Source organism: Cohnella sp. GbtcB17, from assembly GCF_019091135.1.
Classification (GTDB): Bacteria; Bacillota; Bacilli; order Paenibacillales; family Paenibacillaceae; genus Cohnella.
The window spans coordinates 1-57,671 of sequence record NZ_JAGXJW010000047.1 but is presented as its reverse complement, the minus strand read 5'-3'; the positions used below and the strand labels follow the sequence as shown (position 1 = coordinate 57,671).

55 protein-coding genes and 2 other annotated features (1 of these 57 running past the window's edge) are annotated in these 57,671 nt (G+C 62.3%); of the genes, 51 read left to right on the top strand and 4 right to left on the bottom strand.

Going from position 1 to position 57,671, the window contains the following annotated elements; translation table 11 throughout:
- A protein-coding gene (locus KVT38_RS23610) for a Crp/Fnr family transcriptional regulator (RefSeq protein ID WP_217596201.1) crosses the window boundary here: on the bottom strand, nt 1-379 show its 5' portion. Its footprint begins 284 nt before the window's first position; only the first 379 of its 663 coding nucleotides appear in the window; it begins with the start codon at nt 377-379; the stop codon falls past the left edge of the window.
- 81 nt (nt 380-460) lie between these two features.
- Between KVT38_RS23610 and hemL the strand changes: the two genes are divergently transcribed.
- From hemL to yajC, 40 genes are all read left to right on the top strand, one after another.
- Nucleotides 461-1,762, top strand: a complete 1,302-nt coding sequence (gene hemL / locus KVT38_RS23605; protein ID WP_217596200.1) for a glutamate-1-semialdehyde 2,1-aminomutase — start codon at nt 461-463, stop codon at nt 1,760-1,762.
- Between the two features lie 135 nt (nt 1,763-1,897).
- The gene (locus KVT38_RS35435) at nt 1,898-3,538 is read left to right on the top strand and encodes a LysM peptidoglycan-binding domain-containing protein (protein WP_217596199.1); all 1,641 of its coding nucleotides are present in this window, start codon (nt 1,898-1,900) and stop codon (nt 3,536-3,538) included.
- A 124-nt stretch (nt 3,539-3,662) separates the two neighbouring features.
- Nucleotides 3,663-3,909, top strand: a binding site (T-box leader).
- A 136-nt stretch (nt 3,910-4,045) separates the two neighbouring features.
- Nucleotides 4,046-6,697 (top strand): valine--tRNA ligase, encoded by a 2,652-nt coding sequence (locus KVT38_RS23595; protein WP_217596198.1) that lies wholly within the window; start codon nt 4,046-4,048, stop codon nt 6,695-6,697.
- A 17-nt stretch (nt 6,698-6,714) separates the two neighbouring features.
- Nucleotides 6,715-8,145, top strand: a complete 1,431-nt coding sequence (locus KVT38_RS23590) for a bifunctional folylpolyglutamate synthase/dihydrofolate synthase (RefSeq protein WP_217596197.1) — start codon at nt 6,715-6,717, stop codon at nt 8,143-8,145.
- Between the two features lie 7 nt (nt 8,146-8,152).
- The gene (murC, locus tag KVT38_RS23585; protein ID WP_254639491.1) at nt 8,153-9,538 is read left to right on the top strand and encodes a UDP-N-acetylmuramate--L-alanine ligase; all 1,386 of its coding nucleotides are present in this window, start codon (nt 8,153-8,155) and stop codon (nt 9,536-9,538) included.
- Between the two features lie 154 nt (nt 9,539-9,692).
- The gene (locus KVT38_RS23580) at nt 9,693-11,459 is read left to right on the top strand and encodes an SPOR domain-containing protein (protein ID WP_217596195.1); all 1,767 of its coding nucleotides are present in this window, start codon (nt 9,693-9,695) and stop codon (nt 11,457-11,459) included.
- 190 nt (nt 11,460-11,649) lie between these two features.
- Complete coding sequence (locus KVT38_RS23575) at nt 11,650-11,892, top strand: DUF4321 domain-containing protein (RefSeq protein ID WP_217596194.1); 243 nt, start codon at nt 11,650-11,652, stop codon at nt 11,890-11,892.
- A gap of 52 nt (nt 11,893-11,944) precedes the next feature.
- A complete protein-coding gene (locus tag KVT38_RS23570) occupies nt 11,945-12,556 on the top strand; it encodes a Maf family protein (protein WP_217596193.1) in 612 nt (203 codons plus the stop codon).
- A gap of 132 nt (nt 12,557-12,688) precedes the next feature.
- Complete coding sequence (gene radC / locus KVT38_RS23565) at nt 12,689-13,378, top strand: RadC family protein (RefSeq protein ID WP_217596192.1); 690 nt, start codon at nt 12,689-12,691, stop codon at nt 13,376-13,378.
- A 39-nt stretch (nt 13,379-13,417) separates the two neighbouring features.
- Nucleotides 13,418-14,443, top strand: coding sequence for a rod shape-determining protein (locus KVT38_RS23560; RefSeq protein WP_217596191.1), 1,026 nt, complete (start codon nt 13,418-13,420; stop codon nt 14,441-14,443).
- Nucleotides 14,444-14,530: 87 nt separating this feature from the next.
- Nucleotides 14,531-15,355, top strand: coding sequence for a rod shape-determining protein MreC (gene mreC / locus KVT38_RS23555; protein WP_217596190.1), 825 nt, complete (start codon nt 14,531-14,533; stop codon nt 15,353-15,355).
- The gene (gene mreD / locus KVT38_RS23550) at nt 15,352-15,888 is read left to right on the top strand and encodes a rod shape-determining protein MreD (protein ID WP_217596189.1); all 537 of its coding nucleotides are present in this window, start codon (nt 15,352-15,354) and stop codon (nt 15,886-15,888) included. The genes mreC and mreD overlap by 4 nt, the downstream gene beginning before the upstream one ends.
- An 85-nt stretch (nt 15,889-15,973) precedes the next feature.
- Nucleotides 15,974-16,636: a septum site-determining protein MinC gene (locus tag KVT38_RS23545; RefSeq protein WP_217596188.1), complete on the top strand. Its 663-nt coding sequence runs from the start codon at nt 15,974-15,976 to the stop codon at nt 16,634-16,636.
- A 4-nt stretch (nt 16,637-16,640) separates the two neighbouring features.
- Complete coding sequence (gene minD, locus KVT38_RS23540; RefSeq protein ID WP_217596187.1) at nt 16,641-17,435, top strand: septum site-determining protein MinD; 795 nt, start codon at nt 16,641-16,643, stop codon at nt 17,433-17,435.
- 6 nt (nt 17,436-17,441) lie between these two features.
- Nucleotides 17,442-18,590 carry an FtsW/RodA/SpoVE family cell cycle protein gene (locus KVT38_RS23535; protein WP_217596186.1) on the top strand — a complete coding sequence of 383 codons (1,149 nt, stop codon included), beginning with the start codon at nt 17,442-17,444 and terminating at the stop codon, nt 18,588-18,590.
- A gap of 140 nt (nt 18,591-18,730) precedes the next feature.
- Nucleotides 18,731-19,939: a M23 family metallopeptidase gene (locus KVT38_RS23530; protein ID WP_217596185.1), complete on the top strand. Its 1,209-nt coding sequence runs from the start codon at nt 18,731-18,733 to the stop codon at nt 19,937-19,939.
- On the top strand, nt 19,932-20,807 hold the full coding sequence (locus KVT38_RS23525) for a M50 family metallopeptidase (protein WP_217596184.1): 876 nt from the start codon (nt 19,932-19,934) through the stop codon (nt 20,805-20,807). The genes KVT38_RS23530 and KVT38_RS23525 overlap by 8 nt, the downstream gene beginning before the upstream one ends.
- Before the next feature lie 80 nt (nt 20,808-20,887).
- Entirely contained in the window at nt 20,888-22,123 is a 1,236-nt protein-coding gene (locus KVT38_RS23520; RefSeq protein ID WP_217596183.1) for an Rne/Rng family ribonuclease, read from the top strand.
- Nucleotides 22,124-22,202: 79 nt separating this feature from the next.
- Nucleotides 22,203-22,286, top strand: a sequence feature (ribosomal protein L21 leader region).
- Between the two features lie 12 nt (nt 22,287-22,298).
- Nucleotides 22,299-22,610, top strand: coding sequence for a 50S ribosomal protein L21 (gene rplU, locus KVT38_RS23515; RefSeq protein WP_090115596.1), 312 nt, complete (start codon nt 22,299-22,301; stop codon nt 22,608-22,610).
- Between the two features lie 10 nt (nt 22,611-22,620).
- Entirely contained in the window at nt 22,621-22,959 is a 339-nt protein-coding gene (locus KVT38_RS23510; RefSeq protein WP_217596182.1) for a ribosomal-processing cysteine protease Prp, read from the top strand.
- Nucleotides 22,960-22,963: 4 nt separating this feature from the next.
- Nucleotides 22,964-23,272, top strand: a complete 309-nt coding sequence (gene rpmA, locus KVT38_RS23505) for a 50S ribosomal protein L27 (protein WP_090115598.1) — start codon at nt 22,964-22,966, stop codon at nt 23,270-23,272.
- A gap of 120 nt (nt 23,273-23,392) precedes the next feature.
- Complete coding sequence (locus KVT38_RS23500; protein ID WP_254639490.1) at nt 23,393-24,169, top strand: Spo0B domain-containing protein; 777 nt, start codon at nt 23,393-23,395, stop codon at nt 24,167-24,169.
- Nucleotides 24,170-24,221: 52 nt separating this feature from the next.
- Nucleotides 24,222-25,565, top strand: a complete 1,344-nt coding sequence (gene obgE / locus KVT38_RS23495; protein WP_217596181.1) for a GTPase ObgE — start codon at nt 24,222-24,224, stop codon at nt 25,563-25,565.
- A 170-nt stretch (nt 25,566-25,735) separates the two neighbouring features.
- The gene (locus tag KVT38_RS23490; protein ID WP_217596180.1) at nt 25,736-26,173 is read left to right on the top strand and encodes an ACT domain-containing protein; all 438 of its coding nucleotides are present in this window, start codon (nt 25,736-25,738) and stop codon (nt 26,171-26,173) included.
- Nucleotides 26,174-26,235: 62 nt separating this feature from the next.
- Entirely contained in the window at nt 26,236-27,522 is a 1,287-nt protein-coding gene (locus KVT38_RS23485) for a homoserine dehydrogenase (RefSeq protein ID WP_217596179.1), read from the top strand.
- Between the two features lie 45 nt (nt 27,523-27,567).
- A complete protein-coding gene (gene thrB / locus KVT38_RS23480; protein WP_217596178.1) occupies nt 27,568-28,578 on the top strand; it encodes a homoserine kinase in 1,011 nt (336 codons plus the stop codon).
- The gene (gene pheA, locus KVT38_RS23475; protein ID WP_217596177.1) at nt 28,575-29,471 is read left to right on the top strand and encodes a prephenate dehydratase; all 897 of its coding nucleotides are present in this window, start codon (nt 28,575-28,577) and stop codon (nt 29,469-29,471) included. The genes thrB and pheA overlap by 4 nt, the downstream gene beginning before the upstream one ends.
- A 23-nt stretch (nt 29,472-29,494) precedes the next feature.
- Nucleotides 29,495-30,376 carry a branched-chain-amino-acid transaminase gene (gene ilvE / locus KVT38_RS23470; RefSeq protein WP_217596176.1) on the top strand — a complete coding sequence of 294 codons (882 nt, stop codon included), beginning with the start codon at nt 29,495-29,497 and terminating at the stop codon, nt 30,374-30,376.
- Nucleotides 30,377-30,638: 262 nt separating this feature from the next.
- Nucleotides 30,639-31,511 (top strand): SPFH domain-containing protein, encoded by an 873-nt coding sequence (locus tag KVT38_RS23465; RefSeq protein WP_217596175.1) that lies wholly within the window; start codon nt 30,639-30,641, stop codon nt 31,509-31,511.
- Nucleotides 31,512-31,523: 12 nt separating this feature from the next.
- Complete coding sequence (locus tag KVT38_RS23460) at nt 31,524-31,715, top strand: type II toxin-antitoxin system antitoxin (RefSeq protein WP_217596174.1); 192 nt, start codon at nt 31,524-31,526, stop codon at nt 31,713-31,715.
- Nucleotides 31,716-31,892: 177 nt separating this feature from the next.
- Nucleotides 31,893-34,004, top strand: a complete 2,112-nt coding sequence (locus KVT38_RS35430) for a LysM peptidoglycan-binding domain-containing protein (RefSeq protein ID WP_217596173.1) — start codon at nt 31,893-31,895, stop codon at nt 34,002-34,004.
- A gap of 64 nt (nt 34,005-34,068) precedes the next feature.
- Entirely contained in the window at nt 34,069-34,776 is a 708-nt protein-coding gene (locus tag KVT38_RS35595) for a BofC C-terminal domain-containing protein (RefSeq protein ID WP_217596172.1), read from the top strand.
- A 160-nt stretch (nt 34,777-34,936) separates the two neighbouring features.
- Nucleotides 34,937-35,440 carry a crossover junction endodeoxyribonuclease RuvC gene (gene ruvC, locus KVT38_RS23445; RefSeq protein WP_217596171.1) on the top strand — a complete coding sequence of 168 codons (504 nt, stop codon included), beginning with the start codon at nt 34,937-34,939 and terminating at the stop codon, nt 35,438-35,440.
- Nucleotides 35,437-36,054: a Holliday junction branch migration protein RuvA gene (gene ruvA / locus KVT38_RS23440; protein WP_217596212.1), complete on the top strand. Its 618-nt coding sequence runs from the start codon at nt 35,437-35,439 to the stop codon at nt 36,052-36,054. The genes ruvC and ruvA overlap by 4 nt, the downstream gene beginning before the upstream one ends.
- A 23-nt stretch (nt 36,055-36,077) precedes the next feature.
- Complete coding sequence (gene ruvB / locus KVT38_RS23435; protein ID WP_217596170.1) at nt 36,078-37,085, top strand: Holliday junction branch migration DNA helicase RuvB; 1,008 nt, start codon at nt 36,078-36,080, stop codon at nt 37,083-37,085.
- Entirely contained in the window at nt 37,082-37,546 is a 465-nt protein-coding gene (locus KVT38_RS23430) for a thiol-disulfide oxidoreductase DCC family protein (RefSeq protein WP_217596169.1), read from the top strand. Before ruvB ends, KVT38_RS23430 begins: the two co-directional genes overlap by 4 nt.
- On the top strand, nt 37,543-39,654 hold the full coding sequence (locus KVT38_RS23425; RefSeq protein ID WP_217596168.1) for a SpoIID/LytB domain-containing protein: 2,112 nt from the start codon (nt 37,543-37,545) through the stop codon (nt 39,652-39,654). The genes KVT38_RS23430 and KVT38_RS23425 overlap by 4 nt, the downstream gene beginning before the upstream one ends.
- A complete protein-coding gene (queA, locus tag KVT38_RS23420) occupies nt 39,651-40,700 on the top strand; it encodes a tRNA preQ1(34) S-adenosylmethionine ribosyltransferase-isomerase QueA (protein ID WP_217596167.1) in 1,050 nt (349 codons plus the stop codon). The genes KVT38_RS23425 and queA overlap by 4 nt, the downstream gene beginning before the upstream one ends.
- A 42-nt stretch (nt 40,701-40,742) precedes the next feature.
- Complete coding sequence (tgt, locus tag KVT38_RS23415) at nt 40,743-41,879, top strand: tRNA guanosine(34) transglycosylase Tgt (RefSeq protein ID WP_217596166.1); 1,137 nt, start codon at nt 40,743-40,745, stop codon at nt 41,877-41,879.
- A gap of 32 nt (nt 41,880-41,911) precedes the next feature.
- Complete coding sequence (gene yajC / locus KVT38_RS23410) at nt 41,912-42,226, top strand: preprotein translocase subunit YajC (RefSeq protein WP_217596165.1); 315 nt, start codon at nt 41,912-41,914, stop codon at nt 42,224-42,226.
- Nucleotides 42,227-42,295: 69 nt separating this feature from the next.
- Here yajC and KVT38_RS23405 read toward each other — a convergent pair whose 3' ends face one another.
- Both KVT38_RS23405 and KVT38_RS23400 read right to left on the bottom strand, forming a co-directional pair.
- Entirely contained in the window at nt 42,296-43,165 is an 870-nt protein-coding gene (locus KVT38_RS23405) for a phosphatase PAP2 family protein (RefSeq protein ID WP_217596164.1), read from the bottom strand.
- A gap of 101 nt (nt 43,166-43,266) precedes the next feature.
- A complete protein-coding gene (locus KVT38_RS23400; RefSeq protein ID WP_217596163.1) occupies nt 43,267-43,674 on the bottom strand; it encodes a TIGR04086 family membrane protein in 408 nt (135 codons plus the stop codon).
- A gap of 175 nt (nt 43,675-43,849) precedes the next feature.
- On the opposite strand from KVT38_RS23400, the gene KVT38_RS23395 reads away from it, so the two are divergent.
- Complete coding sequence (locus KVT38_RS23395; protein WP_254639488.1) at nt 43,850-44,536, top strand: DUF421 domain-containing protein; 687 nt, start codon at nt 43,850-43,852, stop codon at nt 44,534-44,536.
- 6 nt (nt 44,537-44,542) lie between these two features.
- Here the strand turns inward: KVT38_RS23395 and spoVB are convergent, their stop codons facing one another.
- The gene (spoVB, locus tag KVT38_RS23390; protein ID WP_256454999.1) at nt 44,543-46,141 is read right to left on the bottom strand and encodes a stage V sporulation protein B; all 1,599 of its coding nucleotides are present in this window, start codon (nt 46,139-46,141) and stop codon (nt 44,543-44,545) included.
- A gap of 214 nt (nt 46,142-46,355) precedes the next feature.
- Here spoVB and KVT38_RS23385 point away from each other — a divergent pair, with 214 nt between their 5' ends.
- The 10 genes from KVT38_RS23385 to KVT38_RS23340 all read left to right on the top strand — a co-directional run.
- Nucleotides 46,356-46,625: a post-transcriptional regulator gene (locus KVT38_RS23385; protein WP_254639487.1), complete on the top strand. Its 270-nt coding sequence runs from the start codon at nt 46,356-46,358 to the stop codon at nt 46,623-46,625.
- 167 nt (nt 46,626-46,792) lie between these two features.
- A complete protein-coding gene (gene secD / locus KVT38_RS23380; protein ID WP_217596162.1) occupies nt 46,793-48,043 on the top strand; it encodes a protein translocase subunit SecD in 1,251 nt (416 codons plus the stop codon).
- Nucleotides 48,033-48,941, top strand: a complete 909-nt coding sequence (secF, locus tag KVT38_RS23375; RefSeq protein WP_217596161.1) for a protein translocase subunit SecF — start codon at nt 48,033-48,035, stop codon at nt 48,939-48,941. Before secD ends, secF begins: the two co-directional genes overlap by 11 nt.
- Nucleotides 48,942-48,971: 30 nt before the next feature.
- The gene (locus KVT38_RS23370; protein WP_217596160.1) at nt 48,972-49,901 is read left to right on the top strand and encodes a cation diffusion facilitator family transporter; all 930 of its coding nucleotides are present in this window, start codon (nt 48,972-48,974) and stop codon (nt 49,899-49,901) included.
- 68 nt (nt 49,902-49,969) lie between these two features.
- Nucleotides 49,970-52,393, top strand: a complete 2,424-nt coding sequence (gene recJ / locus KVT38_RS23365; protein WP_217596159.1) for a single-stranded-DNA-specific exonuclease RecJ — start codon at nt 49,970-49,972, stop codon at nt 52,391-52,393.
- Nucleotides 52,394-52,431: 38 nt separating this feature from the next.
- Nucleotides 52,432-52,944 carry an adenine phosphoribosyltransferase gene (locus KVT38_RS23360; RefSeq protein WP_217596158.1) on the top strand — a complete coding sequence of 171 codons (513 nt, stop codon included), beginning with the start codon at nt 52,432-52,434 and terminating at the stop codon, nt 52,942-52,944.
- A 276-nt stretch (nt 52,945-53,220) separates the two neighbouring features.
- On the top strand, nt 53,221-53,904 hold the full coding sequence (locus KVT38_RS23355) for a response regulator transcription factor (RefSeq protein ID WP_217596157.1): 684 nt from the start codon (nt 53,221-53,223) through the stop codon (nt 53,902-53,904).
- Nucleotides 53,901-55,484 (top strand): sensor histidine kinase, encoded by a 1,584-nt coding sequence (locus KVT38_RS23350; RefSeq protein ID WP_217596156.1) that lies wholly within the window; start codon nt 53,901-53,903, stop codon nt 55,482-55,484. The genes KVT38_RS23355 and KVT38_RS23350 overlap by 4 nt, the downstream gene beginning before the upstream one ends.
- A 146-nt stretch (nt 55,485-55,630) precedes the next feature.
- Nucleotides 55,631-57,193, top strand: a complete 1,563-nt coding sequence (locus tag KVT38_RS23345; protein WP_217596155.1) for an efflux RND transporter periplasmic adaptor subunit — start codon at nt 55,631-55,633, stop codon at nt 57,191-57,193.
- A 1-nt stretch (nt 57,194) separates the two neighbouring features.
- A partial coding sequence (locus KVT38_RS23340) for an ABC transporter ATP-binding protein (RefSeq protein ID WP_217596154.1) occupies nt 57,195-57,671 on the top strand: 477 nt, incomplete at its 3' end.

Genomic DNA, 57,671 nt, shown 5'->3' with positions numbered 1-57,671 from the left:
GCTCGGCGAGAATGCCCTTCGTAATATCGAAATGCGACTCCAGCAGGCGCATGAAGTCGTCGCTCGCGATCTCCAGCAGCAGCGACGTCTCGAGCGCACGGGCAGACGCGGAACGCGGCAGTCCGTCGAGAAGAGCCAGCTCGCCGAAGCTGCCGCCTTCCCCGACGACGGACAGCACCTTCTCTTCGCCTCCGGCGCTGCGCGTGAACAGCTTGACGGACCCGCTCAGCACGACGTAGAATACGTTGCCCGGATCCTTTTCCTGGAAAAGAATGCTGCCTGCGGACAAGCTCCGCCGTCTTGCGATGCGCGACACATGTTCCAATTGCGAATCGCTCAGTTTGTCGAACAACGATACCTTTTTAAGCCATTGAATCATTACGGAGCCTCCAATGCCGCGCATGATGATGATTCAGTTTACCATAGACTTTTTCATTCCAGATAGCAGAGGTGGACCAAAATGAGCGAAACGCGCCAAATCCGCTCGGACGCTAAGTCCAAAGCCGCATTCGAACGGGCCAAAAGATCTATTCCGGGCGGCGTCAACAGCCCCGTTCGCGCGTTCAAGTCGGTCGGCTTGACGCCGGTCGTCATCGAGCGCGGCCAGGGCAGCCGGATTACCGACATCGACGGTCAGTCCTATATCGATTACGTCTTGTCCTGGGGCCCCCTGATCGCGGGTCACGCCCATCCCGAAGTGGTGGAGGCGATCAAGCGGACCGCGGAAAAAGGGACGAGCTTCGGCGCCCCGACCGAGCTGGAGACGGAGATGGCGGAGCTGGTATGCGCCCGCGTGCCGTCGATCGAGGTCGTCCGCATGGCCAATTCGGGCACTGAGGCGACGATGTGCGCCATCCGGCTTGCGCGCGGCTACACGGGCCGAAGCCGGATTTTGAAGTTCGAAGGATCGTACCACGGCCATGCCGACAGCCTGCTCAACAAGGCGGGCTCCGGCGTCGCCACGCTCGGCTTGCCTGACAGCCCGGGCGTGCCGGAGAGCATCGCGTCCCACACGATCACGGTGCCATATAACGATCTTGCGACGGACAAGCTCGCATTCGAGCGGTACGGCGAGGAGATCGCCGCGGTCATCGTGGAGCCTGTCGCCGGCAATATGGGCGTCGTACCTCCGCTCCCCGGCTTTTTGCAGGGACTGAGGGACGTGACCAAGCAATACGACAGCTTGCTTATTTTCGACGAGGTCATGACGGGTTTCCGCGTTCACTTGAACTGCGCGCAAGGCCTCTACGGCATTACGCCTGATCTGACCTGCCTTGGCAAGGTCATCGGCGGCGGCCTGCCGGTCGGCGCATACGGCGGCCGGCGTGAGCTGATGGAGCGCATGGCGCCGGTAGGTCCGATCTATCAAGCCGGGACGCTGTCCGGCAACCCGCTCGCGATGGCGGCCGGGCTCGCCACGCTCAAGCTGCTCGATACGTCCGCCTACCAGCGACTGGAGCAGCTTGCCATGCGGCTACAGGCGGGGCTGGAAGCCAATGCGCACGAGTACGGCATCGCGATGACGATCAATCGCGTCGGCTCGATGGTTTGCCCTTTCCTCACGGACAAGCAGGTCATCAACTTCGAGACGGCGAAGCAGTCCAACACGGAGCGCTTCCGTACGCTGTTCGGCCGCATGCTCGATCAGGGCGTCAACCTGCCGCCTTCCCAATTCGAGGGTTGGTTCCTGTCCACCGCCCACAGCGAGGACGACATCGACGAGACGATCGCGGCACATCGTACGGCGCTCGGCAAGTTCTAAGCGGGACGCGGCACAAGTCCGTAGGCATGCCCACCTTTTTAAGGCATATAGATAGATAAGGAGTGAAGCCTGCCTCCGGGCGTTTTCCGGCAGCCGGGGATGCAGGGACTCTATGCCGAGAGGGGGAGACCTGTCGTGACGGAATCGTCGAACGGGTTGAGATTCGATATTTATGAACGGGTGCAGCTGGCAAGCGACGCCTTGCCGATCGACACGCTTGAAGAGATCGAGTTGTCGCCGCATATCGAAGCGCTGGAGCAGGAAGATAGCGTGCTGCTGCGCGGTTATTTGCTGCTGAGCGGCACCTACAGGCCGATTGGGGAAGCGGATTCGGCGGGCACGCTGGAGCACCGCATTCCGGTCGAGATCTCCTTGCCGCAGAGCCGCGTGCGCCAATTGGAGGAGCTGGACGTCGAGATCGATCATTTTGACGTCGATCTGCTCGCCGAACGCTCCTTGAACGTGACCGGCGTGCTGGGCTTGCGCGGCGTGCAGACCGAGGCGCGCGAGGCGCCCGTGTGGCACGAGGACGGCTTCACGGTCGCGCACGATGCGCCGGAGCGGGTATCCGCGCCCGGATCGGAGCGGCGCGACGAAGCCGATCCGTCCTTCGCGCTGCCGCCGCTTGGCGAATACGCGTTCCAGCCTGCGGAGGCGGTCGAAGCAAACGAGCCTTTCGCCGAAGCGGCCGAAGCGGAACGGACGAACGATTCGTTTGCCGGAGGCAGCCAGCCGCAGGCACCGGTCTATTCGCAGCCCGGACCGGTCTATTTGCCTCCTGCATGGACGGACCCGAACGCCGCCCAGGAAGCGGCCGTCTCGCCGGTCTGGTACGAGCAGCAGCGCGCTCGCGCGGAAGCCGAGGCGCGGTTGCGCGAAGAGACGCTTCAGCGGCAGCAAGAACTCGCCCAGGTCGCCGCCGAGGCGCTGGAGCGGCAGCTCGCCGAAGCGGCGAGGGCGGAGGCGGACCGGGCGGCTCGCGCCGCCGAGGAGGCGCGGGCCTTCGAGCTTGCGGAGCGCGAGAAAGCGGAGCGGGAGGCGCGCGACGCGCTTGAGCGGGCGGAGCGCGAGAGGCAGCTGGCGGAGGAGCGGGACAGGCGGGAGGAAGCCGAAGCGTGGGAGCGGCTGCTCGCCTACCAGCGCCTTGAGGAGGAGCCGGCCGAGTTCATCGCACCGGCCGGGACCGCGCCTGTCGAGACCACGCCTGCGGGGATCGCGCCGGCCGAGACCGCTTCTCCGCAGTCGGAGCTTCCAAGTTATCCGCTCGTATACGAGGCCAGCATTCCCGCGCCTTCCGCATGGCCGGGTCTCGAAAACGACGCGAAGACCCAGGACCAGACAGAAGCTGCCGATGCAGGCGAAGCCTCCCCGCACGAGCAGCGGCAGCCGGACCCGGCGGGACCGAAGCTGGGCTTGTCCGCCAAAGGGGCGGGCGGTGCCGAATCCGTATTCGGCGTCGGCATCCTGTCGCAGCTTGGCGACAAAGGCGCGATCCGCGAGGCCGGCCTGAAGGCGGCCGAAGAGGCAAGGTTAGCCGCGCCTCCCGAGAACGCACAGAACAGTCGCGCCTCGGGAGACGAGATCGAGTGGACGCGCCTGTTCCTTGCGAAGGAAGCCGGTCAGTCGTTCCGCAAGGTCAAGATGGTGATCGTGCAGCGGGAGGACACGCTCGACGGCATCGCGGGCAAGTATCAGCTGCAGTCCCGCGAGCTTCAGCTGTACAACCGGCTGCCCGACCCGCATCTGGCGGAAGGCCAGGTGCTGTATATCCCTTAGGCATCGTATCGATTCGCCCTGCGACAGCTAACTGCCGCAGGGCGTCTTTGCGTTGCAAGAGGGCGAGCGTGGGCTGCTGTCGCCGGCAGGTTGACTGCATGTAACCGTACGGGTATGATAGGGAAATAAGACATGGATAGGGACCAGTAAGCAGTCGTACCCTTCAGAGAGCGGAACCGCTGCCTCGCAGCGCTGCGAGGTTCCGCAGGAAGTAAGCTGCCGAAGTCGCCCTGGAGTTTCCCGTTCGAACCGAGCATGACGTAGAACGGGACGGCTGCAGCCGTTATCCTGCGTTCGAGAGCCGCATTTCGTCCGATCGGATGATGCGGAATGAAGGTGGTACCACGGAAGTTCAACCTTTCGTCCTTTGCGGCGGGAGGTTTTTGCTTTTTTTCGGGGTCTCGCCCCGGGCGCCCTTCCCCGCACAGAGCCGGCCCGGCAGGCAGCATGCGAGCCGCCGGCCGATCGCCAATCGTCTGATCCACGTCCCTGGAGGTTGTGAATTCAATGAGCGACATCAATCAAAACAAACCACTTGAGCTGCCCACCACGTACGACCCGACCGGCGCCGAGCAGAAATGGTACGACGCCTGGCTCGCAGGCGGTTATTTCAAGGCAGGCCTGCGTCCCGAGGCGCCCAAATACACGATCGTCATCCCGCCGCCGAACGTGACGGGCATGCAGCATAACGGCCATGCGCTCGACCTGACGCTGCAGGACATCCTGATCCGCTTCAAGCGTATGCAGGGCTTCGACGCGCTATGGGTGCCCGGCACCGACCACGCGGGCATCGCCACGCAGACGAAGGTCGAGAGCACGCTTCGCGAGGAAGGTCTGTCCCGCTACGATCTCGGCCGAGAGAAGTTCCTCGAGCGCGTCTGGGATTGGAAGGAGCAGTACGCCGGCTCGATCCGCAAGCAATGGTCCAAGATGGGCCTCAGCCTGGACTATTCCCGCGAGCGGTTCACGCTCGACGAAGGCTTGTCGAAGGCGGTTCGCGAGGTGTTTAAGCGCCTGTACGACAAGGGCCTGATCTACCGCGGCAAGCGCATTATCAACTGGGATCCGGCGGCCAAGACCGCGCTGTCGGACATTGAAGTCGAATACAAAGAAGTGAACGGGCATCTGTATCACCTGCAATATCCGCTCGCGGACGGCAGCGGCCACCTGACGGTCGCGACGACGCGTCCGGAGACGATGCTGGGCGATACGGCGGTAGCCGTTCATCCCGAGGACGAGCGCTACAAGCATCTCATCGGCAAAATGCTCCGACTTCCGATCATCGGCCGCGAGATTCCGATCGTGGGCGACGAGTATGTCGACAAAGACTTCGGCAGCGGCGCCGTCAAAATCACGCCGGCGCACGACCCGAACGACTTCGAGGTCGGCGCCCGCCACGAGCTGCCGCAGATCATCGTCATGGACGAGAGCGGCCGGATGAACGACCAGGCCGGTCCGTACGAAGGCATGGACCGCGCCGACTGCCGCAAAGCGATCGTCAAGGATCTGCAGGAGCAGGGCGTCCTGATCCGCATCGAGGACCACGTCCACCAGGTGGGCCATAGCGAGCGCAGCGGCGCCGTCGTCGAGCCTTACCTTTCGACGCAGTGGTTCGTCTCCATGAAGCCGCTCGCCGAAGCCGCGATTAACGCGCAGCGCTCGGGCAAGGGCGTCAACTTCGTGCCGGATCGCTTCGAGAAGATCTATTTGCACTGGATCGAGAACGTGCGCGACTGGTGCATCTCCCGCCAGCTCTGGTGGGGACACCGCATTCCGGCGTGGTACAAGGAAGGCACGGACGAGATCTACGTCGGCACGGAGGCGCCTGCAGGCGAAGGCTGGGTGCAGGACGAGGATGTGCTGGACACGTGGTTCAGCTCGGCGCTGTGGCCGTTCTCGACGCTCGGCTGGCCGGACAGTACCGAGGATCTGAAGCGTTACTATCCGACGGACGTGCTCGTTACCGGCTACGACATCATCTACTTCTGGGTCGCCCGGATGATTTTCACCGCGCTGGAGTTCACCGGAGAGTCGCCGTTCAAGGACGTGCTCATCCACGGTCTCGTGCGCGACGCCGAAGGGCGCAAGATGTCCAAGTCGCTCGGCAACGGCGTCGATCCGTTCGAGGTCATCGAGAAATACGGCGCGGACGCGATGCGCTACATGCTGTCCACGGGCAACACGCCGGGGCAGGACCTTCGCTTCCGCTGGGAGAAGGTCGAGCAGGCGCGCAACTTCGCCAACAAGATCTGGAACGCTTCGCGCTTTGCCTTGATGAATCTCGAAGGCTTCAAGGTTGAAGACATCGATCTGACCGGCAGCCTCTCTACGGCGGACCGCTGGATCCTGCACCGGTTCCACGAGACGGCGCGCGACGTCACCCGGCTTATGGAAACGTACGAGTTCGGCGAGACGGGACGTCTGCTGTACAATTTCATCTGGGACGATCTGTGCGACTGGTACATCGAGTTCGCCAAGCTCACGCTGTACGGCGAAGACGCGGCGGCGAAGGCGAGCACGCAATCGGTCATCGCCTATGTGCTGGATCGCACGCTGCGGCTGCTGCATCCGTTCATGCCTTATTTGTCGGAAGAGATCTGGCAGCATCTGCCTCACGAAGCGGGAGAGACGATCACGCTGGCGGCATGGCCGGCGTACGACGCCGCCTTCGAGGCGCCCGAGGCGGTCGCCGAGATGGGGCTGCTTATGGACGCGATCCGCGCGGTACGCAACGTGCGCGCCGAAGTCGGCGTGACGCCGGGCAAAAAGGTCGAACTGCTTGCCAAGCCGACGACCGAAGCGTCCGCGGGCATTCTGAAGCGCAACGAAGAGTACCTGCGCCGCTTCTGCAACACATCGAGCCTGACGCTGGACGCGGGTCTCGCGGCGCCGGAGAAGGCGATGACCGCCATCGTGACGGGCGTCGAGCTGTACCTGCCGATCGCCGGCCTGATCGATATCGGGCAGGAGATCGCGCGGCTGACCAAGGAGCTCGCTTCGCTGAACGCCGAGGTCGAACGCGTGGAGAAGAAGCTGGCGAACGAAGGGTATATCGCGAAGGCGCCTGCCCACGTCGTCGAGCAAGAGCGCGCTAAGGGCGAGGATTATCGCGACAAGCGCGACAAGGTGCTGGCCCGGATCGAAGAGCTTAAAAACTAATGGAGGCGAGACCAGGCATGACAACTTCGCAGGACGCGTCTTCTCAGAACGTTCATGACCTGACATCCGCCGGGGCAGGCACGCCGGTTGCCTTCCGCACCGCGGCCGAAGCGATCGGCTGGATCGCCGGTCTCGCGCCGGTCGTCGGCATCAAGCCGGGCCTCGAGCGGATGGAGCTGCTGCTGGAAAAGCTGAACTACCCGCAACGGCGGCTGCGTTTCATCCACGTAGCGGGCACGAACGGCAAAGGCTCCGTATGCGCCATGCTGGCCTCGGTGCTGCGGAAGAGCGGGTATGACGTAGGGTTGTTCACGTCCCCGTATCTCACTTCGTTCGCCGACCGCATCGATTACAACGGCGAGGCGATGCCCGAAGAAGCGATCGTTAATATCGCGAACCGGCTGAAGCCGCTCTCCGACGAGCTTGCGGATTCCGAATGGGGACCGCTGACGGCTTTCGAGCTGACGACAGCCATGGCGATTCTGTACTACGCGACCGTTACTTTTCCGGATTATGTCGTCTGGGAAACGGGGCTGGGCGGGCGTCTTGACGTGACGAACGTCGTTACGCCGGTCGTCAGCGTCATCACGAACGTCGGGCACGACCATATGGATCTGCTCGGGGATACGATCGAGCAGATCGCACGGGAAAAGGCCGGCATCGTTAAATCCGGCGTCCCGGTCGTATCGGCCGTCCTGCAGCCGGAAGCCGCCGCGATCGTCCGAGAGACCGCAGCCGCGCGCAAGGCGACGCTTTATCAGCTGGGCGAGCAGTTTTCCTACGAAAGCCGGGGCGCGCAGGAAGAAGAGCAATCCTTCGATTTCCGGAATTTGTTCCGGGCGCTCGAGGATGTGAGGATCGGCTTGGCCGGTCCCCACCAACAGACCAATGCCGCAGCCGCGATCATGGCGATCGACGTGCTTCGGACTTATTACGCGCTTATCGTCGACGAGGAGGACCTCAGGGAAGGTCTGCGCCGGGCGGCTTGGCCGGGCAGGCTTGAACTCGTCGGCGGCGAGCCTCGGATTCTGCTGGACGGCGCGCATAATCCCGAAGGCATGGCCGCGCTCGCTGAGGCGCTTCGGCAAGGCTATCCGCGCGATAAGCTCAACGTGCTGCTGGCGATGATGCCCAACAAGAATCATGAAGACGCCTTAAGGCATATACTACCAATGGTGAGTACGCTTGTCGTTACGGAACCGGACCATCATCGCAAGATGGGGGCTGAAGCGCTGGCGGATGTCGCCCGGCGTGCGGGGCGGGATGCGGGCGGCGCGGCAGCCGTCATTGTCGAACCGGATTGGCGCAAAGCGCTCGAAAAAATACAAAGCCTCGCGGCCGCCGAACCCGAGGAAAATACGTTGACGCTCGTGACGGGCACGCTCTATTTGATCGCGGATGTCCGTTCATGGCTGCTCGAACGCAAAACTTCTGAGAAAGGCTGGTGAAGCGTCGTTGGCAACGGCTGAACACGTACATTTTATCGGCATCGGCGGCTACGGGATGAGCGCCATCGCCAGAGTGATGCTGGAGATGGGCTATCATGTGACCGGGTCGGACGTCGCCCGGCAGGAATTGACGGACAAACTGGCCAGCAAAGGGGCCGAGATTTACATCGGGCACGAGCCCGGCAACGTTCGAGGCGCCAATCTGGTCGTCTACTCCACGGCGCTGGCGCGAGATAACGTCGAGCGCGTGGAGGCGGAGAGCCTGAACATTCCGACGCTGCACCGCGCCCAAATGCTGGCCCGGCTGCTCAACAGCCGCACCGGCATCGCGGTCGCCGGCGCGCACGGCAAGACGACGACCTCTTCGATGATCGCGCTCGTCATGGAGCTCTCGGGGCTTGATCCCACGTACATCATCGGGGGAGAGATCGTTAACGTCGGCACGAACGCGAAGGCGGGCAAAGGCGAGCATGTCGTGGCCGAGGCGGACGAGAGCGACGGATCGTTCCTTCAGTACGAGCCCGCTGTGGCCGTCGTCACGAATATCGAAGCGGATCATCTTGAGAATTACGACGGCGACTTCGGCAAGCTGAAGGCCGCTTACGTGCAATTTCTGAAGCAGGTCCGTACCGATGGCTGCGCGGTCGTATGCACGGACGACGCGAACGTGAGAGAACTGCTGCCCCAGGTGTCTGGGACGCATGTGATCACCTTCGGCATCGAAGGCGAAGCGGACTACAAAGCGGTCTCCATCGAACTCGGCGATCGGCAAGCCTCGTTCGAAGTCGTCAAAGGCGGAGCGTCGCTCGGCCACGTTCGTCTTTCCGTCCCCGGCTTGCACAACGTCTACAACGCGCTCGCGACGATCGCCGTTTGCCTGCATGCGGGCGTGCCGTTCGAGCGGATCGCGTCGTCAATCGTCGAGTTCAGAGGCGCTAAGCGCCGGTTCCAGGTGCTCGGGGACGTGGACGACATTCTCGTCATCGACGATTACGCGCATCATCCGACCGAGATTCAGGCTACCATTTTGGCGGCCAAGGCGACGGGCAAGCGCATTTTGGCGGTATTTCAGCCGCAGCGGTACACGCGCACCTACTTCCTGCTGGATGCGTTCAGCAGAGCGTTCGCCGAAGCGGACGAGGTATATATTACCGATATCTACTCGCCGGCGGGCGAGAAGCGGATCGAAGGCGTGACGTCGTCGCGGCTCGTTCAGCTGATCGCCGAGAACAGCAACGCCAACGTCACGCACGTGCCGACGCGCGAGCAAGTCCGCGACCTGCTGGCCGAGCGGGTGAAGCCCGGCGATCTCGTCTTGACGATGGGCGCCGGCGACATCTGGAAGTCGGCCGACGAGTTGGCCCGCATCCTGCGGGATCGAGCGGGGAAATAGTAGTATATCGAAACGCAGCGGTGCGAGCCTGCTGCGTTTTTTGATGCGCGCGGTTGGCGTAACATGGCCGAGGGCTGCGTACAGGCAATCATATTCTCTCTCATTCGTTCATAGACTAGGATTAATAGACGAAGCAGCAGGGAGAGAAGCCAAGATGCAGCCACCTTCCAGAATGACCTTTAAATTTGAAGGCAACCTTCCGCGGGAAGTTCGAAACGATAGCGCTGACCAACAAAAAGCAGAGCAGCAAGCATCCGGGCAAGGAAGCGAGAACGCCGCCCACGCGGACCCGGCAGTCCGAGGATTCAAGCCGCGCGGCTTTTCGGCGCAGGCGGGCAGGCAGGCGCCGACCGCCGGCAGCGGATATCGCTTGCCGGGCAAAGGCGCGCATATCGGACAAGGGCGCCAGTCGCCGCCCCCGAAGTCCGACGCCCCCGCACGAGTCGTTTTGGCTGAGGCGGGCGCCCAGACGGCAGAACGTATGCCAAGCTATCCGGCCCAAGACAGCAAGCCGCCCCACGCGTCACCGTCCCGTGCGCTGCCTTCGAACACGCATAATTCCGATACGATTCCGTCCGGCAAGCGCCAAGTCCGTTCTCAAGCGCAGGGCCGACCGACAGCCCGCGATGCGAGATCGGGTCCGTACGAGGACGACGTCGAGGCCTTGGAGCAATTGATTCGCGGGGCAGATCGTGAGCGCGGCCGCCATGCAAGCGAAGACCGTACGCGGAACTCCGGCAGCGCGAACGGGGCGGTGGGACGCGTCGCCGGTTTTCGCAAGCCAGCATCGGCTCCGTCGACATCCACACGCGACTTCCCCTACGCTGACCTGCGTGGCACGCCGGCGGATCGGCATACGCAAGCGTTCGATCCCCCCTACGAGGATCAACAGGTTTACGAGCCGCCTTATCCAAGCGCCGCGTCCGGCGACGGCATTCGTTCCGCGAATGAGGACCCGTACGTACGCGCGGACGAGCATTGGATCGACGACGGCGAGATTCGGAGATATCGAAGCGGGCCTTCGTGGATGCGCATTTTCGTGTCGGTAGCGGCCGCGATCGTGACCGGTGCAATTTTCGGGTATATTGTGTTGGCGCTGTTTACGGGCGAGCCGATCCTGCCTTCGGGCAGCGCCGCAGATCCGGCATCCGCCGGTGTGAAGCCTGCCGCAACACACGCGGCAGCGTCGGACGGCCCGAAGACCGATCCGGCGGCGTCCGGGCAAGCTGCGGCAGGCAAGGCGAACGGCGCGACCACGACAAATGCGGCGCAGCCGGACCAGGCGGCGAGCGCGTCCGGCGATGCCCGGGTGCCCGCCTCGGTCAGCTATTTGCTGCAGTATGGCGTTTTTCAGAGCGAAGCCAGCATGAACGAGGCCGTCCAAGCGCTGACGAGCCAAGGCATCGCGGCCGCGACGGATACGAGGGACGGTTACCGCGTATACGCGGGAATCGCGGCCGGCAAAGCCGAAGCGGAGAAGCTGGCCGCGGCGTTGACCGACGAGGAACTGTACGCGAAAGCGCTGGACAATCCGGCGCTCTCGCTTCCGCAGACGCCGGCGGCGGTATCGTGGGCTGCATTTCTCGAGGAAAGCGACGCACTCGGCCGTTTGCTCGCCGCGACTTCGGCGGGGCTGTTGACCGAGGGCGGATCGGCGCAGCCGAGCGCGCAGTCCGATGCCGGCGTGCAGGCCGCTACGAAGCGCTGGAAAGCGACTACGGCGGACATGGCCAAATGGTCCGGCAGCCGCGGCGAGCCTGCGCAAGCCCTTGCCACCCAGCTCCAAGGCGCCACTGAGCAATGGGCCGCCTACGGCAAGGAGCCGTCCGCCGCCCGCTTGCGGGCCGTGCAAACCTCGACGATGAAGGCGGCGCTGATCGCTCGCCAGCTGCGAGAAGAGCTCGGCGAAGACGGGGACTGACGCGCCCCGCTTATCCTGGACAGCGCTAAAATCGCTGGCTCTCTGGACCTATCGAAGCCGCGGCTTCCCGCGTCGCGCGAACCGGCAGCCCCTCCAAAGGGGCTGTCTTTGCGTTGTCCATTGTGCGTGCCGCCGCAGCCACGTATAATAATGAAGCAAGTGTCAAAAAATGGCGGGAGACGTAGATAGCGTGAAGAAAAACGGCTGGATTTTGATTTTATTCGTATTCCTCGGCATGCTGGCCGGCGCACTTGTCGCGGATTGGCTGAAGCGCGTCCCGGGGCTCGATTTCCTCACGCGGACGGTGAAGGTGCATTGGTCCCCTTCCGCCGATTTGCTCGTTCTCGTATACAACATCAATATCTCGCTGAACGTGAGCCTGCTCAGTATGGTCGGCATCGCGGCGGCGATCTGGATTTATCGGAAAATGTAAATTGGATGCCCATAGGGGCCGAGTGAAGCGATCCCGAAAGGAAGATAACGTGATGACCCAACATGCCGCGTCCGAGAAGCGCGCTACGCTCGTTCTCGCTTCGACTTCGCCGCGCAGGCAGCAATTGATCGGCTTGCTAGGTTTGCCCGTCGAGATCATGCCCAGCCATGCCGACGAGGATACGCCGGAGGGCTGGAGTCCCTCTCGCATCGTTGAAGAACTCTCGCGCCGCAAGGCTGCCGCCGTGCTGGAACGCGCTTCGCGTACGCCGGGGGCGATCGTCGTCGGCAGCGATACGATCGTCGTGCTGAACGGAGACGTTCTCGGCAAGCCGAAGGATCGCGCGGATGCAATCGCGATGCTGACGCGGCTTGCAGGCTGCGCACACGAGGTATTCACGGGCCTGTGCTGCATCGATGCGGCGTCCGGCCGAACCGTCGTGTCGCACAGCGTCACGCGCGTGTTCATGCGGGCACTGACGGGGGAACAGATCGCCCGATACGTCGATTCGGGAGAGCCAATGGACAAGGCGGGGGCATACGGCATTCAGGAGATCGGCGCGATGCTCGTCGATCGGATCGAAGGCGACTTTTTTACCGTCGTCGGACTGCCGGTCTCCATGCTTGCTTCGCAGCTGGGCGAGTTCGGTCTTCAGCTTCCCTGACCGGGTCGGATGAGGGATTTCGCACGGCGACGCACGACGGCCGCGACCAGGCCGCGGGGTAGCGTCCCGCCGGATGACCTTGAGCCGATATCCGCAGCCGATGCGGTCGATAGGGAAGAGGGAACGATCGAGATGGAACAACGCGTTTATACGTTAAGGGAAATGCCTGAAAACGAAAGGCCGCGCGAGCGTATGCGAAGCAGAGGCGCCGCCGCGCTGAGCCACGCTGAGCTGCTTGCCATCCTGCTCCGCACCGGCACGAAAAACGAGTCTGCGATTCACCTCGCGCAGCGGATTTTAAACGAATGCGGCGGACTGCGCAGGCTGGCCGAGCGCGCCTGGGACGAACTTGTGCATATCAAGGGGATCGGACCCGCCAAGGCGGTCGAGCTGCAAGCCTCGATCGAGCTCGGCAGGCGCATGGCCCGCGCGAGACTCCCCGAGATGCCTCGCATCCAGCGTCCCCAGGACGCCTCCGAGCTTCTGATGGAGGAGATGCGGCATCTGCGCGAGGAGCGCTTCGTCTGCCTGTTTCTCGATACGAAAAACCAGGTCATCGGTATGGACACGCTCTCCGTCGGTTCACTGAGCGCGGCCATCGTGCATCCGCGCGAGGTGTACCGCGCGGCCATCCGACGCAGCAGCGCCTCCATCATATGCGCCCACAACCATCCTAGCGGGGATCCGACACCGAGCGCGGAAGATATAGCGCTTACCCGAAGGCTCGCCGAAGCCGGCCAGCTCGTCGGCATCGAGCTGCTCGATCATTTGGTAATCGGTGACAATCGCTTTGTAAGTTTGAAGGAGCTGGGCTCCTTGTAATATAATATACAGGATTGTCCCAACAGGAGGTTACAAAGCATGTTCGGAGGATTTACACGAGACCTGGGTATCGACCTGGGCACAGCTAACACGCTCGTATACGTCAAAGGCAAAGGCATCGTCGTCAGGGAACCCTCCGTGGTCGCCCTTCGTACCGATACAAAGAAGATCGAGGCCGTCGGCGAAGCAGCCAAGAAAATGATCGGACGAACCCCGGGCAACATTCGCGCCATCCGCCCGATGAAGGACGGCGTCATCGCCGATTTTGACACGACCGCCACGATGATTAAGTACTTTTTGAATCGCGCCCAGAAGCAGCGTTCCTTCCCTTCGCGCCATCCCAATGTAATGATCTGCGTGCCTTCCGGCATTACGGCCGTCGAGAAGCGCGCGGTCGAAGATGCCGCCAAGCAGGCCGGCGCGCGCGACGCCGTCACGATCGAAGAGCCGTTCGCGGCTGCGATCGGCGCGGACCTGCCCGTCTGGGAGCCGACCGGGAGCATGGTCGTCGACATCGGCGGCGGCACGACCGAAGTCGCGGTCATCTCGCTCGGCGGCATCGTCACGAGCCGCTCGATCCGCGTGGCCGGCGACGAGATGGACGAGTCGATCATGCAATATATCAAGCGCCTCTACAATCTGATGATCGGCGAGCGCACGAGCGAGCAGCTCAAGATGGAGATCGGTTCGGCTATGCCGCTCGACAAGATGGAGTCGATCGAGATCCGCGGCCGCGACCTGGTCACGGGCTTGCCGAAGACGCTCGCCATCACGTCCGACGAGATCACGGAGGCGCTGGCCGACACGGTGAACGCGATCGTCGACGCCGTCAAGGTGACGCTGGAGAAGTGCCCGCCCGAGCTGTCGGCGGACATTATGGACCGCGGCATCGTGCTGACGGGCGGCGGCGGCCTGCTTCGCAATCTGGACAAGCTGCTCGCCAGGGAGACCGGCATGCCGGTCATCGTCGCCGAGAACCCGCTCGATTGCGTGGCGATCGGCACCGGCAGGGCGCTTGAGAATATCCATCTGTTCAAGTCCAAGGGCTCTTCTCGCGGGCGTTAATGCGCCGGGTACCGCCGTTCGGCGGCATGTCAGAAGCAGGTGATCGTTATTTTTAAATTATTCGGGACCAAACGTTTATTCATTCTCATGATCGGCTTGATCCTTTTTATCGCCGTCATGGGGTTCACCTTGCGCCGCAGCGGCTTGACGTGGCCCGAACGCTTCGTTAACGACGCGTTCGGGACGGCGCAAAGCGCGCTGTACCGGCCGGTCGGAGCGGTCGCGGGCTTCTTCCGCGACCTCGGCCGGCTTTCCGACGTCTACAAGGAGAACGAAGAGCTGCGCCGCACGGTGGCCATGTACACGCAGGATCAGATCCGCTACAACCGGATCGCGAGCGACAACGAGCGTTACAAAAAAGATCTTGAATTCAAGAAGCGGCAAGAGCAATTATTCAATTATAAGCAGGTTATCGCCCAGGTGGTCGCGAGCGGCTCCAATCCGTACGACAAGACGATCAAGATCGATCAGGGCGCCCACGACGGCGTTAAGGCCGGGATGGCGGTCGTCACTGTGGACGGACTCGTCGGTTTGGTCAGCAAGGTGTCCGAGTTCACGTCGACCGTCATGCCGATTACCGAGCTGGACTCCACCGCGCCGGACACGCTCCAGATCTCTGCGACCATATCCGGCAAGGAGCAGCAAGTATTCGGCATCGTCGACTACGACAAGGAAAACGGCGTCATGCGCATGAGCAAAATCGATGAAAACGCGAACGTGGTCGAAGGCGATACCGTCGTCACGTCCGGTATGGGCGGCGTTCTGCCCAAGGGGCTGATCATCGGCAAGGTGCTCACCAATCAGGTCGGCGACTTCGGCCTCACGCATACGGCGACGATCCAGCCGGCCGCCAAGTTCGACCATCTGTACGAAGTATTCGTCGTTATGACGCAGGACCCGGATCAGCCATGACAAAGATCCGAATGAACCGGGCCATCGTAGCTACGCTCGTATTGCTGCTGATCCAGACCTCGGTGCTGCCCTGGCTCGTGCCGTCCGCCTGGAACGGCCGGCTGCTGCTGCATCTTCCGTTCATCATGACGGTTTTCGTCGCACTGCTGGGCGGCCGTCATCGCGCTTTTTTGTTCGGTCTCGGGTTCGGCTTGCTCGAGGACATGCTGTTTTACGGCCATATGATCGGTGCGTACGCTTTTGGCATGGCCTTGTTCGGTTATCTGATCGGACTCGCCTTCGAGCGCAAGCTGAACACGTTGGCGTTCGTCCTGCTGTTGACCGGCGTGGGCAGCGGTTTGCTCGACATGCTCGTCTATTTCGTATACAAGCTGTTCTCCCTAACGCACTTGAACGCCAGCTTCGTCTTCTACTGGCAGGTGCTGCCGACGCTGCTGCTGCAAATGCTCGTTGCCTTGGCGCTGTACCTGCCATTGCGACGCTACTTGGTCCGGCAAGTCGTATCGCAGTCGGAGACGGCAGAGGGCAACTGAAGCTCGCGCTAGCGACGGATCGCGGCAGCCAGGCAGGAATTCGGGCGCTCCTGCCCGAATTGGTTAGCAGTAGGAGGGACGAGGCGTGAATGTCAAATCGCTAGTGACGATCAAAGGGGTCAAGGACGGACTCGTATTTCTGCTCGACGACGATTGCGAGCTCGACGCGCTGATCGAAGAGCTTGAAGCCAAGCTGCAGAAGCACGAGCAGCAGCTCGCCGGACCGATCGTGCATATTCAGATCAAACTCGGCGCCCGTCAGCTTCCCGAGGAGGATAGAGAGCGCATCCGCTCGATTATTCGCAAGCAGGGCAATTTTGTCGTCCAATCGATCGAGAGCGATCCGCCCCCCGTCGGACCGGCCGACTACAGCTCCTATAAGGTCGAGACGGTCACCGGCATGGTTCGGTCCGGGCAGACGCTCGAGCACGAAGGACATCTGCTGCTGCTCGGGGACGTCAATCCCGGCGGGGCCGTTCGGAGTACGGGCGATATTTATATAATGGGCGCGCTTCGTGGCGTGGCTCACGCAGGGTGCGCCGGCCATTCCGAGGCGATCATCGCGGCGTCGCTCATGAAGCCGACGCAGCTTCGCATCGCCGAGGTCATCAGCCGTCCGCCCGACGAATGGGCCAGCGGCGAATCGTGGATGGAATACGCTTATTTAAAGGACGGCGCCATGCAAATCGACAAGACGGCGCACCTGCACCATATCCGCAATCGAGTTTTGCAGGCCAAAGGAGTGTAGAACGATGGGTGAAGCGATAGTCGTGACATCGGGCAAGGGCGGCGTTGGCAAGACGACGACTTCCGCGAATGTCGGCACGGCCCTGGCGCTCATGGGCAAAAAGGTGTGCATGATCGATACCGATATCGGCCTGCGCAATCTGGACGTCGTGATGGGTCTCGAAAACCGGATCATTTACGATCTGATCGACGTGGCCGAAGGACGCTGCCGCCTGAACCAGGCGCTCGTGAAGGACAAGCGCTTCGACGAGCTGTACATGCTTCCGGCCGCGCAGACGAAGGATAAAAACGACATTTCGCCCGATCAGGTTCGCAAAATCGTGGAGGAACTGAAGCCCGATTTCGATTATGTCATCATCGACTGTCCGGCGGGGATCGAACAGGGCTTCCGCAATGCGATCGCCGGCGCCGATCATGCCATCGTCGTGACGACGCCCGAGAATGCGGCCGTCCGCGACGCGGACCGGGTCATCGGCCTGCTCGAAAAGACGAACATTTCGCAGCCCAAGCTCATCATCAACCGGATTCGGCCGAATCTGCTGAAGAGCGGGGACATGCTCGAGGTCGACGACATTATCCAGGTGCTGGCAATCGATCTGATCGGCATCGTGCCGGACGACGAGGACGTCATCAAGGCGGCGAACCAGGGCGAGCCGACCGTCATGAATCCGAACTCCCGAGCCGCGATGGCCTATCGCAACGTCGCGCGCCGCATCCTCGGCGAGACCGTTCCGCTGATGCACCTGGAAGAAAAATCCGGCGTGCTGCGGCGCATGCGCAAGTTTCTCGGAATGGGTTGATCTGAATTGCTTAACCGTCTTAAAAAAATCGATCTGATCATGCTGCTGTGCCTGTTCGGCTTCATGGCGATCAGCGCGCTGCTTGTGCGCAGCGCGACGAGTATCGATGCCGGATATTCCGCCAAGCCGATGCAGCAGCTTATCTTTTACTGTATCGGGTTCGTACTCATTTTGCTGACGACTTTGTTCAATTATAGGCTGCTGCTGAAGACCTGGTATGTCTGGTACGGAATCGGACTTGCGCTGCTTGTCGCCGTTTACCTGTTTGCGACTCCGGTCAACGGTGCCAAGAGCTGGTTCGAGCTGCCGGGCAACATACAGTTCCAGCCTGCAGAGATTGTGAAGATTTTCCTCATTATCACCGTTGCTTGGCTCATGGGACGCAGACAAGGCGATCCTTTATCGATGCGCAAGGACGTGCTGCTGATCGCGGCGGTCTCGTTCGTTCCGTTTTTGCTCGTCATGATTCAACCGGATCTCGGCAATGCAACGATCTACGTATTTATCGTGCTCGGCATGTTATGGATCGGCAACGTGCGCTATTCGTACGTCCTCATCGGTCTTGCCGCCGTCGTAGGCGGAATTTTGCTTTTCTACACGTTGTTTAATACGTACAACCAGGAGATCAAGAACTACCTGGACGACCACGACAAAGGCCACTGGTACCAGCGGATCAACACGTACATCCATCCGGAGGAAGCGTCCGCGGATGCGAGGCGCCAGACCGAATACGCCAAGATCGCGATCGGGTCCGGCGGATTGGCCGGGGACGGATACATGCAGGGCGAGTCCAAAAATCGCAAGTTTATTCCCTACACGTACTCCGATTCGATCTTCGTCGTCGTCGGGGAGGAATTCGGCTTCCAGGGCGCGGCGGTGCTGCTCCTCCTGTATTTCGTTTTCATATACAGGATGATCATCATCGCTTACCAGTGCATCGATATCAAAGGCTCGTTCATCATTATCGGCATCGCTTCGATGCTCGTGTTCCAAATTTTCCAAAATGTCGGCATGATGATCGGACTGATGCCGCTCACCGGCATTACGCTGCCGTTCGTCAGCTATGGCGGCACCTCGCTCCTGCTCAACATGCTGTCCATCGGACTCGTATTCAGCATCAGGGCGCATCAAGAGAAATACACGCTTGAAGAATAGAGGATATTGCCGTACAGCCGTTCCGTCGCGTCTTCTTCCAAGACGCCGGGACGGCTGTTTGCGTACCCAGAGGTCTATGAGGTCTATTCCTTGTCCCGCGGCCATAAGGTGTTAGAAGTAGAGGACAAGGAGGGCTCGGCATGGCGAAGAAGACGGACAAGCGGGAAGCGTGGCGGACGGGCACAGCCGCGGGGGGAGCGGGTCCCGGAGGCGGCGCGCCGTCGGCGCCGTACGCGTACAGACCGTATTCGCCGGAGGAGCTGGAAGCCGATCCCGAGCTGTGGTGGAAGGAGAGGCAGCGCCAGCTGCGGATGAGCGCCGCCTGGCGTCCGATCGTAAAGACGAAGCGGCGCGCCGAGCGCGACGGACCGGCGGCGGAAGTCGGCCCGATCGGCAGCCTGCGCTGGGGCGGAGAAAAGACGCTTGGCGATCTGCCGGCCGCCGGCGCAGGCGTTCGGGACGAGCGGGGGGCTGTCACCGCCTCAGCCGCCGGGGGAATCGTCGGCGCGCCGGGCACGTATGGAGACGACAGGAACGCTAAGCGACCTGCGGGCGTCGTATTGGGCGGAACGGCGGGAGGAAGCGGGAGCGGCGCGGCCGGCGACATCGCCGGCGGAGCAGGCCTATACGGAGGCGGAGCGCCGATCGCGCCCTGGTACAACGAACCGGCCGGTTCGAACGCGGGCCGCCGGCCGCCCGGAGGGAGCTATGAGGGCAGCGGCATGCTTGCGCGGTTGCGGCGGGGATTCGTCAGACGTGCGGCCGTCGCCCTGCTGCTGTACGGCGCGGCATGGGGCTGGCTGAAGTGGGAGCTGCCGGGCAGCGGGCAGGCTGAAGACTGGATGACGGTTGCGGTGACGCAGGACATGGATTTCTCCGCCGCCGAAGCCTGGTACGGCCGCATGTTCGGGGATTCGCCGTCGTTCCTGCCCGTATTCCGCCGCGGCGGCGGCGACGTCGAGGAAGTGACCGCGGAGTGGGACGGCCAGCAGACGGTGGCGCCCGTTCAGGGCCGTATCGCGGAGACCTACAAGCAAAACGGCACCGGAATAAAGATCGAGGCGGCTCCGGGCAGCGAGGTGAACGCCGTCCATAGCGGACGCGTCATCCAGGTCACGTCTTCGTCCCAAGGGGACGCGACCATACTCGTACAGCACGCCGGACGGATCGTGACCGTCTACGGCGGCGTCAGCGCGGCTTCGGTGCGGGCGGACGACTGGGTCGAGGCGGGAGGCAAGCTCGGCGCGCTCGGTCCGGCGGCGGACGGCTCCGGCGCGCGCATTCTTTATTTCGCGATTCGCCTCGGCGACCGGCCGCTCGATCCGCAGGAAGTGATTCCTTTTGATTAAAATCGGGGGAATCGCCTTCCGGTTCCACCCGCTCTTCGTGCTTCTCATGCTGCTCTCCGTCCTCACCGGCCGCTTCCAGGAGATGATCGCGCTTTTTTTTATCGTGCTGCTGCACGAGCTTGCCCATCTATGGACCGCGCTTCGCTTCGGGTGGAAAATCCGCGAAGTTAAGCTGCTGCCGTTCGGGGGCGTCGTCGAGACGGAGGAAGCCGGCTCCGTGCCGGCGCGCGAGGAAGCGCTCGTCGCGGCGGCGGGACCGGCATACAACGCGCTGCTGTCGCTGGCAGCCTGGGGACTGGGCCAGGCGGGGCTTATCGATCAGGTCTGGGCCGAAGATTTCGCGAGGGCGAGCGGCTTGATCGCCGTCTTCAATCTACTGCCGGTGCTGCCGCTCGATGGCGGAAGGCTGCTGCAATGCTGGTTTTGCCTGCATTTTCCCTATCATCGCACGCTGATTTGGAGCGCCCGCATCAGCCTGCTGTTCAGCGCGGCCGTCGTGCTCGGCGCGTTGTCTCCGCCGCTCTACGGCGGACTCGTTCATCTCAATTTACTGGCGATCGGCTTGTTTTTGTTCGCCTCCAATTGGACGTATATGCGCAATCTGCCGTTCGTTTTCCTTCGTTTTCTCGTCCGCAGAGCCGAGCGTTCCTCGAACCGGATCGACGCGGGGACGCTGGCGCAGCCGATCGTCGTGTCGCGGCATCGGCAGCTGTCGCATGTCGTCCGTTTGCTCATGAAGGAGCGCTACCACCTCGTCTATATGATGGATCACGGGAAAATATCGCGCGTCCTGCCCGAAGGACAGGTCATCGACGGCTTTTTGGGCAGCTTGCCGGAAGGGAATGCGGATTTTCGCTTTTTCATGTAAAATGGGTTAAAACGGCTACATTCCGCGGCCCGGGCAGCCATCGCTCGGGACAAGCGAGACCGTTCGCCCAGGAGGTTGGCATGAAGCAGCTCTTCGTCCACTGCACGCGCAACGTGACACAGTCCTCGCTTCTCGAAGACGGCGTGCTGACCGAATTCAGCGTCGAGCGCTCGGAGGGCACCTCCTTGGTCGGGAACATTTATTTGGGACGCGTCGTCAACGTCCTGCCCGGCATGCAGGCGGCGTTCGTCGACATCGGGCTCCCCAAAAACGCCTTTCTTTACGTGGACGACGTCCTTCACCCGCACCTGGACCGGCAGCCCAAGACGAAGCCGTCCATTGCCGAGCTTCTGAAGCCGGGCGACCGGCGCATCGTTCAGATCATGAAGGAGCCGCTCGGAGGCAAGGGCGCGCGGATCACGACGCACTATTCGCTGCCCGGACGCTGCCTTGTTTATATGCCGCACGCCGATTACGTCGGCGTATCCAAGAAGATCGAACAGGAACAAGAGCGCGCCAGGCTCAAGGGGCTTGCGGAGGAGCTGCGGGATGCCGGAGAAGGGCTCATCTTGCGGACCAACGCCGAAGGCGAGTCGCGGGATTCGCTCGCGCGGGATCTCGAAGGACTGCGCAATGTATGGCGCCATATCTCGGAGCGCGGTGCAACGGCCGAGGCGCCGGCGGAGCTTCATCGGGACTTTGGGCTCGTGCAGCGGACGGTGAGGGACGTGTTCAAGCCCGAGATGGAAGCGTTGATCGTCGACGACGAGCGCGCTTACCGCGATGCGCGGGCCTATTTGCGGCAGGCTGCGCCGCATTTGGAGCATCGCGTCAAGCTGCATGCCGAAGCGATGCCGCTGTACGAGCATTTCGGAATCAAGTCGCAAATCGACCGCGCTTTCCAGCGGCGCGTGGCGCTGCAGAGCGGCGGCTACCTGGTGATCGACCATACGGAAGCGTTGACCGTCATCGACGTCAATACGGGCAAGTATACGGGCGCGATCGATCTGGAGGAGACGGTATTTCAGACGAATCTCGAAGCCGCGGCCGAGATCGCCAGACTGCTTCGCCTTCGCGACATCGGGGGGATCGTCATCGTCGACTTCATCGACATGGCGGACGAGGAACATCGCAGGCGGGTGGTCGAGCGGATCGTGGAGACGATGCGGCAGGACCGGACCAAATGCCAGGTCGTCGGCTGGACGAGACTCGGGCTGCTTGAGATTACGAGAAAAAAAACGCGCGCGGATTTGATGAGCTACTTTTACGAGACGTGCATCGCCTGCAAAGGAACGGGCAGAACGTACGTGCGCTAAAAGCGCGCTTGCAAACGGGTTGCCACGGGCGACTGCGTGTGATAGAATACTCTAGTGCGTGCAATGGGCTCCTGTCAATTGCAAGCTACAACCGCACTCCAAAGGGTACGAAGACCGGACGTTCAGGCGGCCGGCACCCCATGAGGCGAGTCTTAGACATGAGGGAGGTGCACACATGTACGCGATTATCGAGACTGGCGGCAAGCAATACAAGGTTCAAGCCGGCGACGTCATCTTCGTGGAGAAGCTCTCCGCAGGCGAAGGCGACAGCGTGACGTTTGACAAGGTTCTGGCCGTATCCAGCGACAAGGGCTTCGTGACCGGAGCTCCGCTTCTGTCCGGCGCTAGCGTGACGGGCAAGGTAGAGAAGCACGTCAAGGGCGAGAAGATCATCGTCTTCCACTATAAACCGAAGAAGAACGAGCGCAAGAAGCAAGGCCATCGCCAACCGTACACCAAGGTGACGATCGAGAGCATCCAGGCTTAAGAGGCGCAGGATGATCAAGATCGACATTCGCCGCGACGAGCGGCAGCGGATCAAGTCCTTCGAAGTATCCGGGCATGCGGGATACGACGATCCGGGTAAGGATATCGTATGCGCGGGCGTGTCGGCCGTCACGGTCGGCGCGGTCAACGCCATCGAGCGCCTGACCGGCATCGTGCCGAAGGCGAAGGTGAAGTCGGGCTTTCTCTCCGCGGACATGCCGCCGGAGGGCGTCGAATCCGATCGCGTCCAGCTGTTGCTGGAGGGGATGGTCGTCGCGCTGGAGGACATTGCGGAGGAATATGCGAAGCACGTTCGGCTCAAGCATTCATTAAGCACAGAAGGAGGTTGACACCATGTTGAAGCTCAATCTTCAGCTCTTCGCTTCGAAGAAGGGCGTAGGTTCGACGAAGAACGGACGCGATAGCCAGTCGAAGCGTCTGGGCGCGAAGCGCGCCGACGGCCAAGCCGTCACCGGCGGCACGATCCTCGTTCGCCAACGCGGCACGAAGATCCACCCGGGCAACAACGTCGGCATCGGCAAGGACGATACGCTGTTCGCACTTGTCGAAGGCGTCGTGAAGTTCGAGCGCTGGGGACGCGATCGCAAGAAAGTTAGCGTCTATCCGGCTCCGGTGGCGCCAGTCGCCGCCGCCCTTGAATAATCGACATCCAGAACCCCGGCCGCGCGTAGTGGCCGGGGTTTTTGCGTCGGCGGACACGAATAGGGCTTCAGCGATTTACAAGGCAGCCTGCGTCGGCTGTTTCCAAAGCGGGGAAAAGTAATGATGCCTAGACAAAAAGCCTACGGCCTAATGCTTGCTTCTGCGACGCTACTGATCCCGGCTGGCGCGGTCGTGGCGTGGCGGGATCAGTTGTGGCCGATCGTGCTGTTTCTCGTGTGGGCCGTCGCCGCAGCCCTGGTCGCGGGAATGATCGAGCGGCGCGCCTGCAAGCGAGAGACGGACAGAATCATAGAGCGCGCTTCGCGCGATATCGTCAAGTCTCGCCAAGACCTTGTCGGCACGCTGAGCCATCATCGTCACGACTGGATGAACGAGCTGCAGATCTTATACGGCTACCTGCGCATGCAAAAAATCGATAAGGCGATCGCGGTCGTGGACAGAATAAAGGAAGAGATGGAGCGCGACAGCCGCATATCGCGGCTCGGCAGCCCGGAGCTGTCCGCTTATCTGCTCTCCTTTCGGACGTTCTGTGATACGCTGACGCTCGACGCGCGGGTGGACGAGCATTTGCAGGCGTCCTGTGTCCTGTCGGCGGGGCCTGAGCGCGTCTCCCGGGCCGCGATCGGCTTGATCAATGCTTACCGGGTTCGCGCCTCGTCCGCCGCGGCGGAGGAGAACCAGCTTCGAATCGTCTTCTTGGAAGCGGGCGGCGAGCTGCGAATCGAGACGTCGTACGAGGGCGCCTGGTCCGCCTGGAGCAGTCTGCGCGAGGACGTCGCACGGACGCTGCCGGAGGGGGCGCGGTTGTCCGAAGCGGACGACGAAGCCGGGGAAGACGCCGCCCGCAAGCTGACGGTCGTCGTGCCTTTCGAATGATTGCATTTTCAGATTGCCTGCTTATCGAAGCGGAAACGAGAGTGATCACAACATGTTTGTAGACAAGGCGAAAATATACGTCAAAGGCGGGGACGGCGGCGACGGGCTCGTCGCATTCCGCAGAGAGCTGTACGTGCCGGAAGGCGGGCCCGCGGGCGGCGACGGCGGGGACGGCGGCGACGTCGTGTTCCAGGTCGACGAGGGGCTCCGTACCCTCATGGACTTCAGGTATCAAAAGCACTTCAAAGCCACGCGGGGAGAAAAAGGACGCAACAAGTCCCAGCACGGCGCCAACGCCGATGACATGATCGTCCGCGTGCCGCCGGGCACGGTCGTCTACGACGACGACACCGGCGAGATGGTCGCCGACCTGACGCAGCACGGTCAGGCCGTCGTCATCGCGAAGGGCGGCCGCGGCGGCCGCGGCAACACGCGCTTCAAGAGCTCCGTCAACACCGCGCCGGCGATTGCCGAGAACGGCGAAGAGGGCCAGGAGCGCTGGGTGACGCTGGAGCTGAAGGTGATGGCGGACGTCGGTCTCGTCGGATTCCCGAGCGTCGGCAAGTCTACGCTGCTGTCGGTCGTCTCGGGCGCGCGGCCGAAGATTGGCGCCTACCACTTCACGACGCTGACGCCTAATCTCGGCGTTGTCGAGCTCGGCGACGACCGCAGCTTCGTCATGGCGGATCTGCCCGGTCTGATCGAGGGCGCGCACGCCGGCGTCGGGCTCGGTCATGAATTTTTGCGCCATGTGGAGCGGACGCGTGTCATCGTGCACGTCGTGGACATGTCCGGCCTCGAAGGGCGCGATCCGTTCGACGACTGGGTCAAGATCAACGAGGAGCTCAAGCTTTACAACTTGAAGCTGACCGAGCGTCCGCAGATCGTCGCCGCGAACAAGATGGACATGCCCGAATCCGAAGACAACTTGGCGGCGTTCAAGGCCAAGCTCGCGGAAGTCCGATCCGATATCGAAGTGTATCCGATCTCATCGCTCACGCGAGCCGGGGTACCGGAGCTGCTGTACAAGACGGCCGAAGTGCTGGCGTCCGCGCCGGATCCGGCGGAGCTTGCCGCGCAGGAGGCGAGAGAGGCCGAAGAAGCCGAAGGCGTCGTCTACCGACTGGAGCATCGCGAGGAAGTGCACGACTATACGATCTCCAGGGACAACGAGACGTTCGTCGTCGAAGGCGAATCGATCGAGCGCCTGCTGCGGCGGACGCAGTTCGGTTCGTACGAGGCGGTCATGCGCTTCGCGCGCATCATGCGCAAGATCGGTCTCGACGCGGATTTGCGCAAGCGCGGAGCCAAGAACGGGAGCATCATCCGAATCGGCGACTTCGAGTTCGAGTTTTTCGAAGGCGGCGAGCAAGAGTACTTGTACGAAGACGAATAAGCGCTTGGCGGCCTTCGAGAGGCGCCAGACACAGAGCCTTATCGCCGGCCGGCATGCGCGCGGCGCGTAGATAAGGCTCTTTTTAATGCCATTCGACTATTGCCGCCACGTGAACCATCGGATATAATGTCCACTATACGCAAACATGCGTCTTTCCTAGGAGGACGAGGATGGCGGAGCAATATTACGCGGTACGCGAGGATCTGCTGCCCGAAGGCATGCGCAAGGCCGAGCAGGCGAAGGCGATGCTGCGGCGCGGCGAAGCGGCTACAGTTAACGAAGCCGCCGAGCGGGCGGGCATCAGCCGCAGCGCCTTCTACAAGTACAAGGACGGCGTCTATGCGCTCGATCAGGCGGCGAGGGAGTCGATCGCGACGCTGTCGATCGATCTGGAGCACCGCTCCGGCATTCTGTCCAGGATGTTGGCGCTGCTCGCGGACAGCGGGGGCAATGTGCTGACGATTACGCAGTCGATCCCGCTGCAGGGCTTGGCGAACGTCGTCGTCACGATCGACGCGGCGCAAATGACGGGCGGCATCGGCGAGCTGGTCGAGCGGCTGAAGGCGCTGGACGGCGTTCGGCGCGCGTCGATCGTCGGACGCAGCTGACGGAAGCGGACGGACCATGCGCGGGTAAGGGCGCGAAGAGCATAAAGCGGAGGAGAAGAGCTATGAAGCCGGTAAAAGTTGGATTAATGGGATTGGGCACCGTAGGCACCGGCGTCGTCCGGATCGTGGAGGGTCACCAGGCGGATCTGCAAAGTCAGGTCGCCTCGCCGATCGAGATCGCGAAGATTTTAGTCAAGGACGCGTCGAAGGCGCGCAGCGTGAACGTCGACGCGTCGAAGCTTACCGAGGATCCTTGGGAGCTCGTGCGCGACGAGCAGATCGATATCATCGTCGAAGTCATGGGCGGCGTAGGCGCGACGAAGGAGCTGCTGCTCGAGGCGCTCGAGCGGGGCAAGCATATCGTCACCGCGAACAAGGACCTGATGGCGCTGCACGGCCAGGAGATTCTGGCGAAGGCGAAGGAGAAAGGCTGCGACGTCTTCTATGAGGCGAGCGTGGCCGGCGGCATCCCGATCATCCGTACGCTGATCGAAGGCTTCTCGTCGGACCGGATCACGAAGATTATGGGCATCGTCAACGGGACGACCAACTATATTTTGACGAAAATGAGCCAGGAGGGCGCCGACTATCAGGACGTGCTGAAGGAAGCGCAGGCGCTCGGCTACGCGGAGGCGGATCCGACGTCCGACGTCGAGGGCCTCGACGCCGCGCGCAAGATGACGATCTTGTCCACGCTGGGCTTCCGCGCGAACGTGGCGCTGGAGGACGTGGACGTGCGGGGCATCAGCGCCGTCACGCAGGAAGATATTCGCTACGCGCATCAGTTGGGCTGCGAGATCAAGCTGCTGGGCATCGCCGAACGGCAGGACGACTTCATCAGCGTGAGCGTGCAGCCGACGCTCGTGCGCCGCAGCCACCCGATCGCCTCCGTGAACGGCGTGTTCAACGCCGTCTACGTGCACGGCGAAGCGGTCGGCGAGACGATGTTCTACGGACCGGGCGCCGGCGAGATGCCGACGGCGACGTCCATCGTGGCCGACCTCGTGGCCGTCGTCAAGAACATGAAGCTGGGCGTCAACGGACGCCAATCGTCCCTTTCCTACAAAGAAAAGAAGCTGAAGACCGACGAGCAGATCGCTTCGAAATATTTCATGCTGCTGCATGTCGAAGACCGGGCGGGCGTATTGATGCAGATCGCTCAGGTGTTCTCGAAGTACGACGTCAGCATCGAATCCGTCATGCAGCCCGCCACGCCGGATCAGCAGGGCGCGCAGCTGATCATCTCCACGCACGCGGCTGACAAGGCTTCGATGAACGCCGTCCAGAAGGCGTTCGAAGAGCTGCCGGCGGTCAAGACGATCAAGAGCGTCTACCGTGTCGAAGGCTGATCAAGCGGCTGCGGCAGCGAATCCGAAAGAGGGGTAACAATCACAATGACGGATAAGGCAACACGTCTTGCGGCCGACCGCGTCGTCGTTCGCATACCCGCCAGCACCGCGAATCTCGGCCCGGGCTTCGACAGCTTGGGCATGGCGCTGTCGATGTATGCGTGGATCGATCTGGCGCCGGCGCAGCGGACGGTCGTGACGCTGTATGGGGATCAAGTCGACGGCGTTCCGCGGGACAAGAGCAATTTGATTTACGAAGTCGCGCAGTCGGTTTTCGCAAGAGCGGGCGTCGAACTGCCGGAGCTTGCGATCGGCATTCGCAGCGACATTCCGCTGACGCGCGGACTCGGCAGCAGCGCGTCGGCGATCGTCGGCGCGCTCTTCGCGGCCAATGCGCTGATCGGAGAGCCGCTGTCCAGGGACGAGCTGTTCCAGATGGCGACCGCCCTCGAACGGCACCCGGACAATGTGGGCGCATCGATCTACGGCGGCATCGTCGCGGCGGCATGGGACGGACAGCGAGCCGAAGCGGTCCGGTTCGACCCGCCCGAGGCGCTCCGCTTCCTCGCGGCGATCCCGGACTTCGAACTTGCGACCAAGTCCGCTCGCGGCGTGCTGCCTGCCCAGGTCGCGCGGGAAGATGCGGTGTTCAACGTGACGCACAGCTCGCTGCTGACGGCGGCCCTCGCGACGGGCAGACTTGACGTCCTTCGCCATGCGTTGCGCGACAAGCTGCACCAGCCTTACCGGGCGCCGCTCATCCCGGGCATGGAGCGTGTGCTGCGCGAGGCGCCGGAGCACGGGGCGCTCGGCGCGGTGCTGTCAGGCGCGGGTCCGACGCTGCTCGCGCTCGCCGAAGTGGGCACGGACGCCCGGCGACTCGAAGCCTTCGTGCGCGAGACGCTCGCGGAGGCCGGCGTTCAAGCGGAGCTTCGCTGGCTTAATCCGGATTTGCACGGTCCGACGGTCCGGCTGCTGCAAGCGGGGGATGCGGACCTGGGCGCGGCGCCGGACGCCGTGCTGCCGGTCAGGGCGGGAACGGAGGTGCGGCTTTGAATCGCGTACCAAGCGCGGCGGTGCTCCCGAAGGGAACGTTTTCCGACGAGGCGGCCCGCTACTTTTTCCGCGACCGCGAGGTCGAGCTCCGCTACCATAAAATGATCGCGGACGTCTTCAAGTCGACGGCCGGCGGCACAACGGACTGGAGCGTCATCCCGATCGAAAATACGATCGACGGCTCGGTCAGCCTCCATACGGATTGGCTCGTGCACGAAGTAGAGCTGCCGATCCGCGCTGAGTGGGTATTCCCCGCCGTGCAAAATCTGGTCGGCCGTCTTGGTGAACTCGCTGCGGATGATCAGGCAGACCGGGCCGCGGCAGGCGCCTGGGATCCGGCCAAGATCGTCAAGATTTTCAGCCATCCGGTGGCGATGGCGCAGTGCTACGAATTCATCCGCGCACACATCCCGCACGCGGAGCTCGAGACGCTCTCGAGCACGGCCGAGGCGATCCGCACCGTCCATGACAACCCTGGACGCGGTTGGGCGGCGATCGGCACGCGCACGGCGGCGGCGGATTACGGGCTGGACCTGCTGCAGGAGAGCGTGACGGACCACGACAACAACTATACGCGGTTTCTGCTCGTCGGCCATCGCGTCTACGAATCGGCTGCCGCGCAGAAGCACAAGACGAGCGTCCTGATCACGTTGCCCGAGGACTACCCGGGCGCGCTGCATCAAGTGCTCGCGGCATTTTCGTGGCGGAAGATCAACCTGTCGCGCATCGAATCGCGTCCGACGAAAAAAAAGCTTGGCAGCTATTATTTTTGGATCGATATCGATATGTCGCTCGACACGGTCCTTCTGCCCGCGGCTATCGCGGAGATCGAGGCGATCGGCTGCCAGGTGCGAATTCTCGGCTCTTATCCCAGTTTCCCATTCGAAGGTTAACATTTCCGGAGGTGTCTTGAGGCATGTCTGAGCAATGGATTTATTTGAACGGGCAATATGTGAAAAAGGAAGACGCCAAAGTCTCGGTTTACGATCACGGATTTTTGTACGGAGACGGCATCTTCGAAGGCATTCGCATCTACGACGGGAACATCTTCAGATGCCGGGAACACCTCGATCGCCTTTACGATTCGGCCAAGTCGATCATGCTGAACATTCCGCTCAGCTTGACGCAGATGGAAGACGCGCTTTGCGAGACGATCCGGCGCAACGGACTGCGCGACGGCTATATCAGGCTCGTCGTCTCCCGCGGACCCGGCAATCTCGGACTCGATCCGCTTCGCTGTCCCGAGGCTTATGTCGTCATCATCGTCGAGCAGCTCGCGATCTATCCGGAAGAGGCGTATCGGGACGGCTTGCGCTCGGTATCGGTCAGCCCGCGCCGCAATCTGCCGGATGCGCTCAATCCGAAGATCAAGTCGCTTAATTACTTGAACAATATTCTGGTGAAAATTCAGGCGAATCTGGCGGGCGTCGGCGAGGCGATTATGCTCAACTCGCAAGGTTACGTGGCGGAGGGCTCCAGCGACAACATCTTCATCATAAAAAGGGGCGTCGTCTACACGCCGCCTTGTTATATCGGCGCACTCGAAGGCATTACGCGAGGCGCGATCATGGAGCTGTGCGCGAAGCTCGGTATCCCGCTCAAAGAGGAGCCTTTCACGCTGCATGACGTCTATACGGCCGACGAAGTGTTTTTCACCGGCACCGCCGCCGAAGTCATCGCCGTGCGCGAGGTGGACGGACGCATCATCGGCGAGGGCCGCGCAGGGCCGCTGACCAGCCAACTGCTGGACGAATTCCGCAAGATCGTCTCGGTCGAAGGCGTGAAGGTTTACGAATAAGCTGCATTCAAAGACGGCGCTCGCCATGCGGGCGGCCGTCTTTGTTTTTTCAGATGGGCGCGAATTGGAGCGAGTAACACGGAAAAACCGTGCAATTCCATGCCAATAACCGCAAATTGGGTACTGACGCCGCCTCCACCAGTTTTAGCGAGAACTAAAATCTGTTGCGTCTGTGATCTGATGTTGTTGATTTACATATGCTTACAAAAGTGATATCATATTAATATATAAATTAAATCATAATCGAATGGGAGAGGCGAGTATGAAGGAAAAACGCGCTTGGCATATGAACGGGTTTTTGGCTTTGCTGCTGTGCTTGGCCTCATTGGTCGGCGGCATTGCGCTGATGGTGACGGGCGGCGATCAAGCGGAGCCGGATGGCGGGCTGATCGGTCTTGGCATCGCCCTGCTGCTGCTCGCCATGGTCATGCTGAGCTCGCTTACGATCGTCCAGCCGAACCAGGCGAAGGTCATCACCTTTTTCGGAAGCTATATCGGCACGGTGTCGCGCAGCGGCCTGTGGATGGTGCTTCCGTTTACCGTCAAGAGAAGGGTGTCGCTCAAGGTTCGCAACTTTACGAGCAACACGCTAAAGGTAAATGATGCGGAGGGCAATCCGATTGAGATCGGGGCCGTGGTCGTATTTCGCGTATCGGATACGGCCAAAGCGGTGTTCGACGTGGACGATTACGAACGGTTCGTGGAGCTGACGAGCGAGACGTCGATCCGGCATACGGCCGCCAAGTACGCTTACGACACGTTCACCGACGAGCCGAGCCAGTCGCTGCGCGGCAATTCGGACGAGGTGGCGTCTGAGCTGTCGGCGGAGCTTCAGAACAGGCTGCTTGTCGCAGGCATCGAGGTGCTCGAGACTCGGCTGACGCATCTGGCTTATGCACCGGAGATCGCCAGCGCCATGCTGCAGCGCCAACAGGCGATCGCCATTATTGCCGCCCGCGCCAAAATCGTCGAAGGCGCCGTCTTCATGGTGGACGCGGCGCTGCGGCAGCTCGTGGAAAACGGGATCGAGCTCGATGCGGAGCGGCGCGCGGCGATGATCAACAATCTGATGGTCGCGGTCGTGTCCGATCGTGCGGCAACGCCGGTCATCAACACGGGCACGCTGTACGGCTAAGGATGCGCGGCCATGTCTTCCAAACCGAAGAAGGCTTATCCCCTTCGTCTCGATCCCGAGATTTATGCGGCGCTCGAGCGATGGGCGGCGGATGAATTCAGAAGCGTCAACGCGCATATGGAATACTTGCTCAGGGAAGCGCTGCGCAAGGCTGGCCGGCTGAAGGGCCGGCCCGAACCGCCGGCGGAGGCGGAGGAAACCTGACCCCCAAGGCGACCGGCGGTCGGCGGGACACGAATAGGCGAATCGGAGCGTCAAGCTTCCGGTTCGCCTATGTTTTTTTGCCGAAGGGATGTCAAACGCCCAGTTCCTGCATAGGATGTAAGGATTGCGCGGGGCGGCAGCCCGCACGCGAGAGTTCAGCCACCGGGAGGGAACCGAGTGAAGATCCATATCGCCAAAAGCGGTGACACGCTGTACAACTTGGCTAAGAAATACGGCTTGTCTCTTGACGAGCTGATCGCTGCCAACACGGACATCGCGAATCCGGACGAGATCGAGGTAGGCGCCAAGATTCGCATTCCGAAGCCGGGTCAGAAGCAGTACGAGATTGCCCAGGATTATACGATCCAGCAGGGCGATACGATGTGGAAGCTGTCGAAGACGTTTCAAGTGCCGCTCGCGGACTTGATCGCGGCCAATCCGCAGATCGTCAATCCGAGCGCACTGTTGACGGGGCAAGTCGTCCATATTCCGAAGCTGCCTGCCGAAGGCGCGGGCGCGTCGGAAGGCATGCATCATCACCACGACATGCCGGAAACGGGCGCCATGCCGGCCGCCGGACAAAAGCCGAGCACGGCTGTCATGCCGGGGGCTTCGGAAAAGCCCAGCACGGCGGTGATGCCCACGGAGACCGAGAAACCCAGCACAGCCGTAATGCCGGCCGAAACCGAGAAGCCCAGCACGGCAGTCCTGCCGACTCCGGCGGAAAAGCCGAGCACGGCGCCGTTGCCGCCGCCGCCTCAAGTTACGGCGCCGGTCGAAGTGCAGATGCCTGCGCCGGTTCCGTTGCCGCCAGCTCCGCCGAAGCCGCCCGTGCACGAACATTATCCCGTTTATATGACGACGTACGAGCACACGACGGACTTGTTCCTGCAAATGCCACAGCCTGCCGTAGAGGCATCGACGGTGCCGGCGGGCTACGGGCATAGCTATGAAGCCGTGTCGCCTGCCGCAAGCCACGGCTACGGCTACGGGCAAACGCACAGCGCCTCCGCCAATCCGGCGACGGCCATGCCTTACAGCTTCGGCGACATAAGCCCGGCGAGCGCCATGCCGACCGGCTACAATGCCGGCAGTCCGGCAAGCACGATGCCGACCGGCTACAATGCCGTTAGCCCGGCAAGCACGATGCCGACGGGCTACAATGCCGTCAGCCCGGTAAGTACGATGCCGACCGGCTACAGCGCAGTCAGTCCAGCAGCCGGCCACGGCTACAGCGGTTACGGCTCTGCCGTGTCCCCGGCCGGTATTCAGCCTTACGCTGGCGCGCCTTGCGTAGAAGGGATCGGCCCGCTCGTAGGGGGCATCCCGGCTTATCCGGGACAGCTCGGAGGTCTTGAAGGCGGCATTCCCGGGCATCTGGGCGGCCTCGAAGGCGGCATCCCTGGACACCTCGGCGGTTTGGAGGGAGGTATTCCCGGCCATCTGGGCGGGCTTCAAGGCGGCATCCCCGGGCATATTGGCGGTTTGGAGGGAGGCATTCCGGGGCATCTGGGCGGGCTTCAAGGCGGTATCCCCGGACATCTGGGCGGCCTCGAAGGCGGCATCCCCGGGCACATTGGCGGTTTAGAGGGAGGCATCCCCGGACACCTCGGCGGCCTTGAAGGCGGCATTCCCGGACACTTGGGCGGCCTCGGCGGCCTGCAGACCGGATGGGGGCAGGCGCCATGCCAGCCGTGCGCAGGAACGCCGGTCTCCCCGGCAGCTGCGATGTATCCGGCACACGCGTCCGGCTACGGCTATTCTAGCGGCGTTATGCCGGTGCAGACGGCCGTTTCTCCCGCGTCGACTGGTTATGCGCCAAGCACTGTCTCTCCGATATCGACGGGCTATGCGCCCAGCGCCGTCTCGCCGGCCGCCGCAGGTCCTGGCGGGGGGCACTACGGCTACGGATACGACCCGCGATTTCCGTTGACGGCGGGCTACGGCGCGCAGCCGTTCGCAACCGATTATTCGCTTCCATACCGCGACGGCTTCGGCTTCGTGGACAATCCGCTCGCCGGCGGTCCGTCCGACGCGGCCAACAAGGACCTGGCGTACGCGCAAGCGGAAAACGCCTCAGAGCGCTTTTCTGACGAAGAACGCTTCGAGGACGAGGAAGACGCCCAGGCTGAAGCCAAGCCAAAGATCGGCGTCGCCAAGGCGGCCCGTTCGGCGGCGCAGCGTCAAGGAACGGCGAAGCGCGTCGCGTCCTCCTCGGCGGGCAAAGCCCAAGCGCGCGTCGCTTCCGCGCCGAAGAACAGAAAGAGTCTTCCCTGGATCAAATGGTAGGCTGATGCATAACGACGGGAGCCCGGGACCACAATAGGTTTAAAACGGTAAAGAAGGGATCCCGGTGCTCGGTAATCGGATTCGTCATTGGAAAAAGCGATTAAAGCGCAACAAGCGTCTGGCATGGTCCCTCGGCATTTGGGCTGCCGCCGTATTGACGGCGGCAGCGGGGCTGGCCGCGGTCAAGGCGAGCATCGAGCGTGCGGAGCGTTCCGCAGGCGCCCTGACGGGGGACAAAGCCGTATGGCTCGACGAGCGGTCATCGCTTCTGTCATTCGAAGGCCCCGATTCCGAACGGGGACGGGCCATCTCCGCGCTGGCGGGTATCGAAGGCAAAGTTGAGGTCGTGCTGCGGCGCATGTACGTGTGCGGGGAGGAGATCCGGCGGCTCGGATCGTTCTCCTCTTCGGAAGCGATGGACCTGCTCAAGACGCATCGCGAGTGGACGGCGACGCTCCAGGACGCGGATCGGCTCGTCATGCGGGAGTCGGTCGACGATCTGTCTGCGTCGTGCAAGGCATCGGCGAGAATCGGTCTGGACAGGGGCGGCAACCTTTCCCTCTTCGACGGTCCCGTCAAAAAGGACAAGGTGATCCGGACCTTTTTCCACATGGACGTCAAGGCGCTGGAAAGCGGATTGTCGCCCGAGGAGCTGCGCAAGCTGCGGGAAGGCATGCCGGTGGGCGAGGGTGCCGACGACTATCATCGGGTCGTGAGCCGGCTCGGCGCGTACGCCGACGCATCCGGTGCACCCGCAAACGCAGCCGAATAGCCGTCAGACCGCCGCCGTCCGGCGGCCACGAAGCGCTGGAGCTTTCGCTCGGGCGCTTTTTTCGTGTGCGCGTTTGCTGTTCGGCTTTCTGTTCTCATCCCCGCCCGCAAATGGTATAATCAAGTCGTCTGTCAGTAGAAACAGGAAGCGGGGGGCCCTCATGCGGGTACTCGGAATCGACCCCGGCATCGCCATCATGGGATTCGGATTTATCGACAAGCTCGGGCATCGTCTCGTGCCGGTGCAGTTCGGCAGCATCCAGACGACGCCGGATACGGCGCAGGAGGTCAGGCTTCAGCAGATCTATGAATCTTCCTGCAAGCTGCTCGATCAATACAAGCCGGAGACCGTTGCGGTCGAAAAGCTGTTTTTCAACAAAAACGTGACGAACGCGTTCAGCGTCGGCCAAGCGAGAGGCGTGCTGATGCTCGCCGCCGCGCAGCGCGGCATACCGATCGGCGAGTATACGCCGATGCAGGTCAAGCAGTCGGTCGTCGGGTACGGCGGCGCGGAGAAGAAGCAGGTCCAGGAAATGGTGAAGCGCCTCCTCGGACTTGCGAGCGCGCCGAAGCCGGACGACGTGGCGGACGCGCTGGCCGTGGCGATCTGCCATGCCCACGCAAGCGGCATGAGTCAATGGATGAACGGAGCGACGCGGCGGTGATCGATTATTTAAAAGGTTATGTAGCGCATATCGAACTTGAATACGTCGTGCTCGACGTGCGGGACGTCGGTTACAGGGTGTTCACGCCCAATCCGTACGGCTTGGCGAGAAGCGAGGAGCAGGTGCAGCTGTTCATTCACCATCACGTCCGCGAGGACGCGATCCAGCTGTTCGGCTTCACGACCCGGGAGGAGCAGAGCCTCTTCCGCAAGCTGCTGGAGGTGTCGGGCATCGGTCCCCGCGTAGCGCTCGGCGTGCTGGCCGGCGGCCGTCCGGAGTCGGTCGTGGCGGCGATCCAGCAGGAAAATTTGACGTTTCTGACGAAGCTGCCGGGCATCGGGAAAAAGACGGCGCAGCGGATGGTGCTCGATTTGAAGGATAAGCTGGGCTCTTCGTACGATGCGGCGGGCCTTGGCCTGCCCGCGGCGGAGCGCTTGTCGCTGCCGGACGACGGCCATGCGTCGTGGGCGGCGGCCAGGGAAGCGCTGGCGGGACTCGGCTACCGGGATGCCGAGCTGGATAAGGCTTGGTCGGCGCTCAAGGACCGGATCAAGCCCGAGGATTCGCCGGACGTGCTCATGAAGCTCGCCCTGCAGCAGCTTTTTACCGGATAACGAGCGGAAAGGGGGACGCATAGGTGGAGGACCGCATCGTGACCGCTCACTTGATGATGGAGGACCGTCAGGCGGAGCTGAGCCTGCGTCCGCGGTATTTGAACGAATATATCGGCCAGTCGCAGGTCAAGGACAATATGAAGATTTACATCGAGGCCGCCAAGCTGAGACAGGAGGCGCTCGACCACGTGCTGCTGTACGGCCCGCCGGGACTCGGCAAGACGACGCTCTCGAACATTATCGCCAACGAGCTCGGCGTCAGCATCCGGACGACCAGCGGGCCGGCGATCGAGCGTCCCGGCGATTTGGCTGCCATTTTGACCAATCTGCAGGAAAACGACGTCTTGTTCATCGACGAGATTCACAGGCTTCATCGCACGGTCGAAGAGGTGCTGTACCCCGCGATGGAGGACTTCGCGCTGGACTTCGTCATCGGCAAGGGGCCGAGCGCGAGGTCGGTCAGGCTCGACCTGCCGAAGTTTACGCTGATCGGCGCGACGACGCGCGCGGGCCTGCTGTCCGCGCCGCTGCGCGACCGGTTCGGTGTCGTCAGCCGCCTCGAGTTTTACACCGAGGACGAGCTCGCCTTTATCGTGTCGCGGACGAGCGAACTGCTCGGCGTGGACATCATCGGTGACGCATCCCGGGAGATTGCGCGACGGGCGAGAGGCACGCCCCGCATCGCGAACCGGCTGCTCAAGCGTGTGCGCGACTACGCGCAGGTGCGCGGTGACGGCATCATCACCGAACAGCTCGCGCACGAATCGCTCGAGCGCCTGCAGGTCGATCCGATGGGCCTCGACGCGATCGACCACAAGCTGCTGCACGCGATGATCTCCCGGTACAAGGGCGGTCCGGTCGGCGTGGATACGATCGCCGCATCGATCGGGGAGGAGAGCCAGACGATCGAGGACGTCTACGAGCCGTACCTGCTCCAGATCGGCTTCCTGCAGCGGACCCCGCGCGGCCGTGTAGCCGCGCCGGCGGCTTACCGGCATCTGGGGCTGCCGATGCCGGAGCAGCGACCGTGAGCGCGGAGACGGAAGCCGGCGAACGTCGCGTGCTGACCGTCTATTACGACGGCGAATGCAGGCTATGCCTGACGGCAGTCAGCCGTCTCCGCCGTTCGCGCACGCAGTCAGAACTTCGGTTCGTGCCGCTTCAGGCGGTGCCGGCCGGCAGCCTCGGCGACGCGCCGGGCGAGCCGGGAGGGGCCGACGGCCATTTGTCGCAAATGCTCGTGAAGGACGAATCGTCAGGCCGGTTGACAGGGGGAGCGGATGCCGTCATGCTTTTGCTGCGCGACATGCCCGGCCTTGCTTGGCTCGGGCGATTAGGCGCGTTGCCGGGATTCAGGCTGCTCGCAGCCGCCGCCTATCGGTTTGTGGCGAAGTACAGATACAGGCTGTTCGGAAAAAGCGACGCCTGCAAGGACGGCTCGTGCAGAATCGTCGCCGAAGACCAAGATGGATCACATGGAGGATCGACATGAACAAAATGAATCGCCGGATTGCGCTCGGCGCTTCCGCCGCAGTGCTGCTCGCATGGGCGGGAGCGGACGGTCCGGGGGCGAATGCCGCCGTCGTGCCCGATACGATACGCGTCGCCCTGTTTTTGGACCTTGGATCCAAGTATCAATCCACGACGCCCGTCGCGACGCTCGTATCCGCGGGCGGTCTCGGTCTGTCCTGGGTCGGCGGACAAGGGAAAGCGGACTATCCCGCGCCAGGCGGCACAGTTCGCTTCGCGGTCGATGCCTATCGGGCGATGCTGCTCGAGACGGAGGATTTTTCGGCCGCGCAGACGGTGCTGAAGAAGATTCAGGCTTCCTCCAAGGCCGGCTTCGTGACCAAGCTGAACAAAAAAGGCAAGACGGTCTATCAAGTGTCGGAGGGCGTCTACAGCACGGCGTCCGCCGCGCAGTCCGCGTTGTCGAAGTGGGCGTCCGCCGCCGGCGGCCAGACGTCGCTCGCCCAGCCTTACATAGCGGGACCGCTAGCCGTCGAGACGGGGCCTTACGCCGGCGCGAGCGAGGCGCTCGCCGCGGTCGCGCAGCTGGGCAACGCGGGCTTCGATGCCTTCGTCGCGGTGAAGCCGTCGGCGGAGGGCGCCGCGTATGCGGTGCGCATCGGACAAGCCGCCAGCCAGGCCGAGCTGACGAAGCTTCAGGCCGCCGTCGCGGCCGCCGGATTTTCGGCTCAGCCGCCAGCGGCGGGTTCAGCGTACGCCGTCATCCGCGACGACGTGACTTATACGGGCTCCGCGACGAACTCGGCGCCCCTATACGCCCTGCCCGCCGCGGGCGGGGCCGCCTTGCAGGCGGACGTACAGGGAGACGGGAGCATCCAGGTCGTCGAACGGAGCAAAAACAAATATCGCGGCAGCATGCAGATCAGCGTGCTGAACAACAATCTCGCCGTCGTCAATGTCGTCGGGCTCGAGCCGTATTTGTACTCGGTCGTCGGCGCCGAAGTCGGTGCCAGCTGGCCGGCCGAGGCGCAAAAGGCGCAGGCGGTCGCCGCCAGATCGTATGCGCTGGCGGGCGGCGTCTCCTATCAGATTGCCGACGTCGTCGACAATACGTACAGCCAGGCGTACAACGGTCTCGCCTCGGAAAACGCGAACTCCACCGCGGGCGTGCAGGCGACGGCCGGCGAAGTGGTGACTTACGGCGGCAAGATCATCACTGCCATGTTCGGCGCGAGCGCGGGCGGCATCACGGCCGATCCGCTCGAATATGCGGGCAATGCGATACCTTATTATGCGGGAGCAGTCCAAAGTCCGGACGACGGCATTCAGAAGGGCAAGCTCGACTGGTACCGCGTCGCGCTCGATTCGGGCACGGTCGGCTATATCCGCAGCGATCTGCTGGCCGACAAGGGACAGAAGAACGAAGCGGGCCTCGCCATGCTGACTGTGACCAGCAACGACGTGCAGGTTCGCCCGAGTCCGCGCGTTCAGACCGATGTCAAGCCGGTCGCTTCCGTCAACGCGGGCACGCTCGTGCTGTCGCTCGGCAAGACGCCGGAGTATACGAACAACAGCTGGGTCGAAGGCCCGCTCGCCGCGGACAAGCTGCTGGCGACCATCAACGCGAAGCTGTCCGACAAAAACAAGATTCAAGGCCCGCTCCGCACGCTCGAGGTGTCCGAGACCGGGGCGTCCGGGCGGGCGATTCGTCTCAAGGCGAACGGCACGACCGTCCAGCTGTACGGCGACAGCTGGCGCAGCGCGCTCGGCGGCGTCAAGAGCACGCTCTTCAAGATCGACGAGACCGCTCGCGCGACGATCGTCGGCGCGAACGGCGCAAGCCGGGAGGTGCCGGACGGCGCCGGCTCCTTGCAGGTGCTTGGCGGCGACGGCACCGTGCGTCCGCTCGATTCGGCGGCGGGCGGCAACGCCATCGTCTTAAGCGGCTCGGGCCAGGTACGCGCGATCACCGCTTCCCCGCAGTTCATCGTGACGGGTACCGGCTACGGACATGGGCTCGGCATGTCCCAATGGGGCGCGCTCGGGCTCGCCGAGCAAGGGTATGACTACAAGAAGATCCTGCAATACTACTATAAAGATATTAAGATCGAGAAGGATGGCGCTTCATGAACGTCGGCGATTACGATTTTGAACTCCCCGAACGGCTGATCGCGCAGACTCCGCTATCAGATCGGACCTCGTCCCGCTTGCTGGTGTTGCACAAGGACGGCGGGCGGGTCGAGCACCGTTCGTTCAAGGATCTCGCGGACTACCTCGTGCCGGGAGACACGCTCGTCCTGAACGATACGAAGGTGATTCCGGCCAGATTGTTCGGGCGCAAGGCGAATACCGGCGCGAAGGCCGAAGTGCTGCTGCTCAAGGCGCTCGGCGACGATCGCTGGGAGGCGCTCGTACGGCCGGGCAAGAAGCTGCATATCGGCGCCGTACTGCATTTCGGAGAGACGGAACATTCGATGAAACCGTTGCTGGCCGCCGTCGTAGAAGAAGAAGGCGAAATGGGCGCGAGAACGATCCGTTTTCAGTATGACGGCATTTTTAACGAAATTCTCGATCGGCTCGGCGAGATGCCGCTTCCTCCGTACATCAAGGAGCGGCTGGAAGACAAGGATCGCTATCAGACGGTCTATGCGCAGAACGAAGGCTCCGCCGCCGCGCCGACCGCCGGCCTCCACTTCACGGAGGACTTCCTGCGGGAGCTTCAGGGACGCGGGATCGCCGTGTGCCGCGTGACGCTGCACGTCGGACTCGGCACGTTCCGTCCCGTATCGGTGGACAATGTGCTCGAGCACAAGATGCATGAGGAATGGTACGGCGTCGACGAGGAAAACGCGGCGCTGCTCAACCGGGCGAGGCAAGCGGGGACGCGGATCGTCGCGGTGGGCACAACCTCGGCGAGGACGCTGGAGACGCTGGGTCAACGGTTCGGCGACCGGCCGATCGAGGCATGCAGCGGATGGACGGGCATTTTTATTTATCCCGGCTACGAGTTCCGCTTCGTCTCCGCGCTGCTTACGAACTTCCACCTGCCCAAGTCGACGCTAGTGATGCTGGTCAGCGCGCTTGCAGGACGCGAAGCCGTACTAGCGGCTTACCGCGAAGCGGTCGCCGCCGAGTACCGGTTTTTCAGCTTCGGCGATGCGATGTTCATTACGTAGACATCTTCGGCGCAATAGACAAGAAGGGACCGATCGAGTACAATGCCGGCTATTACTTACGAACTGATCAAGACCTGCGCCCAGACGGGCGCCAGGCTCGGACGCGTCCACACGCCGCACGGCGTTATCGATACGCCTACCTTCATGCCGGTCGGCACGCAGGCGACCGTCAAGGGCGTGAGCCCGGAGGAGCTTAAGGCGCTGAACGCCCAGATCATCCTGAGCAACACGTACCACCTGTTCGTCAGGCCGGGCCACGAGCTCGTCCGCGCGGCGGGCGGCTTGCACAAGATGATGAACTGGGACCGCCCGATTTTGACGGACAGCGGCGGCTTCCAGGTGTTCTCGCTCGCGCAGATGCGCAAGATTACCGAAGAAGGCGTCACCTTCCGCTCGCATCTGAACGGGGACAAGCTGTTTCTGTCTCCTGAAGTCGCGACGGCTGTGCAAAATGCGCTCGGACCCGACATTATGATGGCGTTCGACGAATGTCCGCCCTATCCCGCCGAGTACGCGTACGTCAAGCAGTCGACGGAGCGCACGAGTCGATGGGCCGAGCGATGCCTCAAGGCGCATGCCAGACCGCACGACCAGGGCTTGTTCGCCATCGTGCAGGGCGGCATGCACAAGGACTTGCGCGCGCAGAGCGCGGCGGATTTGACTTCCCTGGATTTTCCGGGCTATGCTATTGGAGGCCTCAGCGTAGGCGAATCCAAGGAAATCATGTACGAGGTGCTCGACCATACGGTGCCGCTGCTTCCTTCGAACAAGCCGCGCTATCTGATGGGCGTCGGTTCGCCGGACGCACTCGTCGAGGGCAGCATCCGCGGCGTGGACATGTTCGACTGCGTGCTCCCTACGCGCATCGCCCGCAACGGCACGCTCATGACGAGCGAAGGCCGCGTCGTCGTCAAGAATGCGAAGTACGCCGAGGACTTCGGTCCGCTCGATCCGAAGTGCGACTGTTATGCCTGCCGGAACTACTCGCGGGCTTACGTCAGACATCTGATCCGCGCGGACGAGATGTTCGGACTTCGGCTGACGACGATCCACAATCTGCATTTCCTGGTGAATCTCATGAGTCAGGTTCGCCAGGCGATCCGGGACGACCGTCTCGGCGATTTCCGCGACGAATTTTTCGAAGCGTACGGTATGGCAACCAATGAGAGCGGCTTTTAACTTTTTTTAAAGACGAGAGGGGAGGTAATACTATGTGGTTAGCAACTGAAGGCTCCGGAAATGGCAATCTGTTGATGTCGCTGGCGCCGTTTCTGCTTATGTTCGTCGTTTTCTATTTCCTGCTTATCCGTCCGCAGCAGAAAAAGACGAAAAACCGCAACTCGATGCTCCGGGCGCTTGCCAAGGGCGACAAGGTGACGACGATCGGCGGTCTGCACGGCACGATTGCCGAGATCACCGACGATACGATCGTGCTGAAGGTGAACGACGCGACGAAGCTCACGTTCGATCGCTCCGCGATCAACAATGTCTCGGCGCGCGCGGGAGAGGCCAAGAGCGATAAGTAACAACGAAACGAGAAAAACAAGCCGTCGGATCGCAAGATCCAGCGGCTTGTTTTTTTGTTGCGGATGGATTCAAGTATCCGTCAGGCGCGACGGAGCAAGCTTCTTGAACGTGTCCTTGACGGGGGGATGAGACTTGCGGCGAAGCCTGAAGCGATCCGCCCAAGCGCCGACCTTGAGTCCGACGGCGACGACGACGGTCGCGAGGATCAAGCCCGCAAACATGTCCGTCGCCCAGTGAATGCCGAGATAGAAGATGGAGAAAAGAATGACGGCGGCATTTGCAGCGCCAAATATCGCCCATCGCCTGCTGCCGGAGCGGAACGCCAGAAGCGCCATCGTGACCGAAATCGACGTATGCAGGCTCGGAAAGCAGTTGTCCAAACCGGACAGGCGGCGATACTGCGTCTCGAAGCTCGGAAAAGCGTCGAGCATCAGAAAACGAACGCCGGGAGCGGCTGCCCACGCCTCGCGGACGGGCACGAACAAATAGAACGGAACCGCGATCAAGTAATTCAGCAGGAGCGCTACGCAAAGCGCGTAGTAGAGCTTGTCGTTGCCGGCCCTTGCGTAGACGATCAGCGAAGCGACCATGAAGCCTTGAAAAACGACAAGGTAGAAAAATGCGCAAACGAGCGTGAGCGAGGGAGACTCCAGCGCCCGCTGCAAAGCGCCTTGCCAGCCACCCTCCCACCCCGCGAGCGCGCCGGTAAGGTCGGCGGGAACGGGCAGGGCTGCTTCCAGGCGCAGTTCGAACTTGTTGAGCGCCATGATCAACAGCAAAGACATAAAAAAAATCAGATGCTTGGGAGAGCGATACAGCTTCCGGACGAAAACGGCCGCGGCGGCGAAAGGCTGTCTCGCCGTACCGTATCCGACGAGGAGCGCCACCGTTACGGCCGTAAGCGCAGATATGGTTTTCATGCTGCCGAATACGATCAACGCGTTCGCTCCTTGCCGCTAGAAATGATTGTATCAGTATATCACAATTTCCATTTTTCTAACGGCCTGTGCAGACTTTAATTTTGCGTTCGCGCACCATCTCACAGCCGCCTTGGGTTCGTGCCGGAGCCTGCGTTTACACCGAGCATGCCCCCGAAGGCGCCCGCCAGCGCGGCGATCAAGCCAAGCAGACCGATGCGGGCGTCGAAGCCGATGTCCTGGGACAGGAATCCGATGATGACGACCGCAACCGCATATAACAAGCCTGTGACGGCGCCGATGTACCAGCCGCGCTTGCCGGATCGTTTGGCCGAGGTGAATCCGCCTGCCAGGCTCGCCGCGCCGTGAACGCCGAATACCCAGGACAGAAGCTTCGTTTCCTGCATAGACGAGCTGTAGAGCAGAACCGAGAGCGCAAGCGTGCCCAGACCGAGCCAAATAAAAGCCCAGACGAAGCCCGCGACCAGCGGGGATGCGATGCGAATGCCGGATACGCGTACGGGATTCATATCGATGCACTCCTTTGAAATCAAGCGTTTTGTACCATTGTATGGGCTTGTACCCGCCGCTAGTACTCGATAATGCCGATAATTTCCGCGACATCCGTCCGTATCGCGCGGAGGGTGCCCGGTGAGACTACATTCGCAGGCCCGGCTCCGATATCCGGCAAGGGAGGAACAGCACTTGGAACTGACGGCGATCACGATTCGGACGCTGCTGATGTACTTATTCGTCTTCCTCATATTGCGGTTGATGGGCAAACGCGAGATCGGAAAGCTGTCGGTGTTCGATCTCGTCATCTCGATCATGATCGCCGAGATCGCCGTCATCGCGATCGAAGCGCCGAGCCGCCCGCTCTTATACGCCGCCGCTCCGATGGCCGTGCTTGTCGTCGTTCAATTGATCGTATCCACGCTCACGTTAAAAAACCGCAGGCTTCGTCTATGGTTCGAAGGCAAGCCAAGCGTCATCATAAGCAAGGGCAACCTGAACTGGAAGGAAATGAAAAGACAGCGCTACAGCCTCGACGACCTGATGATGCAGCTTAGGGAAAACAGAGTCGACCACGTCGCGGACGTCGAGCTCGCTGTGCTCGAATCGTCCGGCAAGCTGTCCGTTATTATGGCCGACAAGCATAAGCGGGAGACGCCTCCCCCGACGGAGGAAGCAAAGCCTAAAATCAAATACGGCTTGCTCCCGCTTCCGCTGATCATGGACGGACTCGTGCAAGACGAAAGCCTGGAGCGTATCGGCAAAAACCGGTTTTGGCTCAGGCAGGAGCTGCGGCGGGAAGGCGTCAAAACGTTTAAGCAAGTCGCGTTCTGCAGCCTGGACCACAAGGGACGGCTCTATATCAATCGAAGGACTTAGCGCCGCCTATTTGAACAATCGGCCAAGGATCGGAATTCTTGCCGCGTCATGCCTGTCGATGAGCTTCATGACCATCAGAAGGAGCAAATATACGACTAGCGACAGCAGACTTGCCGCGATCAGATCCAGCCAGACGCCGGGCAACCTGCCCGCGTTCCAGATCCAGAGCGCGACCGCGCCCATGATCGTCATGGCCGCGCCGATCTTGAGGAAGTCGCCGGGCAGCAGTCGGACGCCCGTCAAGCGCACGACGCTGATCCAGTGCAGCAGCGTGACCAGCGCCATGTTGGCGCCGATGGCGATGACCACGCCGCGGATGCCAAGCTCCGGCTTGGAAGCGAGCAATACGATGAGGAGGAGCTTGACCAGCGCTCCCGCGAACGTATTCGACAGCGCCGTGCCCGGACGGTCCAGCGCCTGCAGCGCAGCCTGCAGCGGCGCCTGCATGTACAAAAAGACGGCTGCGGGCGCCAGCAGGCTGAGCAAGGCGCCGGGCTCGGGGTCTCCATAAATGAGCCCGCAGATCGGCCGGCCGAACAGCGCCATCAAAATGATGAAAGGAGCGCCCGTCACGACGGCAAGCCGCATCGATTGGTGAAGGCGCTTCTGGATGGCGACCCGGTCGCCTCTGGCGGCGGCCTCCGACAGCGAAGGCACGAGCGACGTCGCAAGCGAAAAGGTGAGCGATCCGGGCAGCAGCAGAAGCGGGATGACCATGCCCTGCAGGATACCGTATTGCGCGGTAGCCGCAGCCGTGGCGAGTCCGGCCGCGATAAGCGCGCGCGTCGTCAGAATCGATTCGAACAAGTAGGACAAGGAGCCGATCATCCGGCTGCCCGTGACGGGCACGGCGATCTGCAGCAGGGCGCGCATCCGGCTTTCTTGGGCGGGGGGCCGGGGCGCGGGCTTGCCGACCGCTTCGGTCGCGAGGCGTTCCGCCGCGGATTTTCCGGCTCCGCCGCGTCCGCGGGCCTCGCCCCGCAAGTGCAGCCATAGTGCGACAAGGCCCCCGAACTCGCCGGCGCCAGTCCCGATCATCGCGCCCGCCGCGGCCGCCTCAAGTCCCCAGGGCAGGAACATAAAAGCGAGCGTCAGCGAGAGCGCGATCCGGACGATCGTCTCCACCGTCTGCGAAACCGCGGTAGGCAGCATATCCTGCTTGCCCTGAAAGTAACCGCGCCAGATCGAGGATACGGCTACTAGCGGGATGACCGGGATAATGGCCAAAAACGCGGTGTGAACCCGCGGATCGGTCATCAGGCTGGAAGAGATCCAATCCGAGAGGGCGAAGCACAGGCCGCACACGGTCAAGCTGGCAGCCAGCGCAATGGTCAGCGCCGTTCGCCGGATGCGGACGGCTTCTTCCGTGTCTCCGCGGGAGTCGGCGGCGGCCACGAGCTTCGCCACCGCCAGCGGCAGCCCGCCGGTAATAATTGTGAGCACGACGATAAAAAAGGGGAATACAAGCTGGACGAGCCCTACGCCTTCGGCTCCGATCAGGCGAGGCAGCGCGATCCGGGGCACGAAGCCGAGCAATCGGTTGAGGAGACCGGCGGCGAGCAGGATCATCGCTCCCTGGATAAAGGTTTGTTTGCGCGGCGACAAGGTTCATCCCATCCTTCGCTCTTCGGTTCGTCTACTTCACCAGCATATGCGGGGGCTGTCCGCAATCATGCCAAGCCCTCCTGCGAAGCGGCAGGATTTCGGCGGGCTGCGGCGAAAGGTATAATACAGTTAGGCGTCGGGACTTCATGGCGGAACGGGAAGGATGACGGCAGACGGCAAGGCAGCAGGCGCAAAGCGGGAAGGGGGAACGCCGATGACGGACGATAGGCGCTCGGACGGCATGGACGAGGCGGAATTGAACCGTACGATCAGGGAGCTCTGCGAAAGCAAGGCCGAAGAGTTCCGGATGATCGGCTACGAACAGGCGACGGGGCCGGAGATATGGGAATGCGTGAGCGACAAATACCACAAAAAGGGTACCCCTGCGCTTCATGCGATCGTCAACGACATTCTGTCGCTGAAGGTGACCAACTTCATGAACTATATTACGCTGAGCATCTATCGGGGCGAGAAAAGACGATAGAATCGCCAGTCGGTTAAGGCGCGTTCCAAAGTCTGGATACGGGCCCGGAGGCTCCCTAGTTGGGAGCCTTTTTTCGCGTCTGGGAGGACGTTTCGACAAATTGACTTCGCTTTGAGCGCGTAGGTATAATAGGAACATTGAGAATCGAAAGGGGTCGGCAATACCATATGAACCGGATGCTCGCTTTCGTGCTCGTGGTTCTCGTTTCGTTCGGCGTTATCGCGGCTACCAGCCCGTATTTGCTGGACAAGACGAAGCTAGGGCTCGATTTGCAAGGCGGCTTTGAGATTTTGTACGAAGCATCCCCGCTCTCGGGAACGGGCGAAGTCACGAAGGATTCGCTGAACAAGACGGCCGAGAGTATCAAGAAGCGGATCGACGCGCGCGGCGTCGGCGAATCGGAAGTGACGCCGGAAGGCAAAAACCGGATCCGCGTCAAAATCGCGGGCGTCGCCGACGAATCGGAAGTCCGCAAGATGCTGCAAAAACCGGCGGTACTTACGTTCCGCAGCGCAGAAGGATGCGCCGCGGACGCAGGCTATTGCAAGGTAGAGCTGCAGGGGGACGACTTTAAAGAAGGCGCGGCGAAGGTAGAATACAATCAGCTGCGCGAGCCGCTCGTCGCCATTCAGGTCAAAGACAAGAAGAAATTCGAAGATATCTCGAGCAGGCTCCTGGGCAAAAAGCTCGCGATCTATCTGGACGAAGATCTGCTCTCCGATCCGGTCGTACAAGGCGTCTTCACCGACGGCACGGCCACCATCTCCGGGCAGCCGACGCCGGCAGACGCCAAGGCGCTGGCCGATACGATCAACCTCGGCGCGCTGCCGCTGAAGCTGACGGAGAAGTATACGCAAAGCGTAGGCGCCACGCTCGGCAAGAAGTCGCTTGAAGAGACGCTGCTGGCAGGCATCATCGCGTCCGTCGCCATTTTCGTATTTATGGTCGTGTTCTACCGGTTGCCGGGCGTTATCGCGGGCTTCTGCCTGCTCGTGTTCGTCTGGCTGCTGATCGGCGTCTTCTGGCTCATGGGCGCGACGCTGACGCTGCCCGGCATCGCCGCGTTTGTACTCGGCATCGGCATCGCGGTCGACTCGAACATCATTACGGCCGAACGGATCAAGGACGAGATCCGCACGGGCAAGAGCATCGCGTCGTCGCTGCGGTCGGGCAACAAGAACAGCTTCCGAACGATCATCGACGCGCATATTACGAACATCATCGCCGGCGCCGTGCTTTACTTTATCGGCCAAGGCTCGGTCAAGGGCTTCGCGGTCGTGCTGCTCGCTTCGATCATTTGCAACATCGCGACCAACATCTTCCTGCCACGCTACTTGATGCATCTGCTTGTGAAGAGCGGCAAGTTCAACAAAGTCGGCTACTATGGCGTAAAGGAGAGTGAAATCCGTGCGCTATAAGTTTCACGACATCGACTGGATCAAATGGAGCAAACCCTTCTTCATCGCTTCGCTCGTTATCGTGCTGATCGGCATATTGTCGCTCTCCATCCGCGGCTTGAACTACGGCATCGACTTTCAATCGGGCACGTCCGTGGACATCGCCATCACGAAGTCGGTGAACGGGGACGACGTCAAGGCGTTTCTTGAAAAGGAAGAGCTCGGCGAGTATCACCTGACGACCGCGGCCGAGCGTCTCTCGATCCGGTTCAAGGCCGCGCTCACGGAAGACCAGCAGAGCAAGCTCGAATCGGACTTCAAGTCCAAGTTCGACGACAAGGCATCGTTCGAAAAGAACATCGTCGACGTCGAGATCGCCAAGGAGCAGCAGACGAACGCCCTGCGCGGCATTCTGATCGCTTCGATCGGCATCATCATCTATATCGCGATCCGCTTTGAATGGCGGTACGCGATCTCGTCGGTCATTGCGCTGCTGTACGACGCGTTTATCGTCATTACGCTGTTCTCGATTTTCCATCTGGAAGTCAACCTGCCGTTTATCGTTGCCGTACTGACCATCATCGGTTATTCGATCAACGATACCGTCGCCATCTTCGTCCGGATTCGGGAGAATATGCGCTTCGCCAAGGTGAAGTCCGAAGCCGATCTCGCCAAGGTCGTCAACGACAGCATTACCCAGACGCTGACCCGTTCGATCAATACGGTCATCACCGTCGCCTTCGCCGCCGTCTGCCTTTTCATTTTCGGCAGCGAATCGATCAAGATGTTCTCGCTCGCGATGATCTTCGGATTGATCAGCGGCGCCTATTCCTCCATCTTCATCGCCAGTCCGCTCTGGTTCTGGATGAAACGCAAAGCGAAGCCTGCCAAGCCCGTCAAGGCGCAGCCGGCGCCTTGATGGAATAAGGAATAGAGGTGTATCGATAAGATGACTCAAAAAAGGACCGGCAAAACGCTGCATGGCATCAAGGTTTCCCTGCTCGGGTTGCTCGTACTGTCGGTCTTCAAGGGTCTCGCGGGTTGGTTCACGGGCAGCAAAGCGCTGATGGCGGACGCCTGTCATTCGGCCGCCGACTTTGCCGCCGCAGTCAACTCTTACCTGCGGCACCGGCGGGCGATCGCGCCTCGCGGCGCCGCCGAGCGTCAGCGCGAAGCGGTGGCGGCCGTCGTTTTCGCCGCCCTGCTGCTGCTCGCGGGCCTCGAGATGGCGATCTCCTCGCTGCGCGCGATCGCGTGGGGCGAGGACCGCGCGCCCGGCTGGGGCGCCGTCATCGTCATCGCGGCTAGCATGGTCGCCCGCGAAGCGCTGATCCTGTACCGTCGCAACTACGAGCACCGGATGGGACTGCGCCCCGAAGCGTCCCGCACGGAGCGTTCGGACGTGTTCGCATCGCTGACCGCGCTGGTCGGCACGGCGGGCGCAATGACCGGACAGCTGCTGGACCTGCCCGTCCTGTACGTGCTCGATCCCGCCGCGGGACTTGTGATCGGCGTGTTCGTCCTTCGAATGGGCTATCGGCAGGCGGCTTCTGCCATCGGCGCGGTCGAACGCCGTCCGCTGGACGAAGTGGACGCGCAGACGCTGCTTGAAGTGGTGCAGCGGGTCGACGGCGTCGTCGCCGTTGACGAGCTCAGAGCCAAGGAACACGGCCATTATGTGATCATAGACGTCCTTATCAGAGTGAATCCGCGCATATCGGTGCTGGACGGACATGACGTCGCCCAGCGTGTGCGAAGGCAGCTGACCAAGCGGTTTTTGCATGTATCGGACGCGAACGTCCGCGTCGAGCCGTACGATCCGGGTTATCCTTACAAATCGAATCACCAGGAAGAAGAAATGCCGACTTTAATTCAATAATTCGCTGTGGACTCCGCCGCATCAGGCGGAGTCCACAGTGCTGTAAGGCAGAAAGGAGCGATTCAAAGGTGAAATCCACCTATCGCTGGGTATTGGCGGAAGAAGACACAGACGCGGCGACGGCACTCGGCGCGCAGCTCGGATTGGCGCCGCTCGTCAGCCGCCTGCTCGTCTCGCGGGGCTATCGGAACGCGGAGGACGCGAAGCGCTTTTTGAATCCGGGTCTTCGCGATCTGCACGATCCCTACATGCTGCTCGGCATGGACCGGGCCGTGGCCCGTATCCGGCAGGCGATCGACGGCGGGGAGCGGATTCGCGTATACGGCGACTACGATGCCGACGGCGTCACCTCGACCGCGCTCATGCACAGGCTGCTCAGCCGGCTCGGCGCCGACTTCGATACATATATCCCTCATCGGAGCAAGGAAGGCTACGGACTGAATCTGCCAGCCATCGACAAAGCGGCGGAGGCCGGCGTCAAGCTGATCGTGACCGTGGACAACGGCATTAGCGCCGTCGAACAAATCGCCTACGCGGCAACGCTAGGGATCGACGTCGTCGTGACCGATCATCACGAGCCGCCTGCCGTCCTGCCGACCGAGGCTGTCGCCATTGTCAACCCGAAGCAGCCGGGCTGTCCGTATCCGTTCAAGGAGCTCACCGGCTCGGCGGTGGCGTTCAAGCTGGCGCATGCAATGCTCGGCGAACCGGAGCTCGCGTTCGCGGACGTCGCCGCCATCGGCGTCGTCGCGGACTTGATGCCGCTGACCGGCGAGAATCGCGCGATCGTCAAGCTGGGCCTTGAAGAGATGAACGCGCGGCCCTCTCCCGGCATCCAGGCGCTGGCGCAAATCTCGGGCGCCGAGTCCGGGCGGCTCACGAGCGGCCGCATCGCGTTCGGACTGGCGCCGCGGCTGAACGCCGGCGGCCGGCTGGCTGAAGCGCATATCGCGCTGCGGCTGCTCATCACCGCCGATCGGAACGAGGCCGAGCTGCTGTCGGCGGAGCTGGACATGCTGAACCAGGAGCGCCAGCAGCTGGTGGAGGATACGCTCGTCCAGGCCGATGCCGCATGGCAGGCGATCGCGGCCGCCCACGGCGGGAGCGGACCGGCTGTCATCGTCGTCGCGGGCGAGGGCTGGAACGCCGGCATCGCGGGCCTCGTCGCCTCGAAGCTCGTCGAACGCTACTACAAGCCGACCGTCGTCCTGGCGGCGGATGCCGTTACGGGACTGTGCAAAGGCTCGGCGCGCTCGATTGAAGGCTTTGACCTGCATGCGGCGCTCACGGCTTGCGCAGAGGAGCTTGAGCACTTCGGCGGCCACAAGGCTGCCGCCGGCATGACCATGCGCACCGAGCGCGTCGCCGCGCTGGGCGAAAAGCTGTCCGCGCTGGCGGACAGCTGGCTGTCGCCGGACGACTGGATCCCGCGCAAGAAGGCGGACCTCGTCTGCAGAGCTTCGGAGCTTACGCTCGAGGCTGCGGAGCAGCTTGGCGCACTCGAGCCGTGCGGCATCGGCAATCCTTCGCCCCGCTTCGTGCTGCGTGGCGCAGAGGTGATCGACGCCAAGGCGATGGGCAAGGAAAGCCGGCATCTGCGGGCGGTGCTGGGACAAGGCGGCCGCAAGCTGGAGGCCGTCTGCTTCGGCAGGGGCGCGGACTGCGGTGCCATGTTGGGCTGCGGCACCGCGCATGTGCTGGGCGAGCTGTCGGTGAACGAATGGAACGGCAGCAAACGCGTACAGCTCATGCTGCAGGATTGGCAGCCGGCCGCGCTGCCCGTGCACGACCGGCGCCACGAGTCGGACTGGCGGAGCGCTTTGCGCGCGCTGGCCGCCGCGGCCGGCACCGCCAGCCTGCTCGCCGTCGCGGCGAGCGAGGCCGCCCTGGCCCAGCTGCGCGTGGCGCACGGCGATGCGGCGGGGCTCATCGTCGCGTCGTACGCCGAAGCCGCCGCGGCCGCGTCCGGCGCGAAGGCGCTGCGCCTCGCGCTCGTCGATCTGCCCGAGGCGGGCGAAGCGCTGGAGGGGCTGCGCGGGCTGCTCGCCGTCTGCGTCGTCGAAGAGATCCATCTCCTCTCGGCGGGCCGTCCGGCGACTGGAGCGCGCGACCGGCGGCCGCAGATCGGACGCATGCCGGGCCGGGAACAGTTCGGCGAGGTGTACGGACTGATGCGGCGCAAGGGGAGCTGGATCGAGACGCCCGACGGATTTTTGCGCCAGGTCGCGCAGCGGACCGGTCGGACGCTTGCCGAAGTCGTCATGATACAGGATGTATTCGAGGAGCTTGGCTTCTTGCGGCGGAGCCGGGCGTCGGTCGAGGTCGTCGCCCAGCCGCCGAAGCGCCAGCTCGAGGAGTCCGCGAGATACCGCAAGGCGCTGCTTCGCGCGGAGGCCGAAGCGCTCGCCGCGATGTCCCCCGCCGAGCTGCGGAATTGGCTGCGTGCGCTCGCGGAAGGTAACGATGGCAAGCGGCTTCGATCAAGTGTATAATGCAAGCTGGCGAACTTGTTTTGAAGGAGCGATTGACAATGGATTTTAAGCCATATATCCGCGTTATTCCCGATTTTCCCATGCCCGGGATCCGATTCAAGGATATTACGACCTTGCTTAACAACGGCGAGGTGTACCGCGCGGCGATCGACGAGCTCAAGGAGCGCGTGAAGGACTGGGAGATTGACATCATTGCAGGCCCCGAGGCGCGCGGCTTCGTCATCGGCGCGCCGCTCGCGCTGGCGCTCGGCGTCGGCTTCGTGCCGATCCGCAAGTCGGGCAAGCTGCCCGGCGAGACGGTGGAGGCCGGCTACGACCTCGAGTACGGCAAGGACACGCTGGCCGTGCACAAGGATGCGATCAAGCCGGGACAGCGCGTGCTGATCGCGGACGATCTGCTGGCGACGGGCGGCACGATCGCGACGACGATCAAGCTTATCGAGCAGCTTGGCGGCGAGATCGTCGGCGCTGCCTTCCTGATCGAGCTGAGCTATCTCGACGGGCGGGACAAGCTGAACGGCGCGCGCATCGAATCGCTCGTCCAGTACTAATCGAATAACGCAGCGATTCGCGGCGCAGTCGCCGAAGCCGGACGTTCCGCTATACGGAGCATCCGGCTTTTTTTGATCTTTGCGGCGACGGCAGGCGGACAGGCAAGCGGATCGGCGCAATCGGGAACTGCTGGCAGTACCGGCGATGCTTTTTTTTCGGCTGTTAGCGCCGCTTTGTCTTCAGCCGATCTTCAGCATCGCTTCAGAGGCGCTTCAGCGCCCCCGAGCATAATGGGAGTACACGATTAGCGGACACCGCAGAGGAGCGACAGCGCGATGAATCAAATGAAAGGCATCCGTATTCTCGCCGTAGACGACGAACCGAACATCTTGCAATTTTTGGAGCTGGGGCTCCTCAACGAAGGCTTCGAGGTGCAGACCGCGCCGGACGGAATGACGGCCATCAACCTGGCCAAAAGCTTCAAGCCTCATGTCGCCATTTTGGACGTGATGATGCCGGGCATGGACGGCTTCGAGGCATGCAAGCTGCTGAAGAAGACCGAGAACGTGGCGGTCATTATGCTGACGGCCAGGGACGAGGTGGACGATCGGGTCAAAGGGCTGCTGCTGGGCGCAGACGACTACATGTCCAAGCCGTTCAGCTTCGAGGAGCTGCTGGCCCGCATTCATGCGCGTGTGCGCAACCAATTTCCGCTCCTGTCCGGGCAGGCCGTGTTCGGTCCGATCGGCATCGACGACCGGCGCAAGGAGATTAGTCTTAACGGGCGGGTGCTGGAGCTGTCGCCTACCGAGTACGAGCTGCTCAAATACATGGTCGTCAACCACGGCATCGTGCTGAGCAAAGCGCTCATTCTCGACAAGGTGTGGGGCTACGACTTCGGCGGCGACGAAAATATCGTGGAAGTGTACATCCGCTCGCTGCGCGAGAAGCTCGGCGACAAGGAGCATCAGCTGATCCGCACGCTGCGCGGCGCGGGCTACAGGATCGATCTGCCATGAAGCGGGGGTCCGGGGGAATGGCGCGCCCCCAGTTGAAGGGCTCGCTTCGTCTCCAGCTGCTGTCGCGTTCGCTGCTTGTCCTGGCGGTGCTGCTCGTGCTCATCGGCTTGTTTCAGCACGTGCTCATGCGCAAGTTCACCTATGAAAACAAAGCCGATGCGCTGCGAAGCCAAATCTTGTCGCTGCCGCCGGACATCTGGCGGGACCGGCTGGGACATGGCGGCGGAGGAGCCGTTCGCTCCATGAAGTCCGGGATCGGATTCGGGGGCGGCATTGGCGCCGGCAAGCTGCGGGATGACGACGGCTCGGATGAACAGGAGGACGGCGACGAGGGCCTGACGGATGCCGCGGGCGAGCAGCGAGGCCGATACTATGTCCCGGACGCGACCGTCGTTTTGATCGGGACCGACCTGAGCTTCACCACGTTGTCCGAATGGACGGCGCAGGCGGAACCGCCGCGGCTCTCCGACGAGACGTACCGGGCAGCGCTGAGCGGCGCAAAAAGCGCGTTCGACGCCGCGGATTACCGGATCGCCAAAAATGGAGAAGGCCGGGAGCAGATCGTGGTGTTTCGTTCGCTCGGCAAGGACGGTCAAGGTCCCGGCGTCATTCAGATCAGCGCGGGGACGGAAGAGCTGAAGCGGACGCTGAACGGCCAGTTGCTCTTGTTCGGCGGTCTGTCGCTGCTGGCGCTGCTCGCGGGGCTGCTCACGCTGCTGCCCGTGCTGCGGCGTACGTTGACGCCGCTGTCCGACCTGGTCGACAAGGTCGAACGGATCGACGCCGGCAACCTGGACGAACAATTCCCGGCCATCGCGAAGCCGGTGGAGATCGGACGGCTGTCCGCCTCCTTCAACGGCATGCTCGCGCGGCTTAACGAGGCGTTCGAGACCGAGAAGGAAGCGAAGGAGCATATGCGACAGTTCATAGCGGACGCCTCGCATGAGCTGCGAACGCCGCTGACTTCGATTCACGGTTTCCTTGAAGTGCTGCTGCGCGGCGCATCGGGCAATCCCGAGCAGCTTGAGCGCGCGCTTCGCAGCATGCACGGCGAGTCGGAGCGGCTTCGCAAGCTGGTCGGAGATCTGCTGACGCTGGCGAAGCTCGATCAGCGGGGCGGCGTTCATGCCGTTCGCGGCAATCTGGGCGATACGCTGCGCGAGATGGAGCCTCAGCTCCGGATGCTGGCCGGTGCCCGCGAGGTGACGTTCACGCTGTCGGAAGGCATGTACGGCCTGTACGATCCGGACAAAATCAAGCAGGTCGTGCTCAATATATTCCATAATGCCGTTCAGCATACGGATGCGGACGACGGCGCGATCACGCTCGGGCTCCGTCGGTCGGAAGGCCAAGTGCTGCTGGACATCGGCGACAACGGCTCGGGCATCGACGCCGCGCACCTGCCGCACGTATTCGACCGCTTTTACCGAAGCGACTCCTCCAGAACGCGCAAGTACGGGGGCGCCGGACTCGGCTTGTCGATCTCCAGGTCGATCGTAGACGCGCTTGGCGGCGATATCGCTGTCGCGAGCGAGCCCGGCAGGGGCACCGTTTTTACGATACGCTTGCGTGAGGCCTGACATCGCCATGCTGCCTGATCCTGCTGAGGGAAGGCAGCTTTTTTATGCGCGTCGGCGTTATTTTCATCAAGCTTTAAGCCCGTGTTCATCTTTAATTCACGCAGTTCTGCTAGTCTCCTCTTATCGTACATAGGAGGTCGTCCAGGATGAGGAAGAGCAAAAAGTGGATCGCCTGGCTCGTGATCGTCTGCCTGATCGCGGCCGGCGGCGGAGGCTATTGGTGGTATACGTCCAAGGACACGAAGGCGGCGACGAGCGGACCTTCCTTCACCCAATCCCGGGTGACCAAAGGGACGATCACGAAGAGCGTCTCCGGCAGCGGAGCTGTCGAAGTCAGCGAATCGGAGACGATCAAGCCGTCAGACGCGGCGACGGTGGATACGGTCAAGGTAACCGAAGGGCAGACGGTCAAAAAGGGAGCGGTGCTCGCGACGTTCGAAGGCGAGGACGTCAGTCTTGCTCTCAGCAAGTCAGAGCTTAACCTGGAGCAGCAGCAGATGCAGCTGGAGCAGGCGCAGGAAAAGTGGAAGTCGCTGCAAATATCGGGCGCCGAGCAGGCCGATATCGAATCGGCGGAGATGAGCATCAAGACGATTCAGCTGAACATCAGGCAGACGGAGCTGGACATGCAGGACACGCGGGAAAAAGCGAAGGCGCCCGACCCGATCGTCGCGTCGATCGGCGGTACGGTGACGGCCGTCAACATCAAGGACGGCGACGCGGTGAACGGTCAGACGGAAGCGTTCACGATCGTGAGCTACGACAAGCTTGATATTCGGATCTCGGCGGACGAGCTCGATATCTCGCAGCTGAAGCTCGGCCAAACCGCGAACATTACGATGGACGCGCTGAGCGGCAAGGCGTTCACGGGCAAAGTGACCCAGATCGCCAAGGAAGGCACCTCCACCAACGGCGTGGCGACGTTCCCCGTCACGGTGAGCCTGGACAAGACGGACGGCGTTATGCCCGGGATGAACGGCAGCGTCGACGTCGTCATCGAGTCGAAGCAGGACGCGCTGCTCGTTCCGGTCGAGGCGGTCACGCAGATGGGTGCGAAGTATTTCGTGCGCGTCCCGGCAGACGGTGCGGCGGCGGGGCAAACGGCGAACGGTCAAACATCGGGCGGTCAATCGGCAGGCGGTCAATCTGCGGGCGGTCAATCGGCAGGAGGGCAAACCACAAGCGGCGGGGCGCCCGAAGGCCTGCCCGACGCAGGGGCGGTCGCTGGCGGCAACGCAGCGGCGAACGCCCAAGACGGCAGCGGCGGAGGCCAAAGCAGCAGCAGCGGCCAAAACGGCAATGGCAGCAGTCAGGGCAGGCAAGGCGGGTATGGCGGCGCAGGTGGTCAAGGCGGGTATGGCGCTGCAGGCGGCAGCTTCGCAAGAGGCGGCCAAGGACGGACGACGGCCGGCACGGCGAACGCAAACTTTACGCTCAGGGAGATTACCGTCGGCATCACGACGGATTCGCAAGTCGAAGTATTGACCGGTCTGACCGAAGGCCAGACGGTGCTGATCCCCGTGACGGTATCGGCAAGCTCGGGCAATCAGCAGCAGACCGGCTTCAGCTTTGGCGGCGGCTTCGGCGGCGGCGCGTTCCCGGCAGGCGGCGGCAACTTCGGAGGCGGAAACTTTGGCGGCGCCGGCGGCGGCAACCGCACCGGCGGCACAGGCGCCCGTACAGGCACAGGCGCTGCGGGAGGTCGATGATATGAGCAGGTCCGCGCCCTCTCCTCTAATCATCATGGAGGACATATTCAAGACGTACACGCTGGCGGGAGAGACACTGAACGCGCTCGACGGCATCACGCTTAAGGTCAACAAGGGAGACTTCATGGCGATCGTCGGGCCGTCGGGTTCAGGCAAGTCGACACTCATGGACGTGCCCGGGTGCCTCCACACGCCGACCAGCGGCAAGTACATGCTGGACGGCGCCGAGGTCGGCAAGCTCAGCGACAACAAGCTGGCGAACATTCGCAACAACAAGATCGGATTCATTTTTCAAAGCTTCCATCTGCTGCCCAGGCTTCGGGCGATCGAAAACGTCGAGCTGCCGCTGATCTATCGCGGCATATCCGGTCGCGCACGCCGTGCGCCCGCGAAGGAAGCGCTCGAGAAGGTCGGGCTAAGCGAGCGGAGGCATCACGCCCCGAACCAGCTGACCGGCGGCCAGCAGCAGCCCGCATCC

Coding starts and splice junctions, on each gene's coding strand:
- hemL (WP_217596200.1), top strand. CDS start 461: ATGAGCGAAACGCGCCAAATCCGCTCGGACGCTAAGTCCAAAGCCGCA.
- KVT38_RS23595 (WP_217596198.1), top strand. CDS start 4,046: ATGAGCGACATCAATCAAAACAAACCACTTGAGCTGCCCACCACGTAC.
- KVT38_RS23590 (WP_217596197.1), top strand. CDS start 6,715: ATGACAACTTCGCAGGACGCGTCTTCTCAGAACGTTCATGACCTGACA.
- KVT38_RS23580 (WP_217596195.1), top strand. CDS start 9,693: ATGCAGCCACCTTCCAGAATGACCTTTAAATTTGAAGGCAACCTTCCG.
- KVT38_RS23570 (WP_217596193.1), top strand. CDS start 11,945: ATGACCCAACATGCCGCGTCCGAGAAGCGCGCTACGCTCGTTCTCGCT.
- radC (WP_217596192.1), top strand. CDS start 12,689: ATGGAACAACGCGTTTATACGTTAAGGGAAATGCCTGAAAACGAAAGG.
- KVT38_RS23560 (WP_217596191.1), top strand. CDS start 13,418: ATGTTCGGAGGATTTACACGAGACCTGGGTATCGACCTGGGCACAGCT.
- mreC (WP_217596190.1), top strand. CDS start 14,531: ATGATCGGCTTGATCCTTTTTATCGCCGTCATGGGGTTCACCTTGCGC.
- mreD (WP_217596189.1), top strand. CDS start 15,352: ATGACAAAGATCCGAATGAACCGGGCCATCGTAGCTACGCTCGTATTG.
- minD (WP_217596187.1), top strand. CDS start 16,641: ATGGGTGAAGCGATAGTCGTGACATCGGGCAAGGGCGGCGTTGGCAAG.
- KVT38_RS23530 (WP_217596185.1), top strand. CDS start 18,731: ATGGCGAAGAAGACGGACAAGCGGGAAGCGTGGCGGACGGGCACAGCC.
- KVT38_RS23520 (WP_217596183.1), top strand. CDS start 20,888: ATGAAGCAGCTCTTCGTCCACTGCACGCGCAACGTGACACAGTCCTCG.
- rplU (WP_090115596.1), top strand. CDS start 22,299: ATGTACGCGATTATCGAGACTGGCGGCAAGCAATACAAGGTTCAAGCC.
- KVT38_RS23510 (WP_217596182.1), top strand. CDS start 22,621: ATGATCAAGATCGACATTCGCCGCGACGAGCGGCAGCGGATCAAGTCC.
- rpmA (WP_090115598.1), top strand. CDS start 22,964: ATGTTGAAGCTCAATCTTCAGCTCTTCGCTTCGAAGAAGGGCGTAGGT.
- KVT38_RS23500 (WP_254639490.1), top strand. CDS start 23,393: ATGATGCCTAGACAAAAAGCCTACGGCCTAATGCTTGCTTCTGCGACG.
- obgE (WP_217596181.1), top strand. CDS start 24,222: ATGTTTGTAGACAAGGCGAAAATATACGTCAAAGGCGGGGACGGCGGC.
- KVT38_RS23490 (WP_217596180.1), top strand. CDS start 25,736: ATGGCGGAGCAATATTACGCGGTACGCGAGGATCTGCTGCCCGAAGGC.
- KVT38_RS23485 (WP_217596179.1), top strand. CDS start 26,236: ATGAAGCCGGTAAAAGTTGGATTAATGGGATTGGGCACCGTAGGCACC.
- thrB (WP_217596178.1), top strand. CDS start 27,568: ATGACGGATAAGGCAACACGTCTTGCGGCCGACCGCGTCGTCGTTCGC.
- ilvE (WP_217596176.1), top strand. CDS start 29,495: ATGTCTGAGCAATGGATTTATTTGAACGGGCAATATGTGAAAAAGGAA.
- KVT38_RS23465 (WP_217596175.1), top strand. CDS start 30,639: ATGAAGGAAAAACGCGCTTGGCATATGAACGGGTTTTTGGCTTTGCTG.
- KVT38_RS23460 (WP_217596174.1), top strand. CDS start 31,524: ATGTCTTCCAAACCGAAGAAGGCTTATCCCCTTCGTCTCGATCCCGAG.
- ruvC (WP_217596171.1), top strand. CDS start 34,937: ATGCGGGTACTCGGAATCGACCCCGGCATCGCCATCATGGGATTCGGA.
- KVT38_RS23425 (WP_217596168.1), top strand. CDS start 37,543: ATGAACAAAATGAATCGCCGGATTGCGCTCGGCGCTTCCGCCGCAGTG.
- queA (WP_217596167.1), top strand. CDS start 39,651: ATGAACGTCGGCGATTACGATTTTGAACTCCCCGAACGGCTGATCGCG.
- tgt (WP_217596166.1), top strand. CDS start 40,743: ATGCCGGCTATTACTTACGAACTGATCAAGACCTGCGCCCAGACGGGC.
- yajC (WP_217596165.1), top strand. CDS start 41,912: ATGTGGTTAGCAACTGAAGGCTCCGGAAATGGCAATCTGTTGATGTCG.
- KVT38_RS23400 (WP_217596163.1), bottom strand. CDS start 43,674: ATGAATCCCGTACGCGTATCCGGCATTCGCATCGCATCCCCGCTGGTC.
- KVT38_RS23385 (WP_254639487.1), top strand. CDS start 46,356: ATGACGGACGATAGGCGCTCGGACGGCATGGACGAGGCGGAATTGAAC.
- secD (WP_217596162.1), top strand. CDS start 46,793: ATGAACCGGATGCTCGCTTTCGTGCTCGTGGTTCTCGTTTCGTTCGGC.
- KVT38_RS23370 (WP_217596160.1), top strand. CDS start 48,972: ATGACTCAAAAAAGGACCGGCAAAACGCTGCATGGCATCAAGGTTTCC.
- KVT38_RS23360 (WP_217596158.1), top strand. CDS start 52,432: ATGGATTTTAAGCCATATATCCGCGTTATTCCCGATTTTCCCATGCCC.
- KVT38_RS23355 (WP_217596157.1), top strand. CDS start 53,221: ATGAATCAAATGAAAGGCATCCGTATTCTCGCCGTAGACGACGAACCG.
- KVT38_RS23350 (WP_217596156.1), top strand. CDS start 53,901: ATGAAGCGGGGGTCCGGGGGAATGGCGCGCCCCCAGTTGAAGGGCTCG.
- KVT38_RS23345 (WP_217596155.1), top strand. CDS start 55,631: ATGAGGAAGAGCAAAAAGTGGATCGCCTGGCTCGTGATCGTCTGCCTG.